The 57671-nt window shown below is 64.7% G+C and carries 46 protein-coding genes, 3 tRNA genes and 1 pseudogene (1 of these 50 running past the window's edge); 34 read left to right on the top strand and 16 right to left on the bottom strand.

Annotation, left to right across the window (positions count from 1 at the left end):
* Positions 1 to 47 precede the first annotated feature (47 nt).
* The 4 genes from gatC (at position 48) to C3B44_RS06660 (ending at position 2792) form a co-directional block, all read left to right on the top strand.
* Positions 48 to 350: an Asp-tRNA(Asn)/Glu-tRNA(Gln) amidotransferase subunit GatC gene (gene gatC / locus C3B44_RS06675; protein ID WP_108431690.1), complete on the top strand. Its 303-nt coding sequence runs from the start codon at positions 48 to 50 to the stop codon at positions 348 to 350.
* Positions 351 to 353: 3 nt separating this feature from the next.
* Entirely contained in the window at positions 354 to 1835 is a 1482-nt protein-coding gene (gene gatA, locus C3B44_RS06670) for an Asp-tRNA(Asn)/Glu-tRNA(Gln) amidotransferase subunit GatA (protein ID WP_108431689.1), read from the top strand.
* A 102-nt stretch (positions 1836 to 1937) separates the two neighbouring features.
* Positions 1938 to 2228, top strand: a complete 291-nt coding sequence (locus C3B44_RS06665) for a hypothetical protein (RefSeq protein ID WP_108431688.1) — start codon at positions 1938 to 1940, stop codon at positions 2226 to 2228.
* 12 nt (positions 2229 to 2240) lie between these two features.
* Entirely contained in the window at positions 2241 to 2792 is a 552-nt protein-coding gene (locus C3B44_RS06660; protein WP_108431687.1) for a hypothetical protein, read from the top strand.
* A 286-nt stretch (positions 2793 to 3078) separates the two neighbouring features.
* Here C3B44_RS06660 and C3B44_RS06655 read toward each other — a convergent pair whose 3' ends face one another.
* Positions 3079 to 3402, bottom strand: a complete 324-nt coding sequence (locus C3B44_RS06655; RefSeq protein WP_108431686.1) for a hypothetical protein — start codon at positions 3400 to 3402, stop codon at positions 3079 to 3081.
* 69 nt (positions 3403 to 3471) lie between these two features.
* Between C3B44_RS06655 and C3B44_RS06650 the strand changes: the two genes are divergently transcribed.
* The 5 genes from C3B44_RS06650 to mgrA all read left to right on the top strand — a co-directional run bounded on the left by C3B44_RS06650 (position 3472) and on the right by mgrA (position 10114).
* Positions 3472 to 4836, top strand: a complete 1365-nt coding sequence (locus C3B44_RS06650; protein ID WP_108431685.1) for a DHA2 family efflux MFS transporter permease subunit — start codon at positions 3472 to 3474, stop codon at positions 4834 to 4836.
* Positions 4837 to 4841: 5 nt separating this feature from the next.
* Positions 4842 to 5873, top strand: coding sequence for a 6-phosphofructokinase (locus tag C3B44_RS06645; protein ID WP_108431684.1), 1032 nt, complete (start codon positions 4842 to 4844; stop codon positions 5871 to 5873).
* A 67-nt stretch (positions 5874 to 5940) separates the two neighbouring features.
* Positions 5941 to 7455, top strand: coding sequence for an Asp-tRNA(Asn)/Glu-tRNA(Gln) amidotransferase subunit GatB (gatB, locus tag C3B44_RS06640; protein WP_199222377.1), 1515 nt, complete (start codon positions 5941 to 5943; stop codon positions 7453 to 7455).
* A 250-nt stretch (positions 7456 to 7705) separates the two neighbouring features.
* Complete coding sequence (locus tag C3B44_RS06635) at positions 7706 to 9001, top strand: YkvI family membrane protein (RefSeq protein WP_108431682.1); 1296 nt, start codon at positions 7706 to 7708, stop codon at positions 8999 to 9001.
* A gap of 57 nt (positions 9002 to 9058) precedes the next feature.
* The gene (gene mgrA / locus C3B44_RS06630; protein WP_412841938.1) at positions 9059 to 10114 is read left to right on the top strand and encodes an L-glyceraldehyde 3-phosphate reductase; all 1056 of its coding nucleotides are present in this window, start codon (positions 9059 to 9061) and stop codon (positions 10112 to 10114) included.
* On the opposite strand, the gene C3B44_RS11930 is transcribed toward mgrA, so the two are convergent.
* The 3 genes from C3B44_RS11930 to C3B44_RS06620 all read right to left on the bottom strand — a co-directional run bounded on the left by C3B44_RS11930 (position 10111) and on the right by C3B44_RS06620 (position 11833).
* Entirely contained in the window at positions 10111 to 10398 is a 288-nt protein-coding gene (locus C3B44_RS11930) for a MarR family winged helix-turn-helix transcriptional regulator (protein WP_235840355.1), read from the bottom strand. The genes mgrA and C3B44_RS11930 overlap by 4 nt on opposite strands.
* The gene (locus C3B44_RS11925) at positions 10398 to 10634 is read right to left on the bottom strand and encodes a hypothetical protein (protein WP_235840354.1); all 237 of its coding nucleotides are present in this window, start codon (positions 10632 to 10634) and stop codon (positions 10398 to 10400) included. Before C3B44_RS11925 ends, C3B44_RS11930 begins: the two co-directional genes overlap by 1 nt.
* 119 nt (positions 10635 to 10753) lie before the next feature.
* On the bottom strand, positions 10754 to 11833 hold the full coding sequence (locus C3B44_RS06620) for a glutathione S-transferase family protein (protein ID WP_108432597.1): 1080 nt from the start codon (positions 11831 to 11833) through the stop codon (positions 10754 to 10756).
* An 86-nt stretch (positions 11834 to 11919) separates the two neighbouring features.
* Here C3B44_RS06620 and C3B44_RS06615 point away from each other — a divergent pair, with 86 nt between their 5' ends.
* Entirely contained in the window at positions 11920 to 12633 is a 714-nt protein-coding gene (locus tag C3B44_RS06615) for an HNH endonuclease family protein (RefSeq protein ID WP_108431680.1), read from the top strand.
* 75 nt (positions 12634 to 12708) lie between these two features.
* The gene (locus C3B44_RS06610; RefSeq protein WP_108431679.1) at positions 12709 to 13611 is read left to right on the top strand and encodes a DoxX family protein; all 903 of its coding nucleotides are present in this window, start codon (positions 12709 to 12711) and stop codon (positions 13609 to 13611) included.
* 918 nt (positions 13612 to 14529) lie between these two features.
* Here C3B44_RS06610 and C3B44_RS06605 read toward each other — a convergent pair.
* The 4 genes from C3B44_RS06605 to C3B44_RS06590 all read right to left on the bottom strand — a co-directional run bounded on the left by C3B44_RS06605 (position 14530) and on the right by C3B44_RS06590 (position 19943).
* Entirely contained in the window at positions 14530 to 15837 is a 1308-nt protein-coding gene (locus C3B44_RS06605) for a glycosyltransferase family 87 protein (RefSeq protein ID WP_108431678.1), read from the bottom strand.
* 11 nt (positions 15838 to 15848) lie between these two features.
* Positions 15849 to 17699 carry a dihydroxy-acid dehydratase gene (gene ilvD, locus C3B44_RS06600; RefSeq protein ID WP_108431677.1) on the bottom strand — a complete coding sequence of 617 codons (1851 nt, stop codon included), beginning with the start codon at positions 17697 to 17699 and terminating at the stop codon, positions 15849 to 15851.
* Between the two features lie 64 nt (positions 17700 to 17763).
* Positions 17764 to 18273 carry a PH domain-containing protein gene (locus tag C3B44_RS06595; RefSeq protein WP_108431676.1) on the bottom strand — a complete coding sequence of 170 codons (510 nt, stop codon included), beginning with the start codon at positions 18271 to 18273 and terminating at the stop codon, positions 17764 to 17766.
* A gap of 11 nt (positions 18274 to 18284) precedes the next feature.
* Entirely contained in the window at positions 18285 to 19943 is a 1659-nt protein-coding gene (locus tag C3B44_RS06590; RefSeq protein ID WP_108431675.1) for a mechanosensitive ion channel family protein, read from the bottom strand.
* Between the two features lie 351 nt (positions 19944 to 20294).
* Between C3B44_RS06590 and C3B44_RS06585 the strand changes: the two genes are divergently transcribed.
* The 11 genes from C3B44_RS06585 to C3B44_RS06535 all read left to right on the top strand — a co-directional run bounded on the left by C3B44_RS06585 (position 20295) and on the right by C3B44_RS06535 (position 36140).
* Entirely contained in the window at positions 20295 to 22103 is a 1809-nt protein-coding gene (locus tag C3B44_RS06585) for an acetolactate synthase large subunit (protein WP_235840352.1), read from the top strand.
* A complete protein-coding gene (gene ilvN / locus C3B44_RS06580) occupies positions 22104 to 22613 on the top strand; it encodes an acetolactate synthase small subunit (RefSeq protein ID WP_108431673.1) in 510 nt (169 codons plus the stop codon).
* Between the two features lie 120 nt (positions 22614 to 22733).
* Positions 22734 to 23750 (top strand): ketol-acid reductoisomerase, encoded by a 1017-nt coding sequence (gene ilvC / locus C3B44_RS06575; protein ID WP_108431672.1) that lies wholly within the window; start codon positions 22734 to 22736, stop codon positions 23748 to 23750.
* 1382 nt (positions 23751 to 25132) lie between these two features.
* On the top strand, positions 25133 to 26920 hold the full coding sequence (locus C3B44_RS06570; protein WP_108431671.1) for a DUF262 domain-containing protein: 1788 nt from the start codon (positions 25133 to 25135) through the stop codon (positions 26918 to 26920).
* Positions 26907 to 27827, top strand: coding sequence for a hypothetical protein (locus tag C3B44_RS06565; RefSeq protein ID WP_146183446.1), 921 nt, complete (start codon positions 26907 to 26909; stop codon positions 27825 to 27827). Before C3B44_RS06570 ends, C3B44_RS06565 begins: the two co-directional genes overlap by 14 nt.
* 88 nt (positions 27828 to 27915) lie before the next feature.
* Positions 27916 to 29499: a phosphoglycerate dehydrogenase gene (serA, locus tag C3B44_RS06560; RefSeq protein WP_108431669.1), complete on the top strand. Its 1584-nt coding sequence runs from the start codon at positions 27916 to 27918 to the stop codon at positions 29497 to 29499.
* 26 nt (positions 29500 to 29525) lie between these two features.
* Positions 29526 to 30545: a 3-isopropylmalate dehydrogenase gene (locus C3B44_RS06555; protein ID WP_108431668.1), complete on the top strand. Its 1020-nt coding sequence runs from the start codon at positions 29526 to 29528 to the stop codon at positions 30543 to 30545.
* Between the two features lie 227 nt (positions 30546 to 30772).
* Positions 30773 to 32293, top strand: a complete 1521-nt coding sequence (locus C3B44_RS06550) for a prolipoprotein diacylglyceryl transferase (RefSeq protein WP_108432596.1) — start codon at positions 30773 to 30775, stop codon at positions 32291 to 32293.
* Between the two features lie 504 nt (positions 32294 to 32797).
* Positions 32798 to 34651: a DUF294 nucleotidyltransferase-like domain-containing protein gene (locus tag C3B44_RS06545; RefSeq protein ID WP_108431667.1), complete on the top strand. Its 1854-nt coding sequence runs from the start codon at positions 32798 to 32800 to the stop codon at positions 34649 to 34651.
* Entirely contained in the window at positions 34651 to 35271 is a 621-nt protein-coding gene (locus C3B44_RS06540; protein WP_108431666.1) for an exonuclease domain-containing protein, read from the top strand. The genes C3B44_RS06545 and C3B44_RS06540 overlap by 1 nt, the downstream gene beginning before the upstream one ends.
* Positions 35272 to 35333: 62 nt before the next feature.
* Positions 35334 to 36140, top strand: coding sequence for a fumarylacetoacetate hydrolase family protein (locus C3B44_RS06535; RefSeq protein ID WP_108431665.1), 807 nt, complete (start codon positions 35334 to 35336; stop codon positions 36138 to 36140).
* Positions 36141 to 36146: 6 nt separating this feature from the next.
* Here the strand turns inward: C3B44_RS06535 and C3B44_RS06530 are convergent, their stop codons facing one another.
* Positions 36147 to 37259 carry an isochorismate synthase gene (locus C3B44_RS06530; protein WP_108431664.1) on the bottom strand — a complete coding sequence of 371 codons (1113 nt, stop codon included), beginning with the start codon at positions 37257 to 37259 and terminating at the stop codon, positions 36147 to 36149.
* A 143-nt stretch (positions 37260 to 37402) separates the two neighbouring features.
* Between C3B44_RS06530 and C3B44_RS06525 the strand changes: the two genes are divergently transcribed.
* The 6 genes from C3B44_RS06525 to C3B44_RS06500 all read left to right on the top strand — a co-directional run bounded on the left by C3B44_RS06525 (position 37403) and on the right by C3B44_RS06500 (position 44268).
* The gene (locus C3B44_RS06525) at positions 37403 to 38350 is read left to right on the top strand and encodes a CE1 family esterase (RefSeq protein ID WP_158268614.1); all 948 of its coding nucleotides are present in this window, start codon (positions 37403 to 37405) and stop codon (positions 38348 to 38350) included.
* A gap of 32 nt (positions 38351 to 38382) precedes the next feature.
* Positions 38383 to 39876: a glutamate--tRNA ligase gene (gltX, locus tag C3B44_RS06520; RefSeq protein WP_108431662.1), complete on the top strand. Its 1494-nt coding sequence runs from the start codon at positions 38383 to 38385 to the stop codon at positions 39874 to 39876.
* 154 nt (positions 39877 to 40030) lie between these two features.
* Positions 40031 to 40102 (top strand) — tRNA-Gln (locus C3B44_RS06515).
* A gap of 33 nt (positions 40103 to 40135) precedes the next feature.
* Positions 40136 to 40211: transfer RNA gene (locus C3B44_RS06510), tRNA-Glu, on the top strand.
* A gap of 938 nt (positions 40212 to 41149) precedes the next feature.
* Positions 41150 to 42775: an AbgT family transporter gene (locus tag C3B44_RS06505; protein WP_108431661.1), complete on the top strand. Its 1626-nt coding sequence runs from the start codon at positions 41150 to 41152 to the stop codon at positions 42773 to 42775.
* A gap of 8 nt (positions 42776 to 42783) precedes the next feature.
* A complete protein-coding gene (locus C3B44_RS06500) occupies positions 42784 to 44268 on the top strand; it encodes a M20 family metallopeptidase (protein ID WP_108431660.1) in 1485 nt (494 codons plus the stop codon).
* On the opposite strand, the pseudogene C3B44_RS11920 reads toward C3B44_RS06500, so the two are convergent.
* From C3B44_RS11920 to C3B44_RS06485, 3 genes and pseudogenes are all read right to left on the bottom strand, one after another.
* Positions 44262 to 44903, bottom strand: a pseudogene (locus tag C3B44_RS11920) (lipase family protein); the annotation flags it as partial. The gene C3B44_RS06500 and the pseudogene C3B44_RS11920 sit on opposite strands and share 7 nt — an antisense overlap.
* Before the next feature lie 379 nt (positions 44904 to 45282).
* Positions 45283 to 46641, bottom strand: coding sequence for a Na+/H+ antiporter family protein (locus tag C3B44_RS06490; RefSeq protein ID WP_108431658.1), 1359 nt, complete (start codon positions 46639 to 46641; stop codon positions 45283 to 45285).
* A 582-nt stretch (positions 46642 to 47223) separates the two neighbouring features.
* Complete coding sequence (locus C3B44_RS06485; RefSeq protein ID WP_158268613.1) at positions 47224 to 47853, bottom strand: GNAT family N-acetyltransferase; 630 nt, start codon at positions 47851 to 47853, stop codon at positions 47224 to 47226.
* 161 nt (positions 47854 to 48014) lie between these two features.
* On the opposite strand from C3B44_RS06485, the gene C3B44_RS06480 reads away from it, so the two are divergent.
* Positions 48015 to 48090 (top strand) — tRNA-Glu (locus C3B44_RS06480).
* A gap of 558 nt (positions 48091 to 48648) precedes the next feature.
* On the opposite strand, the gene C3B44_RS06470 is transcribed toward C3B44_RS06480, so the two are convergent.
* Positions 48649 to 49137 carry a hypothetical protein gene (locus C3B44_RS06470; protein WP_108431655.1) on the bottom strand — a complete coding sequence of 163 codons (489 nt, stop codon included), beginning with the start codon at positions 49135 to 49137 and terminating at the stop codon, positions 48649 to 48651.
* Positions 49138 to 49195: 58 nt separating this feature from the next.
* Positions 49196 to 49894 (bottom strand): IclR family transcriptional regulator, encoded by a 699-nt coding sequence (locus C3B44_RS06465; protein WP_108431654.1) that lies wholly within the window; start codon positions 49892 to 49894, stop codon positions 49196 to 49198.
* 89 nt (positions 49895 to 49983) lie between these two features.
* Here C3B44_RS06465 and leuC point away from each other — a divergent pair, with 89 nt between their 5' ends.
* Both leuC and leuD read left to right on the top strand, forming a co-directional pair.
* Entirely contained in the window at positions 49984 to 51411 is a 1428-nt protein-coding gene (gene leuC / locus C3B44_RS06460; RefSeq protein ID WP_108431653.1) for a 3-isopropylmalate dehydratase large subunit, read from the top strand.
* Between the two features lie 30 nt (positions 51412 to 51441).
* Positions 51442 to 52032 carry a 3-isopropylmalate dehydratase small subunit gene (leuD, locus tag C3B44_RS06455; RefSeq protein ID WP_108431652.1) on the top strand — a complete coding sequence of 197 codons (591 nt, stop codon included), beginning with the start codon at positions 51442 to 51444 and terminating at the stop codon, positions 52030 to 52032.
* 19 nt (positions 52033 to 52051) lie between these two features.
* Here leuD and C3B44_RS06450 read toward each other — a convergent pair whose 3' ends face one another.
* On the bottom strand, positions 52052 to 53068 hold the full coding sequence (locus tag C3B44_RS06450) for an NUDIX hydrolase (protein ID WP_108431651.1): 1017 nt from the start codon (positions 53066 to 53068) through the stop codon (positions 52052 to 52054).
* Between the two features lie 130 nt (positions 53069 to 53198).
* Between C3B44_RS06450 and C3B44_RS06445 the strand changes: the two genes are divergently transcribed.
* Together C3B44_RS06445 and C3B44_RS06440 are read left to right on the top strand one after the other, a co-directional pair.
* On the top strand, positions 53199 to 54197 hold the full coding sequence (locus C3B44_RS06445; protein WP_108431650.1) for an NAD(P)H-dependent glycerol-3-phosphate dehydrogenase: 999 nt from the start codon (positions 53199 to 53201) through the stop codon (positions 54195 to 54197).
* A gap of 21 nt (positions 54198 to 54218) precedes the next feature.
* Positions 54219 to 55316: a D-alanine--D-alanine ligase family protein gene (locus tag C3B44_RS06440; protein WP_235840351.1), complete on the top strand. Its 1098-nt coding sequence runs from the start codon at positions 54219 to 54221 to the stop codon at positions 55314 to 55316.
* 782 nt (positions 55317 to 56098) lie between these two features.
* On the opposite strand, the gene C3B44_RS06435 is transcribed toward C3B44_RS06440, so the two are convergent.
* Entirely contained in the window at positions 56099 to 57052 is a 954-nt protein-coding gene (locus C3B44_RS06435; RefSeq protein WP_108431648.1) for a DUF3515 domain-containing protein, read from the bottom strand.
* Between the two features lie 32 nt (positions 57053 to 57084).
* Between C3B44_RS06435 and C3B44_RS06430 the strand changes: the two genes are divergently transcribed.
* Positions 57085 to 57671, top strand: the 5' portion of a protein-coding gene (locus C3B44_RS06430; RefSeq protein WP_108431647.1) for a thiamine-phosphate kinase. The gene runs 376 nt beyond the window's last position; the window shows 587 of its 963 coding nt (coding positions 1-587); it begins with the start codon at positions 57085 to 57087; the stop codon falls past the right edge of the window.

Raw genomic sequence — 57671 nt, 5'->3', positions numbered from 1 at the left:
TACCATGTCGGACGTAACCAACTGTAAGCCATGAAGGATAGGTAATCGTGCCCGAGATCACGCGTGACGAGGTAGCGCACCTCGCGAAGCTCTCCCGCCTCGCCTTGAGCGAGGAGGAGCTCGACCACTACGCCGAGCAGATCGACGACATCGTCGCCACGGTCAAGGCCGTGCAGAACGTCGATACCGACGGCGTGGAGCCGATGAGCCACCCGCACTCGATCCCCGCCGCCATGCGTAGCGACGAGGTCGTGCCCACCCTCACCGCCGAACAGGCCCTCGACCAGGCCCCGGCGGTGGAGGATCAGCGTTTCATGGTCCCGCAGATTCTCGGAGAGGACGGTCAATAAGCAATGACGGACTACACCACGCCCACCGAGGGACTCACCTCGCTGACCGCCGCCGAGCTCGCCGAGAAGATCCACGCCCGCGACATCACCTCGCGCGAGGTCACCCAGGCGCACCTCGATCGCATCGCCGAGATCGACGAGACCATCGGCGCCTTCTTGCACGTGGGCGCCGAAGAGGCCCTCGCCGCCGCCGACGCCGTCGATCAGGCCCTCGCCAGCGGCGAGGAGCCGGCCTCCCCGCTGGCCGGCGTGCCGCTGGCGCTGAAAGACCTGTTTACCACCACCGATGCCCCGACCACCGCGGCATCCAAGATCCTCGAAGGCTACCGCGCGCCCTATGACGCGACCGTGACCAAGCGTCTGCGCGAGGCGGGCATCCCGATCCTCGGCAAGACCAACCTGGATGAGTTCGCCATGGGCTCGACCACCGAAAACTCCGCCTTCCAGGTCACCCGCAACCCGCACAACATCGAGCACAGCCCGGGCGGCTCGGGCGGCGGTTCCGCGGCCGCGCTCGCCTCCGGCCAGACCCCACTGGCGATCGGCACCGACACCGGCGGTTCCATCCGCCAGCCGGCCGCGCTGACCGGCACCGTCGGCGTGAAGCCGACCTATGGCACCGTCTCGCGCTACGGCATGATCGCGTGCGCCTCCTCTTTGGACCAAGGCGGCCCGACGGCGCGCACGGTGCTCGACACCGCGCTGCTGCACGAGGTTATCGCTGGTCATGACGGATTTGATGGGACGAGCGTCGATAAGCCCGTCGCCCCAGTCGTGGCCGCCGCCCGCGAGGGGGCTCGCGGGGATCTCTCCGGCGTGCGCGTCGGCGTGATCAAGCAGTTCGACCGCGACGGCTGGCAGGACGGCGTGCTGGAGAACTACCACCGCGCGGTGGAAAAACTCGTCGAGCTGGGCGCCGAGACCGTCGAGGTCGACTGCCCGCACTTCGAGGACGCGTTGAGCGCCTACTACCTCATCCTGCCCTCGGAGGTCTCGAGCAACCTCGCGCGTTTCGACGGCATGCGCTACGGCCAGCGCGTCGGCGACGACGGAACCCACTCCGCCGAGCAGGTCATGTCGCTGACCCGCGCCGCGGGCTTCGGCCCAGAGGTCAAGCGGCGCATCATGCTGGGCACCTACGCGCTGAGCGTCGGCTACTACGACGCCTACTACCTGCAGGCCCAGCGCGTGCGCCAGCTCATCGCCCAGGACTTCGCGAAGGCCTTCGAGGCCGCCGACGTCCTGGTCGGCCCGACCGCCCCGGCGACCGCGCCGAAGCTCGGCGAGCTCACCGACGACCCGTTGAAGATGTACAACTTCGACCTGTCGACGCTGCCGCTCAACCTCGCCGGCCTGCCGGGCATGTCCGTGCCCACCGGCACCGACGCGGCCGACGGGCTGCCCACCGGCATGCAGCTGATGGCCCCGGCATTTGCCGACGACCGCCTCTACCGCGTCGGCGCCGCCTACGAAGCGGCCCGCTAGTTCGCGCGCTAGTTCGATGAGGAAAGCTTCACGCTAGCCTCACGGAGGTTTCGCCTGGCGGTTCGATACTGGTGATCGTGCGATGACGAAAGGATCACCACCATGACCGCCATGGTCAGCCCCCGCACCACCGTCCGCTCCACCACGGCCCTCGACGCCAACGAAGCGGCCTGGACCGGCGCCCGCCGCGAGATCGCGCTGCCCGGGCCCATTCAGTTCGCCTACACCACCCGGTTTGTCTCACAGAGGGTGGCCGCCGCGCCGGCTGACTTCCGCCTCATCGCGGGTGCCGAAGTCCACTCCTGCGTCGGCGACGTGGCCATCGCGAAGATCACGCACATCGAAAACCACAAGCGCGTCGAGACGCCCTCCTCCCGCAAGGCCATCCTGTAGCCGGAGAAGCTGGTGGCGCTCGCCTACGGGGATCGCTACGCCGCCGATCAGTTCGTGGCGCAGGTGCCCGCGGACCTGCGTCCGTGCCACCTGGTGGCCGCCGGTGGAGTAGCCGGCGTGGCGACCGAGATGCATGCCAAGCTCATCGGCCCCACGGAGATTGAACCCATCGGCCTACTTGCCGATCACAACGGCATCGTCAACCTGCTCGCCTGCGCCCCGTACGCGAACCTGCCGGTGCTCTCCGCACCGCGGCAGCGCCCGCGCGTCATCGCGGTGCTGGGCACGTTGATGAACTCCGGCAAGTCCACCGTCATGTCCTGCGCGATCAACGGCTTGATGCGCGCCGGTAAGGACCGTATGCACTACCTGGATGCCGGCGCGGCCGAGGCGATCGACTTGACCGACTTCGGCTACGCCACCACCTTCAAGCTCAACTTCGAGGCCATCCGCGCGCTGAGCGTCTACATGGTCGACACGCTCGGCGCATACAACGACATCGTCGTGGTCGAAAGCACCCTCATAGAAAGGAGTCTCACGCGGTCGAAACCAGGACTCCTTTAGGGGTGGCTCCTTTCGACCAGCGCTAGCGCAACACGCACGCGGGCTAACCGAAGGTCCTCCGGCACCCAGGAGCGCCACCCCAATCCACGCACTAACCTCATCCGTCACAGCAGAAACTTAAACGCTGTTTAACCAGATGCCTGGTCGAAAGGACCCTCATAGAAAGGAGTCTCACGCGGTCGAAACCAGGACGCCTTTAGGGGTGGCTCCTTTCGACCAGCGCTAGCGCACTATAACCCAACAAACCTAAACCAAGCTCAAACCAAGCCCAAACCCCAGCAGAGCCCTACGCTCGGTCCGAGACCGCCCAGGCCGCCCCAGACGTCACGGCAGTCACGGCCAGCACTGCCGGCCAGGAGCCGATCTTCTTTGCCAGCGGGTGGGAGGCGCCGAACGCGCCGACATACAGCGCGCTCAAACCGGCGGTGGTCAGAGCATCCGTCTTCTTGGCCCAGCTCCGCCCTGCCCAAAGACCGGCGGCGGCCAGGACCGCCCCGCCGAGCGGGCGGATGCCGGTCTCACGGGCGGTGAGCCATCCGCCGACCAGACCCAGGGCGGTCACGGCAGCGGTGTTGACGTTTTCAGGTTTCTTGATGTCGATCATTGCCATATTCCTCGAGCTTAGCCGGCCTGCCATACCTGCCGCTCGAACCAGCTCAGCGCTCTAGGATGAATCGAGATGACCGCAGAAACCGAACACAACCTCCCCGCAGCGTGGCGTGCGCTCGCGGCGCTCAGCCTCGGGTTTTTCATGTCCCTGCTGGACCAGACCACTGTCGCCGTCGCGCTGCCGACGATCGCCGCCGAGTTCGACGTAGGCTACGCCACTGCCGCCTGGGTGTCCTCGGCGTATCTGCTCGCGGTGGTGGTGCCGCTGGTGGTCTCTGGCCGCCTCGGCGATCGTTTCGGCCACCGTCGATTGTTCCTCGGCGGCATCGCGGTGTTCACCGCCGGGGCGGTGGCCTCGGCGAGTGCTTCAGGCATCACGCTGCTCATCGTCTGCCGCTTCATCCAGGGCTTGGGCGCGGCGGCGCTGATGCCGCAGACCATGGCCGTGATCAACCAGGTCTTCCCGCGCTCTCGACGTGGCGCCGCCTACGGTGCCTGGGGCGTCGTCGGCTCGCTGGCTGCGCTGACCGGCCCGGTGCTCGCCGGCATTCTCGTCGCCTCCGGTGGATGGCGCGCGATCTTCTGGCTGCACCTGCCGCTGGGGATCGCCGCCCTCATCCTGGGGGCGCTGTGGATCCCGCGCGGCATTCGGCATAAGACGCCGATCGACGCCCTGTCCGTCTTCTACTCGTTGCTGGGACTTACGGCTGTCGTCACCGCCGTCCAGGAGGGACTCGATTCGCCCGCGCTGATCCTTCTCGGTGTCGTCGGACTCGCCGCCGTCGTCGCCTTTCTCTTGCGCCAGCGTCGCCCGGGCGCGCTCATCCCGCTGCGGCTGTTTTCCGTGCGGAACTTCTCCGTCGGCGTGGGTACCATCGTCGTGATGGGGGTAGTCGCCTCGTCCACCCTGATTCCGCTCATGGCGTGGCTGCAGGACGTACGTGGCCTCGGTGCGGATGCGGCCGGCTGGTTCGCCGCCCCGATGGCTGTGGTCGGATTCGTCATGGGACCGATCTGCGGCATCCTGTCTGATCGCGTGCCACCTAAAACCATGCACCTCATCGGCTTTACGATCCTCGGTATCGCCCTGACCAGCATGGCCGTCGGCATGTATATCGATGCCCCGCTGTGGTTCATTGTGCTCACGGTCACCGGGCTCGGTTTCGGCCAATCCTTCATCTGGGCCGCCAACGCCGCGGCGGTGCTCGGCGACATCCCCGGCCCGGACATGGGCGCCGCTTCCGGGGTGTACAACACCTCCCGCCAGCTCGGTGGTGTCGTCGGCGTCGCCATAACCGGCGCGGTCTTAGCGACGGCCGGCGCCGCACCCGCCCTGTTCGTGCTCGCCGGGGTCGTTTTTGCTGGGCTTATTGCCGCCGGATGGTTTAGATCGCCGGGTATGCCCGGCCGAGAAGCAGCAAACGCGTTAGAGTAACTGACATGCGCCTTGCCACCCTGACCTCCGGAGGCGACTGCCCCGGACTGAACGCCGTCATCCGCAGCATTGTCCGCACCGCCAGCGCCGAGTATGGCTCCACGGTCGTCGGATACCAGGACGGCTGGGTCGGTCTGCTCGAGGACCGCCGGCTCGACCTGTACGACGATGAGGAGATCGACCGTATCCTGCTGCGCGGCGGCACTATTCTGGGTACCGGCCGCCTGCACCCGGATAAGTTCCGCAATGGCCTCGACCAGATCAAGGCGAACCTCGAGGACGCCGGGATTGACGCCCTGATCCCCATCGGCGGCGAGGGCACCCTCAAGGGTGCGAAGTGGCTGAGTGATAATGGCATCCCGGTCGTCGGCGTCCCGAAGACCATCGACAACGACGTCAACGGCACCGACTACACCTTCGGCTTCGACACCGCCGTCTCGGTCGCTACTGACGCCATCGACCGTCTGCACACCACCGCGGAGTCGCATGACCGAGTGATGATCGTTGAGGTCATGGGCCGGCACGTCGGCTGGATCGCGCTGCACGCGGGCATGGCCGGTGGCGCGCACTACACCGTGATCCCGGAGGTTCCCTTCGACATCGACGAGATCGTCAAGGCCATGCAGCGCCGTTTCCAGATGGGGGAGAAGTACGGCATCATCGTCGTCGCCGAGGGCGCGACCCCGAAGGAGGGCACCATCGACTACGACGAGGGCGAGGTCGACCAGTACGGCCACAAGACCTTCGTCGGCATGGGCCAGCTCATCGGCGACGAGATCAAGCGCCGCGTCGGCCAGGACGTGCGCACTACGGTGCTCGGCCACATCCAGCGCGGCGGCACCCCGACGGCCTATGACCGTGTGCTCGCCACCCGCTACGGCGCGAATGCTGCCCGCGCTGTACACGAGGGCAAGTTCGGCAGCTGCGTCGCCTTGCACGGTGAGGAGATCGAGCTCATCGATCTCGCCAATGCCGTCGACGAGCTTAAGACAGTGCCGCAGCACCGCTACGAGCTCGCCCAGTGGATGTTCGGCTAAGCCCCTGCCGAAAGACCCCTGCCACCGAACGAGCCCCTGCCGCGCACGTCCCGGGCTGCGCGGTAGGATGTGTGCCATGACTGCAGCCACCTATGATCTGATGGATTTTGACGAGGTCCTCGAAAAATACGACCCAGTGATGGGCTTGGAGGTCCACGTCGAGCTGTCCACCGGCACGAAGATGTTTTCCTCCTCGTCGGCCGCGTTCGGTGATGAGCCGAACTCTAACGTCGATCCGGTCTCGCTGGGCCTTCCCGGTGCGCTGCCGGTCGTCAACGAGAAGGGCGTGGAATACGCCATCAAGATCGGGCTCGCCTTGAATTGCTCGATCGCGGAGTCTTCGCGCTTCGCCCGGAAGAACTACTTTTACCCGGACCAGCCGAAGAACTACCAGATCTCGCAGTATGACGAGCCCATTGCCTACGACGGCTACCTCGACGTCGTCCTCGGGGACGGCACCGAGTGGCGCGTCGAGATCGAGCGCGCCCACATGGAGGAAGATACCGGCAAGCTCACTCACTTGGGTGGCGCCTCGGGCCGCATCCACGGTGCCACCGCCTCGCTGGTGGACTGCAACCGCGCGGGCGTGCCTCTCATTGAGATCGTCACCAAGCCGATCGAGGGCGCCGGCGAGCGTGCCCCGGAGGTCGCCAAGGCCTATGTCGGCGCGCTGCGCGAGCTCGTCGCCGCGCTCGGGGTCTCCGATGCCCGGATGGATCAGGGCTCCATGCGTTGCGACGCCAACCTCTCCCTGCGTCCGGTGGGCGAGAAGGAGTTCGGCACCCGCACCGAGACCAAGAACATCAACTCGCTGCGTTCGGTCGAGCAGGCCATCCGCTTCGAGATGCAGCGCCAAGCCGCGGTGCTGAGCGAGGGCGGCGAGATCGTCCAGGAGACCCGCCACTACCAGGAGGCGGACGGATCGACCTCCAAGGGCCGTCCGAAGGAGACCGCGGAGGATTACCGCTACTTCAACGACCCGGACCTGCCCCCGGTGCACGCGCCGGCCGAGTGGGTCGAGCAGATCCGCGAGACCCTGCCGGAGATGCCGTGGCTGCGCCGCGCCCGCATCCAAAAGGAGTGGGGCATCGGCGATAAGGAGATGCGTGACCTGGTCAATGCCGGAGCGCTCGATCTCATCATCGAGACCACCGAGCACGGAGCCTCCGCCGACGAGGCCCGCTCCTGGTGGGTGTCCTACCTGGCCGGCAAGGCCAACGAGCAGGAGGTCGACCTGGCGGACCTCGAGATCACCCCGGCGCAGGTCGCCCGCGTCATCGAGTTGGTACGCGACGGCAAGCTGACCACGAAGATGGGCCGCCAGGCGGTGGATGGAGTGCTCGCGGGCGAGGGAGACGTCGATAAGGTCGTCGCCGACCGGGGCCTCGAGGTCGTGCGTGACGACGGCGCCATCGAGGCCGCCGTCGACGAGGCGCTGGCCGCGAACCCGGATATCGTCGAGAAGTACCGGGCCGGAAACAAGAAGGTCACCGGGGCGATTGTCGGCGCCGTGATGAAGGCGACGAAGGGTAAGGCGGATCCGAAGCAGGTCAACCAGCTCATTGCTAAAAAGTTGAACTAACTTCACTTTCAGCCCACACATGGGAGCCATCATTAAGGGGTACTGGGAAACCAGTGCCCCTTTCCTGTGTATTAGCTGTATGAATTACGCAGGGGTGATGAAAGCAACTCCGGGAACCGCTGTGATTACGGTTGATAGACGCTGTTAGCCTGGTACGGTAGTTCAACCGTAAATACCTATTGATTCCGCCCTCCACGTTTTTCGGCGTGGCTAGGGCGGTCTTCCATGATTCAGAGGACGGTCTCCTTCAATGGTCAGAAAATCGCTTACCATTGCCCTCGCCTTTGTTGGCCTCTTGGTCGGTGCGGGCTTCGCCTCCGGTCAGGAGGTCATTCAGTACTTCATCGCTTTCGGCTACTCGGGCCTGATCGGTGTGATCGTCGCCGGCATCGTCATGACGCTCTCCGGCGGCCTGCTCTTCCAGCTTGGCTCCTACTATTTAGCGGGCGAGCACTCGACGGTGTTTCGTAACGCCACCCACCCGATCGTCTCGCGCTTCCTCGACATCACGACGATGCTCACCCTGTTCTGCATCGGCTTCGTGATGCTCGCCGGCGCCGGCTCCAACCTAGAGCAGCAGTTCGACACCCCCACCTGGCTTGGCTCGTTCATCATGGTCGTGGCCGTCATCGTGTCTGGTTTCCTGGACGTCGATAAGGTCACCAACGTGATCTCCGCGATCACCCCGCTGATCATCATCGCCGTGATCGCCGCCGGCATCATCACCATCCTGAACATGCCGAGCGATACTTCCGTGCTCGAGCCGCTGGCCCTCGAGCAGAACGAGGCGCAGGGCGTGCTGGGCAACTGGATCCTGTCCGCCGTCAACTACACCGCGATGGCGCTCATGCTGGGTCTGTCCATGATCCTCGTGATCGGCGGCAACTACTTCAACCCGCGCGAGGCCGGCGTCGGCGGACTCCTCGGCGGCTTCATGTTCTCCGCCCTTCTGGCCATCCTGGCGTTCATCCTCTTTTTCAACCTGCCGGAGGTCGACGGCAACGACTTCCCGCTGCTCGCCGTCTTCGACTCCATGCACCCGGCCATCGGCGTGATCGTCTCGCTGATCCTCTACGCGATGATCTACAACACCGCCATCGGCATGTTCTACGCCCTGGGTCGTCGCCTCTCCGCCGGGCACGAGGGCCGCTTCCGCGTCATCTTCATCGTGGTCACCCTCATCGGCTTCGTCATCTCCTTCGCTGGCTTCACCGACCTTATCGGCTGGGTCTATCCGCTCATCGGCTACATCGGCATCGCGATGCTCATCGCCCTGGGCATCTCCTGGCTGCGCAACCGCAAGCGCATCAGCTCCGAGATCTCGCGCCGCAAGAAGCTCGCCCAGCTCGCCGAGCTCGACCTCGACCCGGACGAAGGCCTGAGCAAGCAGCAGGAGCAGGAGGTCCGCGAGCTGGCCAAGGGCTCGCTCGTCGACGGCAAGGAACTCTGGCCGTCCGTCCAGGAAGAGGTCGCCCACGACCTCGACTCCAGCGGTAACTCGCGTTTCGACGCCGACCAGCGCCCCGACCTCAAGCAGGACGACTAGTTTCGCATCTAATCGTGGCAGAGGCTTCAGCGGCTGACGCACAATGGCCGCATGAGCATGTTCGAGCCTTATCTGCCTGCCTCCGACCGCTACGACCACGCCCAGTTTCGCCCGTGTGGTCGTAGCGGTCTCGTGCTTCCGCCGATCTCTTTGGGTCTGTGGCACAACTTCGGCGACGACCGGCCGGTATCCACCCAGCGCGAGATCATCCGCGCCGCCTTCGATAGGGGAGTGACCCACTTCGATCTCGCGAACAACTACGGCCCGCCGCCCGGGTCGGCGGAGGAGAATTTCGGGCGCATCCTGCGTCAGGATTTCCGCCATCACCGCGACGAGATGGTGCTGTCGTCGAAAGCCGGCTGGTACATGTGGGACGGCCCTTATGGTTTTGGCGGCTCGCGCAAGTATCTGATGAGCTCGCTGGATCAGTCGCTGGAGCGCCTGGGTGTGGATTATGTCGATATCTTCTACCACCACCGTCCGGATCCGGACACCCCGTTGGAGGAGACGATGCACGCCCTGCGCGATATCGTGCGCTGCGGCAAGGCCTTGTATGTCGGCATCTCCTCGTATGGCCCGGAACTGACGGCCAAAGCCGCCCGGATCATGGCGGAAGAAGGCGTCCCACTGCTGGTGCACCAGCCGAGCTATTCAATTCTGAACCGCTGGATTGAAAACCCGGGCGAAGACGGGCGTTCACTGCTCGAGGAAACCGCCGCCCATGGACTCGGCGTGATCGCGTTTTCGCCACTGGCGCAGGGGCTGCTGACCGATCGTTACCTCGATGGCGTGCCGGCTAGCTCCCGCGCTGGCGAGGGAAAGCTGGACGAGGATTTCTTAAGCGACGACAACCTCGACATGGCCCGCCGCCTCAACGAGCTGGCCGCCCAGCGCGGCCAGACGCTCGCCCAGATGGCGCTGGCGTGGGTGCTTCGCGACGAGCGCGTCACCTCCACCGTCATCGGCGCCTCGTCCGTCGACCAGCTCACCGCCAACCTCTCCGCGCTGGATAACCTCACCTTCAGCGACGACGAGCTGGCAGCCATCGATGACATCGCCCACGACGGCGGCATCAACCAGTGGGCAGGCGCGACGAATTCGCGGCTGCGTTAGTCTTCTTCTTCTGCGTCTTCGTCCTCTCGCTCGTCCGCCGAGGTCACGCGCGGCAGCGCCGGCGGATCGAGATGGGACAGGATCTTTCCTAATAGCGTGCCGAGCTGAAGGTTCTCTTCCGCCGAAAGGCCGTCGAAGACGAGCTCGAGGACCCGCTCGACGTGCCCGGGAGCGGCCTCTTGGAGGAACTTCCGGCCCTCGTCGGTGAGGCTGGCGATGTTGGTGCGTCGGTCGTCCTCGGAGGGCTGCCGGCGTACCCAGCCGCGGTTTTCCAAACGCGACACTATGTGCGAGAGCCGCGAGGGGGGGACATGTCGCAGGAGGCGGCGAGCTTAGTCATCGTCAGGGTTTTCTCGGGCGCCATTGAGATCTGCGCGAGGGCGTAGTAGTCGTGCAGATTGATTCCGCTATCCCGCTTCAGCTGCGCTTCCAACCTGGTAGGAAGCCATTCGAAGACGGACCACAGCGCGAGCCAGGTCTGCGCCTGCTCGGGGTTAAGCCAACGAGGTTCTGCATTCATGGCACGCGATTGTAATCTATGCTGCCTATGGAATTAACACCTCGATTAAGTGAATTTTGGTATAGGCCTCTTACCAGGAACGATGTCGGCCTAGACATCAGACGTCGGCGTGACGTTCGTTACTTCTGGAAGGGCTCCGGGTGTTTGACTTCCTCACCGGCCGGCACCGGACCCGGCAGCGTCGTGCCCTCGGCAAAAGGCGCGCCGCCGAAACGATCCCGGTCGTGCGGCTCGACGATCGGCGACATATCCGGGCCCACCGGCACCACGCGCGTCGGGTTGATCTCGCTGTGCGTGAAGTAGTAGTGCTCCTTAATCTCCTGGAAGTCGGTGGTATCGCCGAAGCCCGGCAGGGAGAACAGCTCCTTGAGGTAGTTCCAGAGGTTCGGCATCTGCGCGATCCGGTTGCGCGAGCACTTGAAGTGCCCCACGTAGACCGGATCGAAGCGCACCAGGGTGGGGTAGAGGTAGATGTCGGCGAGGGTGATGTGATCGCCGACCAAGAAGCGGTGCTTTCCGAGGTGATCCTCCAGCCAGTCGAGGGCCTCCCACAGGCGGTCATACGCCGACTCATAAGCCTCCTGAGAGCCGGCGAAGCCGCACCGGTAGACGCCGTTGTTGACTTCCTTGAACAGCCACGCGGCCATCTCGTCGATACGCTCACGGTGCTGCTCGGGGTAGAGATCCGGCGCGCCGGCGCGGTGGAATTCGCGCCACTGTAGCTGGAAGTCGATGGGGATCGACGGGAAGTCGTTGGTGACCACCTTGCGCGAGGAGATCTCGACGATGGCCGGCACCGTAATGCCCTTCGGGTAGTCGGGGAAGCGGTTGAGGTAGGCCTCGCGCAGGCGGTGTAGCCCGGTGGCGGGGTCCTTCTCGTCGGGATCTAAGTCGAAGACCCAGGAGCGCCAGTCATGCGTCGGGCCGGCCAGGCCGAGCGACAGCGCGTCTTCCAGCCCCAAAAGGCGGCGGGTAATCACAGTGCGGTGCGCCCACGGGCAGGCACGCGCGGCCATGAGGCGGTAGCGGTTCTTCTCGACGGGCCAGTGGAACGTCTGCTCCTGCGTCGGCTTAGGTTCGGAACCGGCAGGAAGATCAGCGACGATGCGGTCTTCGATGTAGCTGGTGTCGCGGACGAACTCGCCGTCGGGGGAGGCGTTCTTCGCGTCGCCGTCCCAGTCCTTCGTGGTGTTAGCCATGATCTGCACTCCTCCTAATGATGATGTGTCAACAACACTAGGGTGAAGCCTCGTCCGTGTCAACGCCTTGCTAGCCTGAGCAGGATATGAAAAGAACGCTCTGGTCCGTGGTGGCGTTGGTGGGGGTTATTGTCGTCGGCACGCTGGTTGCCGATGAAACCCCGCTTGGCGACGGCGCCGTCACTCCCATCCCCGCCACCACCATCGCCGAGGTCGAAGACGGCGGCGAGGAGGAAGATCCAGGTGAGCACTACCGGCTGCTCGCGGAACTCGAGGTCAAGGGACGTGCGCCCATGACCGGCTACGAGCGCGAGGAGTTCGGCCAGGCCTGGAGTGACGACGTCGGCGTCGAATACGGGCGCAACGGCTGCGATACCCGCAACGACATTTTGCGCCGCGACCTTAAAGATCCCGTCATCCGCGACGGCACCTTCGGCTGCCTGGTTGAAGAAGGCGTGCTGTATGACCCCTACACCGCAGAAGAGATCGAGTTCGCCCGCGGCGGCGGGGACGTGGAGATCGACCACGTCGTCGCCCTTGGCGATGCGTGGGCCAAAGGCGCCCAGCAGCTCGACGAGACCGAGCGCCGCGACTTCGCCAACGACCCACTGAACCTGCAGGCAGTGGGCACCTCAGTCAACCGCCAGAAGGGTGCCGGCGACGCGGCGACCTGGCTGCCGCCGAACAAGAACTACCGCTGCACCTACGCCCAACGCCAGATTGAGGTCAAGCACCGCTACGAGCTCTGGGTCACCGCGGCCGAGGCGGAAGCGCTCGATCGAGAGCTCGGCAGGTGCTGAAAGACTCACGACCAGCATCCGGCACGCCGGCCGACCTCGTAACTATTCCAGGTGGGGTCACATATTCTCTAGGCTATGAGCGACAAGATGCCCCGCCCCGATCGGGCCCACGACAACGACCTCGACGTGCCCACCTACGAACCCGCGACCGACGATACGGGGGAGGAGACCCGCCGTCCCTCGCTCTATGAGCGTGCGGGCCGCACCGCTCCCCAGCAGATCGATCCGAGCGCCCGGGACACGAACGCCACCACCGCCTTTAGGGCCGCTGATGCAGGCGAGACCGGCCAGGCCCCGGCCGTCGGCTCCCGCTCGACCTACCGCGACGAGGACTTCGCCTCGCCTGCCGACGACGCCACCGTCGTCGCCCCCGCCGCCAGCGGCGTGAACGAGGAGGGCTACTTCGGCGAGACCGACTATGCCTCCGAACCCGTCGCCCCAGTTGCCGAAGAGCAGGACTCCCGCCGCGGCACCATCGACTTCGGCCTGCTCATCGCCCGCGTGCTGCTGGGCGGATGGCTGATCCTGGAATCGCTCGGGACATTCTTCTCGCTGGGCACCAGCACCAACATGACCGGCCTGCGCGAGGAATTCACCGGTTACCCGCTTGCCGAGGTGCTCTCGATCGCCGTACCGACGATGCAGCTCGCCGCTGGCGTCTTCCTGCTCTTCGGCCTGCTCACTCCGGTTGCAGCCGCCGTCGCGACGGTCGTCACCGGCTTCGTCGCCCTGCATGAGCTGGCGGGCTCCGGCGCGGGTATCGACGTCTTCTCCTGGCCTGAGACCGTCTGGCTGTCGGTGGTCCTGTTCGGGCTTTCGCTCGCCCTGCAGTTCACGGGCCCGGGCTACTACTCCCTGGACTTCGAACGCAGCTGGGCGCGCCGGCCGCTGGCGAGCTCCTGGATCTTCATCGTCGTTGCCATCGCCGGACTCGCGCTGCTGTGGTGGTTCGGCACGGGTATCAACCCGTTCGCTTAGACGCATTTGCGGTTGTTTAAGAGGGGTCCGTCTTCGGGTTTGACGGGCTCCTCTTTTACTATGCGAGCGCATAGTCGGCGGGGCGGGTGATGTGAGGCGGTGCGTTCGCAGGGTCTGTGTGTTGGCTGGGGCAGGCTGTGCGAGCCTCCCAGCGAAACTGGTGGGGCAAACGAGGTCGCCGAGGCGAACGGGACTGGTGGGGCACCGTACGTACGCCACTCGCACGCACCCCGGTCAAATACCCATAGCGCGTTATCGCTGGTCGAAATCACCCCCATAGAAAGGAGTTCCACGCGGTCGAAACCAGTACTCCTTTAGGGGTGCTTCCTTTCGACCAGCGCTAGCGCAACACACACGCAGGCCAGCCGAAAGCCCGCAGGCTCCCAAAAGTGCCACCCCAATCCACACACTAGTCCCATCCGTCACAACAGAAACCTAAACGTTGTTTAACGCCTTTAACCAGACGCCTGGTCGAATTCACCCTCATAGAAAGGGCTCTCGCGAGGTCGAAACTAGCGCTCCTTTAGGTGTTCCTCCTTTCGACCAGCGTTAGCGTTGCATCGGACGGGCTGCCGGTTCGAGCCGCCTCGGCGGGACCGGCTGGGGCTGGCGAGGCTGCTGAGGCGAACGGGGCTGGCGAGATGCCCACCGCACGCTTCCCGCACGCGCCGCCGCCCAAGCGCCCATAGCGCGTTAGCGCTGGTCGAATTCACCCTCATAGAAAGGGCTCTCGCGAGGTCGAAACCAGTACTCCTTTAGGTGCCCCTCCTTTTGACCAGCGTTAGCGCTGCATGAGCTTCGGCCACAGCCTGCTTACTGCCCGGCCTGTCCCCACGTCCTGACCTGCAGAAACGCTCAGGCCGTCAAACCGAATCCGCCCCCAGCGCCGCAACCGACTCAGACCCCAAACCGAAACCCCTACCGAGAGGCGACGCGGCCGTCAGCGAGTAGTTCGCGCTCATCGCCCTTGCCGGGGCGATCGACCCGCCGGATGCCCAGCGCCACCGCGACGAGCAGCAGCCCGCCGAGCCAGACGAAGTCAGAGACCAGCACGCGTTGGAAGAAGTCGAGGGCCCAAAGATCGATGGCGTCTCCGAACCACCACTTCGGCGGCACGGTGAAGATCAACAACGACCAGACCACGAGCAGGCCGCCGAGGAAACCTCGGTAGCCGAAGATGGTGGTGGATCGCCAGGCGAAGACCGGGATGATCAGCGCCAGCCACACCCAGTGGTGCGACCAGGAGACGGGGGAGATCAGAAGCATCACCACGGCGTTGACGAGCACCGCGTCGACGTGGAGCCCACGCTGGATGAGCTGGTACATCAGCCAGCCGCCGGCCACGACGGTGACGAGTGCGAGCATAAGCCACAACACGTTGATGAGCGTGCCGTTGGCATCCAGCCACTCGCCGTCGGGGGCGAAGCGCATGAGCATGCCCTTGAGGGAGGAGTTGGACTGATAGGTGGTGTCCACGCCAAACTCGCTGGTCGTCCCCATGCCGGCGAGGGTGGAGAAGTAGAACTGAACGGTGGCGTCGAAACGCCAGATCGCTGCTAGGAGCGTGCACACGATCGCGGAGATCGCCGCGGTGAGGATCGAGCGCCAGTCCCGGCGCACCAGCCAGTACAGCCCGAAGACTAAAGGCGTGAGTTTGATCGCCGCCGCGATGCCGATCAACGTGCCCTGCGGCAACCACGATGGCTTGCGCGGCACGAGGTCGAAGACCACGAGCGCCATGAGCACGATGTTGATCTGCGCGAAACCGTTGTTGAGATCCACCGGCTCGATCAAGAGCATCGCCGGCCATACCACCATGGCGACCATGCGGATGATGGGCTTCTTCAGCTCACCGGCGATCGCGTGGAGCACCACCCACAGGCAGGCCAGGACCAAGAGGTTAGAAAGGCCGATCATGATGCCGGCGGCGGCGACGTCGGTAAGTCCCGGCGGTGCCGTCAGCGGTACGAGGACGAGCGCCCCGAACGGTGGGTAGATGAAAGGCAGCGCGAGATCGCCGGCGTACATGGGTACGTCGTACATCTCGCCGCCCGACATGAAGGCGCGCACGCCTTCGCGGTAGATCGCCATGTCGACGGGGAAGTCGGTCGCCGCGATCTGGCGGGTCGTAACCCCGATGCCGGCGAGCGCACCCAGCCAGGTCAAAAGCGTGACCACCGAGGTGGTCGCCCACGACGAGGTCACCGAGCGAGTCGAATAAGCCATAAAAGATAAGGTTAGTCGACTTGGCGCACGGCGCCCTTGTCGGCGCTCGTGGCCATCTTCGCGTAGGCGCGCAGCGCCTTGGTCACGGTGCGATCGCGATCCTTCGGGGTGAAGGGCGCCTCGCGCTCCTCCTGGGCGAGGCGGCGGCGCTCGAGCTCGTCGTCGTCGACATCCAAGGTGAGCTTGCGCTCGTGGACGTCGATGGAGATCGTATCGCCGTCCTCGATCAGGGCGATGAGACCGCCGTGGGCGGCCTCGGGGGAGATGTGGCCGATCGACAGTCCCGAGGTGCCGCCGGAGAAGCGCCCGTCGGTAATCAAGGCGCAGACCTTGCCGAGACCGGCGCCCTTGAGGAACGAGGTCGGGTGCAGCATCTCCTGCATGCCCGGTCCGCCCGAGGGGCCCTCGTAGCGGATGACCACCACATCACCCGGCTGGACCTCGCGGCGCAGGATCATGGACACGGCCTGCTCCTGCGATTCCACGACGCGGGCCGGGCCGCTGAACGTCCACAGCTCCTTCTCCACACCGGCCGCCTTGACGACGGCCCCGTCCGGCGCCAGGTTTCCGCGCAGGATCACCAGGCCGCCGTCGGAGGAAAACGCGTGCTCCACGGAGTGGATGCAGCCGTTTTCCCGGTCGGTATCCAGCGACTCCCAGCGGGCGCTCTGCGCGAAAGGCTCGGTGGTGCGCTTGCCGCCGGGCGCGGCGTGGAAGAGCTCGCGTGCCTCGTCGGTGGCGCTGTCGCCGCGGATATCCCAGTCCGCGAGCCAGCTGTCCAGGTCGGGGTAGGAGACGGAGTGGACGCTGTCGTCGAGAAGCCCGGCGCGGTGCAGCTCGCCCAAGATGGCGGGGATGCCGCCGGCGCGGTGGACGTCCTCGATGTGGTACGTGCCGTTCGGTGCGACCTTCGAGATGCACGGGATGCGGTAGGAGATCTCGTCGATATCGCTCAAGTCGAAGTCGACCTCGCCCTCCCGGGCGGCGGCGAGGATGTGCAGCACCGTGTTGGTGGAGCCGCCCATGGCCATATCCAGCGCCATGGCGTTGCGGAACGCGGCCTTGGTGGCCACCGAGCGCGGCAGCACGGAGTCGTCTTCCTCGCCGTAGTAGCGGCGGCACATATCGACGATCATCTCGCCGGCGTCCTCGAACAGCTGCCGACGGGCGCTATGCGTGGCCAGCGTCGTGCCGTTGCCCGGCAAAGAGAGCCCGAGGGCCTCGGTGAGGCAGTTCATCGAGTTCGCGGTGAACATGCCGGAGCACGAGCCGCAGGTCGGGCAGGCGGAGTTCTCGATCTCCGTGAGCTTGTCGTCGCTCACCGCATCGTTGGCCGAGTGCGCGATGGCGGTGATGAGGTCGGTGGGGGCGTCGGCAGACGAGGCGACACCGTCGATGACGACGGCCTTGCCCGCCTCCATCGGCCCGCCGGAGACGAACACAGACGGGATGTTCAGCCGCATCGCGGCGTTGAGCATGCCCGGGGTGATCTTGTCACAGTTGGAGATGCACACCATGGCGTCGGCGGTGTGGGCGTTGACCATGTACTCCACCGAGTCGGAGATGATCTCTCGGCTCGGCAGGGAATAGAGCATGCCGCTGTGGCCCATGGCGATGCCGTCGTCGACGGCGATGGTGTTGAACTCCTTCGGCACGCCGCCGGCGGCACGGACCGCATCCGCGACGATGTCGCCGACGTTCTTGAGGTGCACATGCCCCGGCACGAACTGCGTGTAGGAGTTCACGATGGCGACGATCGGCTTGCCAAAATCGTTCTCAGTGCTACCAGTCGCGCGCCACAGGGCGCGGGCGCCGGCAGCTTGGCGGCCGACGGTTGTGACTTTGGAACGAAGGGGATACATCGAATCGTCTCCTCATATCGGGTGACCGGAACTGCGTGGTCACAAAGGTGTATGACGTGACATCCTAGTGAGAGGTGCCCGGATTGTCGCGTTTCTGCTGCTGCAGGTGCGCCTGGTACTCCTCTTGGGTCATCAGCACGCGGTGGCCATCGCGGTCGACGACCTCCATCTTGCCGTCCGCGTCCTCCTGGGCGGCGGTGATCGCATCCGGGATCCGCCCGCGGGAGGCCTCGGCGAGCTTCGGCAGTGAGTTGAAGGTTACGCCGGGCAAGGGGTGCTCCTCACCTGCGGTGGTCTGCACTAAGCTGCGTGAGCCCTTGAAGCCGACGCCGTTGATCTCCTCCCAGGCAAACTGCTTGTTGCCCTTAAAGGCGTAGCGGATCGTGATGCCATTGTCGTCGACGATCGTGGCCGAGCGCAGCACCCAGAAGATGAAGACCAGCGGGAACAGCAGGATCCAGAACAGATACTGCGGTGCCCAGCCGACGATGATGAAGAAAATCGCGGCGATGAAGATGCCGGCGAGAACATTGCCGCGGTCCGGGCGAAAGTGCAAGGGTTCAGCGGGGCTCATGCACGAAAATCCTAGTTGACCGCGGTCGGTTCGCTCTCTTCAGGGGTGGCCGGCTGGGTCTCCTGCTCCGCGGATTGCGGCTCGACCGTATTCGGCGACTGCCCGGACTGGTTGCCGGAGCCCTGGTTACCGGATTGCCCGGACTGCCCGGACTGCCCGCCGCTTTGCCCGCCCGTGGAGCTATCGGCCTGCGAGCCGGACTGGCTATTCTGCTCGGTCCCACCCTGCGAGCTATCCTCCGGCGCCTGGTTCGTGGCGGAACCCGGTGCCTGGTTCGTGTCGCTGTCCTGCGGCGCCTGCGACGGGGTGTTCACCGGCTCCTCGGTCTCGACCGCCTCACCCGTGGGGGTTTCCTCGGTGGTCTGCTCGGCGGAGTCGCGCACCGGCGGGGCGAGGATGCCGGCGATGCGCTCACCGTCGGCACCTTCGGTGGAGAAGAACAGAAGCTTGGCGACGAGCAACAACCCCAACACGCCGAGCATCCAGAAGGTCGAGCCGCGGGTCTCGCGCACGAGCGTCATGATCCGCTGGCGGCGGTTCGGGCGCTCCTCGGCCTCTTCCGTATCTTCGGGATCGTCATCTTCGGTATCGTCGCCGAGCCGCTCCGCCGCCGGATCCGAGCCATCGGGCTGCGACAGATGCGTCGGCACCGGGTTATCGCCCTCGTCGCGCGAGCCCGCGTCGGCGGTGACGGGGTCGTGGACCTCGGTCGGGGTATCGGCAGCGGAGGCAGCAGACTCTTTAGCCTTGTGCTTCGATGAGGCCGGCCGCACCGGTTGCGGGGGAAGCTCTTCGGCGAGCTCGTCGCGAAGCAACCCGGACGCCGTGGTCGCCGAGCCGTATTCATCCCAGAACTCCTCCAGGATGGCCAGGCGCACGGCGCGCTCGACGGCCCACTGCTCGCCGGCGTGGACCTGGATCATGAGGCGGACGTCCATGGTCCATGGCATACCAACTGTCGACGGCGGCGTCACCGCGGTCGCCGGCTGCACATCCAGCTCGCCGATGAGGTGGTCGGTGATCTCGGAACGCTCCAAGGCGCTGCGGGTGGCGCTTTCGGCACGTTTGACGGCGTTCGCGGCGGATTCGGAACCTAAAAGCGGGATCGGCATGACGATGACCGCGCGCGACCAGTAGTTCGAGGTATTGATGCACACGCGCGCCGTGGAGTTCGGGATGGTGACCGTCTCCTGGGCGAGGGTGCGGATCGTGGTGGTGCGCATCGTAATAGAGATGACGCTGCCTTCGACGTCGATGCCGTTGCCCTGGAAGCGCACCCAGTCACCGACACCATATTGCTTCTCCGAGAGGATGAAGAACCCGGCGAGGAAGTCGGCGATGATCGACTGCGCGCCAAAACCGACGGCGGCGGAGACCACGGTGGCGGGAATCGCCGCGCCGGCGAGCGAGAACCCGAGCTCAGAGAGAAACGCCAGCGCCAGAAGGAAGTAGACAACGACCTGCGCGACGTAGATGCCAACGCCGGCGATCGCCAGGGAGGCCTTCGATTCGTCGTCGTTTTGCCGCGAGGCGATCTCGCGTTCGACGACGCGCTCAGCGAAGCGGCCGATACGCGGCACCAACAGGGCCAACACCACGATGATGGCCAGGTTGATGCCGGTGTTCGCGACCCACGCCCAGAGCTGGTCGAGAAAGTACATGATGGGCATGAGCGCGACTCTAAAACACCCATCTGAAAATTAGTTGGGGATCAGCGGGGGTAAAGCTGTTTTACATCGGGGACTGCTGTGTATGCTGGGTTACATGACCAAGATGCGACTTATTTCGGTAGTACGCGCACGGCGCAGCCCGTGATCGACGGCTACCGTTTTCGTCGTCTCCGGCTCGCGCCCTCGACAGCACCTTCCAACCCGTGCTGGCCGAGGGCATTGTCATAGGGTCACCTTCTAACTTTCCGTCATACCGCCAGTTCTGGTTGAGATAAGGAGCTTAAAACAGTGGCAGCTTCCGACAAGCCCACTCCGGCGGCGCCCTCAGGCGCCGGCACGAGCAGTGAGAGAATGTCCGGTGCCCAGGCCATCGTGAGGTCGCTGGAGAACCTAGATGCGGGCACCGTGTTCGGTATTCCGGGTGGAGCCGTACTTCCGCTGTACGATGCCCTGTTTGCCTCGCAGAAGCTACGCCACGTCCTCACGCGCCACGAGCAGGGTGCCGGGCACGCGTCGGAGGGCTACGCCATGACCTCCGGCAAGGTCGGCGTGTGCATCGCCACCTCCGGGCCGGGGGCGACGAACCTGGTCACGGCGCTTGCCGACGCCGCCCTCGACAGCGTCCCCATCGTCGCCATCACGGGCCAGGTGGGCTCGTCGCTTCTGGGCACCGATGCCTTCCAGGAGGCGGATATCCGCGGCGTGACGATGCCGGTGACCAAGCACAACTTCATGGTCACCCGCCCGGAGGACATCCCGGAGGCCATCGCCGCGGCCTTCCACCTGGCGGGCACGGGTCGTCCGGGCCCGGTGCTCGTCGATATCCCGAAGGACGTCCAGAACGCCGAATTCGATTTCGTCTGGCCGCCCAAGGTCGACATGCCGGGCTACAAGCCGGTCACCAGCCCACACTCGCGTCAGATCGCGCAGGCGGTCAAGCTCATCCAGCAGTCGGAGCGGCCGGTGCTCTACATCGGCGGCGGCGTCATCAAGGCCAACGCCTCCGACGAGTTGCTCTCGTTTGCGGAGTACTCCGGCATCCCGGTCGTGACCACCTTGATGGCGCTCGGCAGCTTCCCGGACTCCCACGAGCTGCACATGGGTATGCCCGGCATGCACGGCACCGTCCCTGCCGTCGGCGCCATGCAGCGCTCGGATCTGCTCATCACGATTGGCGCGCGTTTCGACGACCGCGTCACCGGCGACACCGACTCCTTCGCGCCCCACGCCAAGGTCATCCACGCCGATATCGATCCGGCGGAGATCGGCAAGATCCGCGCGGCCGACGTCCCGATCGTCGGCGACGCGAAGAAGGTCCTGCACGCGCTGGATGCGAACTTCCGGTCGTCGACAACTGAAAACCGCCCGGACTTCAGCACCTGGCGCTCTTACCTGGCAGGGCTTAAGGAGCGCTTCCCGCGCGGCTACGACCCGCAGGCCGACGGCTCGCTGTCGCCGCAATATGTCATCGAGAAGGTGGCGGAGACGGTCGGGCCGGATGCGGTCTACGTCGCCGGCGTCGGCCAGCACCAGATGTGGGCGGCACAGTTCCTGAACTTCGAAAAGCCGCGGACCTGGCTGAACTCCGGTGGCCTCGGCACGATGGGCTACTCCGTCCCGGCGGCGCTCGGCGCGAAGGCCGGCGCCCCGGACAAAGAGGTGTGGGCCATCGACGGCGACGGCTGCTTCCAGATGACCAACCAGGAGATCACCACCATGGCCGTCGAGGGCCTGCCGGTGAAGGTCGCCCTCATCAACAACGGCAACCTCGGCATGGTCCGGCAGTGGCAGACGCTGTTCTACGAAGGCCACTACTCGCACACCCGGCTGCGTGAGCAGAACGAATACGTCCCCGACTTCGTGGCGCTGGCGGAGGGACTCGGTGCCGTCGGCATCCGGGTCACCAGCGAGGACGAGGTCGTCCCGGCGATCGAGAAGGCCCGCGAGATCAACGACCGGCCGGTGATCATCGACTTCATCGTCGGCGAGGACGCGCAGGTCTGGCCGATGGTCGCCGCCGGTAACTCCAACTCCGATATCCAGTACGCACACGGTCTGCGCCCGGACTTCGACGAAGAAGAATCCGCCGCGGAGACCCCCGCCGACATCCACGAGACCGTCGACGAGGCCCACGAAGACCACGCACCGGAGGGTAAGTAAATGAGTGAGAAGACCCGCCACATCCTTTCCGTCCAGGTCCAGGACGTCGACGGCATCATCTCGCGGGTATCCGCGATGTTCACCCGCCGCGGCTACAGCCTGGTGTCTTTCGTCACCGCGAAGACCGAAGACCCGGGCATGCAGCGGCTGACCATCGTCGTCGATGCCGACGAGGACTCGATCGAGCAGATCACGAAGCAGCTCAACAAGCTCATCCCGATCATCAAGGTCGTGCGCCTCGACCGCGAGCACACCGTCGCGCGTGCGCTGATGATGGTGAAGGTGAACGCGAACAACACGAACCGGCCGCAGGTCGTCGACGCCGCGAACATCTTCCGCGCCCACATCGTCGACGTCGCCCCGGACTCCGTCATCATCGAGGCGACCGGCTCGCCGGATAAGTTGCGCGCGCTTCTCGATGTCCTCGAAACCTTCGGCATCCGCGAACTCGTCCGCTCCGGCCTAGTCGCGCTCAACCGCGGTCCGAAGACGATGGCACCGAGCCGCTAACACTTTTCTTATCCCATATAGTGGGATTTGTGCGCCATAGTGTCTCATGTCATGGCGTCCCATGGCGTGAACCTGTGGCACAATTGATCACAGAGATACCTACAACAGAAAGGTCACCTAATGGCTATCGAGGTCTTTTACGACGACGAAGCGGACCTGTCGCTCATCCAGGGCCGCAAGGTTGCGGTCATCGGCTACGGCTCCCAGGGCCACGCCCACGCCCAGAACCTGCGCGAATCCGGCGTCGAGGTCGTCATCGGCCTGCGTGACGGCTCCAAGTCCGCCGACAAGGCCCGCGAGGCCGGCTTTGAGGTCAAGAACGTCGCCGACGCCTCCGCGTGGGCCGACGTCATCATGCTCCTGGCCCCGGATACCTCCCAGGCCAAGATCTTCAGCGAGGAGATCGAGCCGAACCTCAAGGACGGCGACGCCCTCCTGTTCGGCCACGGCCTCAACATCCACTTCGATTTGATCAAGCCGGCCGACAACATCATCGTCGGCATGGTCGCCCCCAAGGGCCCGGGCCACCTGGTCCGCCGCCAGTTCGTCGACGGCAAGGGCGTTCCCTGCCTCATCGCCGTCGACCAGGACCCGAAGGACAACGCCCACGACCTGCTGTTGTCCTACGCCGCCGCCATCGGTGGCGCCCGCGCCGGCGTCATCCCGACCACCTTCGAGGCTGAGACCGTCACCGACCTCTTCGGCGAGCAGGCCGTTCTCTGCGGCGGCACCGAGCAGCTGATCCTCACCGGTTTCGAGGTCCTCACCGAGGCCGGCTACGAGCCGGAGATGGCCTACTTCGAGGTTCTTCACGAGCTCAAGCTCATCGTCGACCTCCTCTTCGAGGGCGGCATCGAGAACATGAACTACTCCGTCTCTGACACCGCCGAGTTCGGTGGCTACCTCTCCGGCCCGCGCGTCATCGACGACAGCACCAAGGAGCACATGAAGGAGATCCTGTCCGACATCCAGGACGGCACCTTCACCAAGCGCCTGCTGGCCAACATCGAGGGCGGCAACAAGGAACTCGAGGGCCTGCGCGCCAAGATCGCCGAGCACCCGATCGAGAAGACCGGCGCCAAGCTGCGTGACATGATGAGCTGGGTCAAGGTCGACGCCCGCGAGCAGACCGCGTAAGTTGCTTGCGCTAGCTGCGCTCCCTGCGCTTTAGCTGTGTCTGTGGCCCCATCGGCACCTTTTCTTTGGTGCCGGTGGGGTCTTTTGTGTGTTTGGTGCGATGTTGGTACGCGTTTGCTCGCGTGGATTTGAGCTACTACCGACGATCCGCGGATTTCGGGAGCGGAATCGCGGTTAGCGTCGATAGTTACTTAAACATCTGTTTTAGAGGTGTGATAGTCACTTCGCCTCAGTGGAGTGCTTATAGAACTTGGTTCATACACGTCGCATCCGACAGCAGATGGGGGGATTAGACGCTGGAAGGCTAAAACGGGGAGAATTCGCTGCGACATCATCCACCGTGGGCAGATCGAAATAGACATTGTCATCTGACTTTGCCGTAATTGAGTTTTTTGGGAATCTGTCATGCTGTGCTGCGGTGCGGCCATGAGGTCATGCGGGTTTGCCCGCGTGGGGGCGCGCGGTATTGCGGTCAGTAGGAAAAGAAATACGGCGGTGCTGCCAGCGTCCGTCAATGAACTGCCAAAGCGATTTTGAGAGTCATTGATGCTGGATAAAGACCCAGAGATCGTAGGTTCGAACCCTGCCCCCGCTACCAACTTCTTGAAAATCTCCCTCTTCGGAGAGGTGTTCATTTTAGCCTGATCTCGCCTCTCTACGCCGCGTAGCCACTTGCCCTTCTTGGGGGTGATTCTCAATAGATTCAGGTCTGCGCTGCTGCCAGATGACGGATTAAAACGGGAACGATGGGAATCCCCGCTAGGAATTCGATTTCTAGCGGGTTTCTTGTTGCGGGCGGTAATGGGGGTGGGGATACCCCACTCGGCGAAAGGGCCTTCGATGTTGACTGCAGGTTCTCCGAGCGTATCCGGTATGGGTTGTGCCTCATTCGTCTCCGGTGGGGAGACACCGTCATGTAAGGATGAGCCTGATGAGGTGGTCTGGGCTGTGGCGGCAGTGGGATGCGCGGCCAATGAGGACAATGAGGGAAAAGCCGCTAGACACTTCTTTACCTATCGTAGTCGCAGTGCAATCTGCGAAAATGTTAGTTGAGTGAAAATAGTGTCTATTTCTCGGCAAGGAAGAGGATTGGGGACATGAGGGTCGGGAAGAAATGTGGGGGGTTCTGCTGACTGTCGCGACTGTTGCGAGCGTTGTAACTGGGGTGCCTCACGCTGTGGCGGATGATCGGCCGTCGCTGCAGGCGACCAGTACTACTCGCGTTAAGGACAATCGAATTGCTGCCTTGGGGCACGTCATAACCCCTGCAAGTGCAGATGCTGCGCCTCAGGTTCGCAGAGAGTGCACCGTGAAGTCGTTCTGCGAGCAAAGAACCCGAAACTCAAGCTGCACTCCCCAAAGCCTCCATTAGAATCGGGCGCATGGCTTTCACCACGCCCAGCTACGCACTCGACGATCTGTTCGCCCGCATCAACCGCGGGGAGCTGCAGCTCCCTGATTTCCAGCGCAATTACTCGTGGGATGTTGACCGCATCCACTCGGTCATCGTCACGGTGCTGCGTGGGTACCCGATCGGTGCGCTGCTCGCGCTCGATACGCGTAATGAGCCGATGCGCTTCCGCCCGCGCCCGATCACCGGCGCGCCGGCGGGGGAGCAGCGTCCCGGCCTGTTGCTTCTCGACGGCCAACAGCGCCTTACCAGCCTTTATCACAGTTTCCAGGGCGATGGCTACGTCGAAGCCGTCGATTTTCGGGGTAAGAACATCACCCGGCGTTTCTTCGTCGGCATCACCCGAGCGGTGGCCGGGGACGTCTTGCCGGAGGACGCGGTCTTCACCGTGGACGAAAACGGCTACGCCACGTCGCATTTCGCCCCTGACCTCGAGACGCCGCTGACTGATTTGCCGGCGGCGGTGAGCCAGGGATGCGTGCCCGTCGATACGCTGCTGGGACCGGAGGGCTCGGATTTCCTCTTCGACATTGTCGCCGATGCCGATGAGCCCCTTCGACGGGCGGTGAAGGATTTCCACCACCGGGTCGTCGCGCCGCTGGCCGCCTATGACGTGCCCATGATCCGCCTCAGCCGCGAGACGGCGAGCGCGGGCGTGGGATCGATCTTCGCTCAGGCCAACTCGGTGGGCCTGCAGATGGATGTCTTCGAGCTGCTCACCGCGGTGTTTGCCACCGAGGATGCGGAGTTCTCTTTCGTCACCGACGCCGATGAGCAACTCGCCCAGCTGCGCGAGCACCCGGTGCTCGATTCGATCGGGCGCACGGAGTTTTTGACGGCGATGGCGCTCGTCGTGACGAGTCGCCGCGGCCGCGCCGGCGGCCAGCGCGAGGACATCCTCACCCTCACTCTGGAGGATTGGCGCTCGCATGCCGATGACATCACCCACGGCTTCCTCGCCGCCGCTCAGTTCCTCGAAGACCGCGCCATCTTCACCGATGCGCAGGTGCCCTATCAGGAGCAGATCCCGGCGCTCGCCGCGATACTTGCCCTTGTGCCCGACATCGACTTCGCAGAAGATACCACCGCCCGCGATCGTCTGAGCCGCTGGTTCTGGTGCGGCGTGCTCGGTGAGTTGTATGGGCGTGCGGCCGTCGATATCCGTTCGGCGCGCGATGTGGAGCAGGTCGTCGGCTGGGTGAAAGACGACACCGCCGACGAGCCGAAGACCGTCACCGACGCGCAGTTCACTGAGTCTCGCCTTTTGTCCGTCGATTCCTCCAGCGCGGTCTGGCGCGGCCTGCAGGCACTGCTCATGGCCCGCGGCGCGCGCGACTGGCGCACTGGCAAGACTTTCACTGCGGACAACTACGCCGAGCTGCGGCCCGGTTTCGAGCCGATCTTCCCGCTGACCTGGGGCGAGAACCAGGGCATCGACGCGGTGTACGCGCGCTGCGTGCTCAACCACACGCCGATGGGGCGGCGTACCGAGGTCGTGCTCAGCGGCTATGATCCCGTGCGCTACCTGCCGCGGCTCCAGTCGAAAGCCGTGATGGACGATGATGAGTTCGACGAGGTGCTGGCCAGCCACGAGCTGGACCCGCAGCTTCTGCACGCGGGTGATGCGCGGGAGTTCTTCGTCGATAGGCGACGCCGGTTCGTGGGCATGGTGGAATACGCGCTGGATCGCGCGGTTAAGCTCGATGTCGATGACAGTGACATTCAGGGAGGCTCCGAAGGGCCGAATGCCTTCGCTTAGGCGCGTGGGGTGGGCGGCGGTGCTCGTCGGCACGTTGGGCGCCAGCTCGTGCGTGCCGCGGATCGCCGATACCGAACAGCCGACGTTTACCCCGGTCATCGACCAGGAGGCCACCCCGGTGCCGCTGGACGAGGCGTTGGCGCGCAACCATTCCCGGTATGTGGACCCGCGTTTTGACGACCACCCGTTGGTCGTCACCGAGGAATACGGCCTGGAGACCTCTAAGCTTCTCTTCGATCGTTCCGACGGCATGATCATCGCCGAAGATAGCCTCGAGGCGCAGCTGCGGGCGGCCTCGCTGGCGGTGTTCGCGCACGTGCCCATGATCACTTACAATGACGAGATCCACACCGAGATCAACGCCGAGATCAACCGGCTGGGCGCGCTGCGCGTGCTTCTGGTGGGAGACGTGCCGCTCGCCGAATCCAGCGGCACCTACACCGTTTTCCAGGACCCGGGTGGCCGCGAGGCGCTCGGCGAGCTGACGGCGCATAGCTTCAGCGAGCTCGTCGTTTCAGAGCCGGAGCATGCGGTGGAGGCGGTCACGCGTCTCGACGGCACCGAACCCGTCCTCCTCGAACCCGCGTGGGCGCCGACCGAAAACGTACCGGCGGGGGATCTGCCGGCGCTGCCCGTCGCCACGCGGCGCGACGGCCAGAATGCGCCCGTGACCGTGGCGAGCGCGCAGACGCCGATCGCCTCGGTGGCCAACGCCCAGGCCTATGGCGCTGATGTGCGCTATCTGGATCAGCCGGATCCGCGGGAATCGGAGACCGCGTATGTCGCGATGGCCGGTCTGCACAGCGATGCACTTCTGGCGTTGGGGGAGCAGTTCGGCACAAACCGGACTCTTGCGGCCGCCATCGCGGAGGCTGACCGAGCCAAGGGGGTAGCCGAAGAGGGGTAAATTGCCCCCATTTCTCCGGATGGACTGTCCGATTGTGGTTGGATGATTGTCAGAAACTCACCCCCTGCATGAAGGAGCCGGATTCTCCGTGTCTAAGCCCGTCGTACTGATTGCCGACAAGCTCTCCCAGGCCACCGTCGAGGCCCTCGGCGACGCCGTCGAAGTCCGCTGGGTCGATGGGCCCAACCGGGCAGAACTCCTCGCCGCGGTCCCGGAGGCAGACGCGCTCCTCGTGCGCTCGGCCACCACCGTGGACGCTGAGGTCATCCAGGCCGCCCCGAACTTGAAGATCATCGGCCGCGCGGGCGTGGGTCTGGATAACGTCGACATCGACGCCGCCACCGACAACGGCGTCATGGTCGTCAACGCCCCGACCTCGAACATCCACTCCGCCTGCGAGCAGGCCATCGCCCTGCTTCTGGCCACCGCCCGCCAGCTGCCCGCCGCCGATAAGAGCGTGCGCGGTGGCGAGTGGAAGCGCTCCTCCTTCAAGGGTGTGGAGGTCTTCGGCAAGACCGTCGGCATCGTCGGCTTCGGCCACATCGGCCAGCTGTTCGCCCAGCGTCTGCAGGCTTTTGAGACCACCGTCATCGCCCATGACCCGTATGCCAACCCGGCCCGCGCCGCCCAGATGGGCGTCGAGCTCGTCGAGCTCGAGGAACTGATGGCCCGCGCCGATTTCGTGACCATCCACCTGCCGAAGACCAAGGAGACCGCGGGCATGTTCTCCGCCGAGCTTCTGGCCAAGGCGAAGAAGGGCCAGATCATCGTCAACGCCGCCCGCGGCGGCCTGGTTGACGAGCAGGCGCTGGCCGAGGCCATTCGCTCCGGGCACATCCGCGGCGCCGGCTTCGACGTCTACGAGACGGAGCCGTGCACCGACTCGCCGCTCTTCGAGCTCGACGAGGTCGTCGTCGCCCCGCACCTGGGTGCCTCCACCGTCGAGGCCCAGGACCGCGCGGGTACCGACGTCGCCGCCTCCGTTCTCAAGGCCCTCAACGGCGAGTTCGTCGCCGACGCCGTGAACGTCTCCGGCGGCCGCGTCGGCGAGGAAGTCGCCGTCTGGCTCGATCTGGCCCGCAAGCTCGGCCTCATCTCCGGCGCGCTTCTCGACGGCGCCCCCGTCGCCCTCGAGGTCACCGCCCGCGGCGAGCTCTCCCACGAGGACGTCGAGGCGCTGGGCCTGTCCGCCGTGCGCGGCCTCTTCTCCGGCATCACGGAGGATTCCGTGACCTTCGTCAACGCCCCGCAGATCGCCGAGCAGCGCGGCCTCGAGTACTCCGTGAACACCGAGACCGAGTCGCAGACCCACCGCAGCGTGCTCGAGGTGCGCGTCTCCGCCGGGGACGGCACCTCCGTGGCTGTCGTGGGTGCGCTGACGGGCCTGGAGCGCGTCGAGAAGATCGTGCGCATCAACGGCCGCGGCCTCGACCTGCGCGCCCACGGCCAGAACCTGTTTCTGCAGTACAACGACGTCCCGGGCGCGCTGGGCACGGCCGGTTCCAAGATCGGCGCCGCCGGCGTCAACATCGACGCCGCCGCCCTGTCGCAGACCACCGACGGCAAGGGTGCGGTGCTGATCCTGCGCGTCGAACACGAACTGGAGGCTAAGCTTGTCGACGACATCGCCTCCGAGCTCAACGCCACCGCTTTCCAGCTCAACCTGGACTAAGAGGCGGAGAAAGGAATCTTCAAGCCATGAAACTCGCAGTCATCCCTGGTGACGGCATCGGCCCCGAGGTCACCGCCGAGGCCCTCAAGGTGCTTTACGCCGTGCGCGACGATATCGAGACCACCGAGTTTAACCTCGGCGCGGAGCGTTACCTCGCCACCGGCGACACCCTGACCGACGAGGACCTCGCCGAGCTTCGCACCCACGACGCGATCCTGCTCGGCGCGGTGGGCATGCCGGGAAAGGTCCCGCCCGGCATCCTCGAGCGCGAGCTGCTGCTGCGCCTGCGTTTCGACCTCGATCACCACGTCAACCTGCGCCCGGCCAAGCTCTACCCGACGGCGACCTCCCCGTTGGCGAACCCGGGCGAGATCGACTTCGTCGTCGTCCGCGAGGGCACCGAGGGGCTCTACGCCGGCAACGGCGGCGGCCTGCGCGTGGGCACCCCGCACGAGGTGGCCAGCGAGGTCTCCCAGAACACCCGCTACGGCGTCGAGCGCGTCGTGCGCGACGCTTTCGAGCGCGCCCAGTCGCGCCGCCGCAAGCTCACGCTGGTGCACAAGACGAACGTCTTGGTCAACGCCGGCAGCCTGTGGCAGCGCACCGTCGACGAGGTCTCCGCGGACTACCCGGACGTGGAGGTCGACTACAACCACATCGACGCCGCAACCATCTACATGGTCACCGATCCGGGGCGTTATGACGTCATCGTCACCGACAACCTCTTCGGCGACATCCTCACCGACCTCGCCGGCGCGGTGACCGGCGGCATCGGCCTGGCCGCCTCCGGCAACATCGATGCCACCGGCACGAACCCCTCGATGTTCGAGCCCGTCCACGGCTCCGCGCCGGACATCGCCGGCCAGGGCGTTGCCGATCCGACCGCGGCGATCCTGTCGGCCGCGTTGCTGCTGCGCCACCTCGGCGACGAAGACAACGCAGTGCGGATTGAGGAGGCGGTGGCGCGTGACGTCGCTACGCGTGGCGACGACGCGATTTCCACCACCGCCGTCGGCGACCGCATCGCCGCCGCCCTGAAGGGTTAACCCGGGGCGGTGGGCGTTGCGCCCCCAGCGAACTATCGGCCTACGCTAATGTTTCTGGCACCCGAACATGAGGAGATAGATCTGTGAAGAAGTCATTGCGCCGGAAGCTGACGGCGTCGGTTGCTACCGCGAGCCTGGTGTTTACCCTGGCTGCCTGCGCCGACAACGGCAACGGAGGGGAGAACAACGGCGGCGATCAGGCGCAGACCGCCGACGACGGTCGCGACATGCTCGCCACGGAAGGCCCCGAGGCGCTTGCCGACGCCGACGGCACCGGACTCGAGGTATCCCAGCGCTTCTTTGAGGAGGCGGATGCGCTCGTCGTCACCAGTGAGGACTACGAGGCGCAGCGCACCGGCGCGCAGGAAGCCATCGACCGCCATGCGCCGATGCTACTTGCCACCGGCGAGAACACGGACGCTATCACCGGTGAGGCCGACCGCCTGGGGGCCTCCACCGTGGTCACCGTCGGTGACGTTCCCTCTTTGGGTGGCGAGGATGCCTCCTTCGAGATCGAAGAGGTCGCTGCCGAAGAGTCCGTCGATCCGGCGCAGGACGAGACTGCCGAGCAGGTCGGCGAGGATGGCGCCGACGCCGGTGCGGAAGAGCCCGTGGATCAGGGCACGACGGTGGATCTGGAGACCGCCCCGCAGAACGAGGACAACGAGGATCCGGACCCGCGTGCTCAGACCACCACTGAGATTGCTGGTATGGAGCCCAGTGAGGATCACCCGGTCGCGCTGCCGCCGATCTTTGTTACGGAGCAGTCCTCGCCGGCGTCTGTTGCCACCGCGAAGGCCGCCGGGGGAGAGGTCCACCTCCTGGAGTACCCGGATCCGCGCATTACCTCGGAGTCGATGGAGATCGCTTCGAGCGGCGACACCATCGCCTTGGGCCAGCAGTTCGGCGACTCCGAGCGTTACGAGGCTGCCGTCGATATGGCCGATAACGGCGAGCTGCCCGGTGGCGGCGGACTCGTTTTCCCGGGTCGGCGCATGATCGCGCTCTACGGGCACCCCTCGGGCGATGCGCTCGGTGTGATGGGTGAGCAGCCGCCGGCTGAGGCCGTCGAGCGGGTCGAGAGCCACATTGAGAACTACCAGCCGCTCGAGGAACAGCCGGTCATCCCAGCCTTCGAGATCATTGTCACGGTGGCGTCTTCCCAGCCGGGTGCCGACGGCAAGTACTCCAACACCTTCCCCGTAGAGGACTACATCGGCTACGTTGACGCGATCACCGACGCCGGCGGCTACGCCGTGCTCGATCTGCAGCCCGGTCGGGCCAGCTTCTTGGAGCAGGCGCAGATGTTCGAAGAGCTGCTCAAGCGCCCGAACGTCGGCCTCGCGCTGGACCCGGAGTGGAAGATCGGCCCCGACGAGCTGCCGATGCAGCGCATCGGCCACGTCGAAGCCGCGGAGGTCAACGAGGTCGCCGACTGGCTCGCCGAGCTGACCCGCGAGAACGACCTGCCGCAGAAGGCGCTGGTCCTGCACCAGTTCCAGTCGCAGATGATCCGCGACCGCGACCAGATCGACACCTCGCACCCCGAGCTGGCCTTCGTCCTGCACGCCGACGGCCACGGCACCCCGGACCTCAAGTTCGAGACCTGGAACGTCCTGCAGGAAGGCCTCGACGGCGAGTGGTTCATGGCGTGGAAGAACTTCATCGACGAAGACACCCCGACCTTCACGCCCGAACAGACCTACAACTGGGTCGACCCGCGGCCCTGGTTCGTGTCGTATCAGTAGGGGGTTATCGGGGGTTCGGGGGTTTCGCGGATCCGTGCTGTTTCTGACTTGGAGCCATGTTGCGGGTGCGCTTCACGAAAGGAGTTGCCCCTAAAGGAGTCCCACGCGGTCGAAGGGAGGTCTCCTTTCGGTAAGGGTGATTTCGACCAGCGCTAACGCACCATGCGATCGGCGGGGTGAGGTGGGCCGGACGGTCGGTTCTGCGCGGTCGGCGGTGACGTAAGGCACTCCGACAGGTGCCGCCGTGGTGTGCGAGCAACCACTGGTGCGCATGAGTCCAGTGGGGTGGCCGGCCGGCGAGTGTTGCGCACCTGTCCCGCCCGGTCCGCGTGTTGTGATACCGCTTCACGAAAGGAGTTGCACCTAAAGGAGTCCCGCGCGGTCGAAAGGAGTACTCCTTTCGATAAGGGTGATTTCGACTTCGTGAGCACCCAGACCCGCAACCCCACCCACACAACCGTGAAAACCCTCACATTCGGTGCGCGAAACCTTTAGTGTGTAGACATGAGCGTCGAACTGGAGGAGATCCGCGACTTCCTTGCTGCCCACGAGCCTTTCCGCCGGCTGCCCGAGGTGACATTGGCAGAGCTGCCGCAGGCGATGGAGATGACCTACGTGCCCCGGGGCGAGACCATCATCACCCGCGGTGAGGTCAACGATTACCTTTACATCATCCGCAGCGGCGCCGTGGACGTGCTCGGTGAGGAAGAGGTCCTGCTCGATCGGCGCGAGCCGGGCCGGAACTTCGGGTATTCCACGCTCGTCGGCGAGCCGGAGTGCCGCTACAGCATGATCGCGGTCGAAGACACGCTCCTGCTCGTTTTGCCGCGCGATCATTTCACTCAGCTCGCCGAGGCGAATCCCGACCTCGAGCGTTACTTCTCCACGCTGTCGCGCCGTATCGCCCACGCCGCCCGCGAGTGGCGCGACGACCCGGCCCAGGATGTGCTGTCCACCCCGGTGAGCACGATGATCAGCGAGCAAACCCCGGTACTCATCGAGTCGACGGCGACTATCACCGAGGCCGCCCGCACGATGGTGGAGAAAAACGTCTCTTCAATACTCGTCACGGACAATAAACGCCTGAGCGGCATCCTCACCGATAAGGATCTGCGCGTGCGCGTCGTCGCCGCCGAGCGTGATTCCTCCCATCCGGTGACCGCCGTCATGACGGCCGATCCGCTCACGCTCACCCCCGACGCGTTGGCTTTCGAGGCGATGCTCGTGATGGCTGAGCACAACATCCACCACCTGCCCGTCTGCGACCACGCAGACATCCTCGGGGTAGTGACCTCGGGCGACATATCGCGACTTTTGCAGGTCAACCCGGTCTTTCTCACCGCGGAGCTCTCGCGTCGCAGCAGGGCAGAGCTGAAAGATACCTATCACCGGGCCGGGGATGCCGTCGCCAGGCTCATCGACCGCGGGGCGAGCTTCAACGAAACCTCGAAGGTGCTCACCACCGTGGCGGACGCTCTCGTGCGCCGCCTCATCGAGCTCTTCGAAGAGGATAATGGCCCTTCGCCGGTCGACTATTGCTTCGTGGTCGTCGGTTCGCAGGGCCGCGTTGAGATGGGGCCGGCCTCGGATCAGGACAACGCCCTGATCCTGGCCGACGACTACGACGAAGAAGCCCACGGCGACTACATCGAGCGCCTCGCGACGTTCGTCTGCCAAGGCCTCGCCGATGCCGGCCAGGCGCTGTGTCCGGGCGAGATGATGGCGATGAACCCGCAGTGGCGCATGACGAAAAGCGCCTGGCTCGACACCTTCTGGCGCTGGATCACCGCCCCGGAGCCGGATGCGCTGCTGAACACCCAGATCTACTTCGACATGCGTGGGGTGGCCGGCAACCTCGAGATGGCTGAGGAGGTCCACGCCGAGGCGGTCGCGAGGGCGCAGGGTTCGCAGCGTCTGCACGCGCACTTGGCGGCGCTGGCGGCGCGTCGCGATCCGCCGCTGGGATTCTTCCGCGGCTTCGTCGTCGAGCGCGGCGGCGAGTATGCCAAGACCCTCGACGTGAAGAAGGGTGGCACGGCCGGCCTGGTGCAGATGGCTCGGCTCTATGCGATCAAGGCGGGTCTGACGGTCGTCGGCACGCGAGACCGCTTCCGGCAGGCTGCTGGGCTGTCGCTGACCCAGCAGGCCGCGGATAACCTCATCGACGTCTTCGACTACCTCAGCAACCTCACCCTCAAACACCAGTCGCAGCAGCTCAAGCTGGGCAAAGAGGCTAACTATCACATCGACCCCGAGCAGCTGAACGCGCTGAATAGACACAACTTGAGGGACTCCTTCCAGATCTTAAAGAAGATGCAAAATGCGCTGGCGACCGCGCATCCGGTGCGGAACATCTGATGTGGCCTTTTCGCCCACCCCAACCTGCCGCCACTCCGAGCTGGGACACACCGATCGATGCGGCCCAGCTTTTGGCTGTCGACGTCGAAACCACCGGACTCGAGCCCAAAAACCACCGCCTGCTCTCCATCGGGTGGGTGCCTATCGACGGCCGCAGCATCCTTCTAGGCCAGGCGGGCTATGTCGTGCTGCAGGCCACCACCGGCGACAGCGTCGGGGCATCGGCGACCATCCACCGGCTTACCGACGACATCCTCGCCGCCGGCGTGGCCCCAGCAGAGGCACTCGAGCAGTTTCTCACGGCGCTGAAAGGCCGGATGATGCTGGCGCATTTCGCCCAGATGGAGCAGGAGTTCTTGGCCGATTTATACCGGCGGGTGCGTGGGGAAAGGGTGCGGTTTCCGGCCGTCGATACCTTAGCGATCGAGCGTCGACACATGGAACGCATGGCGACTTACCCGCGCGGTGAGGATCTTCGCCTCCCGCGGGCGCGGAGGCGCTATGGGTTGCCGGCGTATCGTAACCACAACGCGCTGACCGACGCGCTCGCCTGCGCTGAGCTGTACCTTGCGCAGCAGGGCGTGATCACGGCGCGGACGTTGGGCGATCTCAAGGCCTAGGTAGCGTTGTTACACTCACCCTTAACAAACCTTCACAATTTAACGTGCGTAGTGTTGTCAGCATGCGTTTTGCACGAATTGCTACTCCCGAAGGACTGACCTTCGCCGTCATTGACGGCGAGGGCACGGACCCGAAGAACCTGACCGCCAAGCAGATTGCGGGCACGCCTTACACCGAGCCGGAATACACCGGTAAGGAGTGGGCGTTGAGCGATATCCGCCTGCTCGCCCCGACGCTTCCCAGCAAGGTCGTGGCCATCGGGCGAAACTACGCTGATCACGTCGCGGAGGTGTTTAAGAAGTCGGCCGAAAGCCTGCCGCCGACGCTGTTTATCAAGCCGCCGACATCGGTCACGGGGCCGGGCGCGCCGATTCGCATCCCCGAATTCGCCACCAACGTGGAGTTTGAGGGGGAGCTCGCGGTGGTTATCGGCAAACCGTGCAAGAACGTCTCGGAGGAGAACTGGAAGTCGGTGGTGCGCGGTTTCACCATCGTCAACGATGTCTCTTCGCGGGATTTGCAGTTTTCCGACGGGCAGTGGGCCCGCGCCAAGGGCATCGACACCTTCTGCCCGCTCGGGCCGTGGATCGAGACGGACATCGACTCCTTTGACCTCGACGACCTGCCGATCAAGGCGCACCTGACCCACGAGGGCAAAACCGAGACGAAGCAGGATTCGAACTCGGATCAGATGATTATGTCCGTCGGCGAGATCATCGAGTTCATCACCGCCTCGATGACCCTGCTGCCGGGCGATGTGATTTGCACCGGCTCGCCAGCGGGTACCGAGGCGATGGTTCCCGGCGATTCGATCGCTATTGATATCCCGGGGATCGGCACCCTGGAGAACCCCGTCGAGCGCGCCTAAAAGCGCTTAGAGGTCCAGCGAGCGCAGGATCGTCTTGAGCTTCGCGGTGGTTTCCTCCAGCTCGGTGTCGGCATCCGAGTCGGCGACGATCCCGCCGCCGGCCCAGGCGCGGGCGAGGCGGCCGTCGCCGGCGACCTCGGCACAGCGGATGGCGACCATGTACTCGCCCTCGCCGTCGGCATCGCACCAGCCGACCGCGCCGCCGTAGAAACCGCGGTCGGATTCTGCGGTATGGATGAGCGCTTCAGCCGCGTCGGTTGGGGTGCCGCAGACCGCCGGGGTGGGGTAGAGGCGCAGCGCGAGCTCTAAGGCGGTGGTCTGCGGGTTGCGCAGCGTGCCGATCACCGGCGTGGCCAGGTGCCACATCTCCGCGGTCTGGGTGAGCTCGGGCGTAGACGGGATGTTGAGGTTCTCGCACAGCGGGGCGAGGCCGTGGCGGAGGTGCTCGACGACGTAGCGGTGCTCGTCGAGATCTTTGGTTGAGGCCGCCAGCTGTTCGCCGACTGCTTTATCGGCCCCGGCGTCGGCCTGGCGGGGCGCGGAGCCGGCGAGGGGATAGGCCGTCACAGTCGAGCCCTGACGCTTGACCAGTACCTCGGGGGAGGATCCGACAAGTATGTGGCCTAGACGGCCGGCGGGGGAGAGATCCGCGATGAAACCGTCACGATTGACCGAGCGATCGATGAGACGCGCCGCGACGAGTAGGGGATCGACCGGCGGGTCGAAGGCGATGTCGACCGCGCGGGCCAGCACGACCTTATCCAGCTTCGAGTAGCGGATGGTCTCGAGCGCGGCCTCGATGCGGCGCAGGTGCTCGTGTTCCTCCGGGTCCAGCTGGTCGATTTCGGCGTGTAGGTGGGAGCCGGGGCCGAAGCGGTAGTAGCTATGCGGCTCGAGCGGGCCGTCTTCGCGGATGATCGACGCTGGTACGGTCAGCGCGGCATCCGCGGAGCGCTCGAAGGGGAGGGCGCCGACGACCATCTCGACCTCACCTCGGCGCAGCGCATCGGCTGCTTCCCAGGGGTCAGTGAAGGTCATGCGGGCACCCTGAGTACGCACCGAGCCAGTGGCGCGCGACAGGAGGAAGTCGGGCGCGGTGGTGGGGCGTTTCGCGGACATGTGCCGTGATTGTAGTGGGCGCCGGTCGTTCCGCCCAATGACGGCGAATTACCTGTTGGGGGACAGATAAATATATTTTTAAGTGTAATTGTTAGGGGTATGACATGATTCCTCTCATGCAATCCCACGCATCTGTTAGGAGGGTGTCCTCCCTCGTCGCAGCCTTCGCGGCTTTAGTGATCTCCTGCTCGCTTCTCGGCGTTCCCCGTGCCGAAGCCCAGTCCTCGATCCCGGTGCCCGACGTGCCGCAGTCATCGCTCCCGGAAGTCTCGGAGCTGGCGCCCGGCTCGGCCGTGCCGTGGCGCCCGCCCATCCCGCCGTCGCTGACTCCGCGGCAGTCGCAGGAGATGTCCGTCCAGACCGCTGAGGGAGAGCGCTCCTTCATCCTGCGCGTGCCTGATAGCTACAACGAAGCGAACCCGGCCCCGGTCCTGTTCGCCTTCGGCGGCAGTGGTGACACCGCCGAGAAATTCCTTATCTACTCGCAGCTGCACCGCACCGCCGGCCGCGAGGCGCTGGTGATCTACCCACGCTCGATCAACGGCGCCTGGGAACCCGCTCCGTACTCCACCCTGCGCCCCAACGCGGATGTCGACTTCGTTCGCGCCATCCTCGACGAGGTCCGCAAGAGCTATAACATCGACTCCTCGCGCATCTACGCCGCGGGCATGTCCAACGGCGGCGGCATGGCGGCCACCCTCGCCTGCCGCGCGCCGGAACTCTTCGCCGGCGTCGCCTCCGTCTCTGGCGCGTACTACCACGACGTGGACGAGGGCTGCGCCGGCGGAGCCACTCCGTCGCTGATCATCCACGGCACCTGGGACCACCTCGTGCATTACGACGGCGGCGTGCTCCACGGCGCACCATACTTCTCGGTGCCGGAGCTGCACGGCCGCCAGCTGAAGCGCAACGGCTGCACGGGCGGCAGCACGCAGCACCCGGGCATCGGCACCACCCGCTTCATCGGTGAGGGCTGCGCCGCCGAGACCGAGCTGCTGCGCGTCATCGGCGGCGGCCACAACTGGTACTACATCCCGGATGCCGCCAGTGAGGTCTGGAACTTCCTGTCGCGTCAGCAGCGTCAGCTCTAACTTGTCATTCCCGCTCGGTTAACATTGCGGGCATGACTACACCGAGCAACGTTCGCGTTCGTTTCTGCCCGTCGCCAACCGGCATCCCGCATGTCGGCATGGTCCGTACCGCCCTGTTCAACTGGGGATATGCCCGGAACCAGGGCGGTAAACTCGTTTTTCGGATCGAAGACACCGACGCCGCTCGCGACAGCGAGTACTCCTACCAGGCGATCATCGACTCGCTGAAGTGGCTGGGCCTCGACTGGGACGAAGGCGTTATCACCGGCGGCCCGCACGAGCCGTACCGCCAGTCCCAGCGCGGTGACATCTACGCCGAGGTGCTGCAGAAGCTTATCGACGCCGGCGAGGTCTACCCCGCGTACTCCACCGCCGAAGAGGTCGAGGAGCGGCACAAGGCCGCCGGACGCGACCCGAAGCTCGGCTACGACAACTTCGACCGCGATCTTAGCGACGAGCAGATCGCCGCCTTCGAGGCTGAAGGTCGCAAGCCGGTCTACCGGCTGCGTATGCCGGACAAGAACTGGCGCTGGACCGACCTGGTGCGGGGCGAGATGGAGTTCAAGTCCGAAACGCAGCCGGACTTCGTCGTCGCCCGTTCCAACGGCGCGCCGCTCTACACCCTCGTCAACCCGCTCGACGACGCCCTGATGGGCATCACGCACGTTTTGCGCGGCGAGGACCTGCTCAGCTCCACCCCGCGCCAGCTCGCGCTCTACGAGGCGCTGCAGCGCATCGGTATCACCGACTTCACCCCGCAGTTCGCGCATCTGCCCTTCGTCATGGGCGAGGGCAACAAGAAGCTCTCGAAGCGTGATCCGGAGTCGAACCTGTTCAACCACCGCGACAACGGCATCATCCCCGAGGGCATGCTCAACTACCTGGCGCTGCTCGGCTGGTCGCTGTCGTCCGATCAGGACATCTTCACCATCGACGAATTCGTGGAGAACTTCGACATTGCCGACGTGCTCGGTAACCCCGCGCGTTTCGATGAGAAGAAGATGACCGCCATCAACGCCGATCACATCCGCATGCTCGAGCCGAAGGAGTTCGAGCGCCGCCTGCGGGAGTACTTCAACGACTACACCGACTTCCCGGCCGACTACCCGGACGAGAAGTTCGCCATGGCCGCCGAGCTCACCCAGACCCGCATCAAGACCCTCAAGGAGGGCTACGATCTGCTGAAGTTCCTCGTTATCCCCGACGAGGAGCTCGAGCTCAACGAGAAGGCCGCACGCAAGAACCTCAAGGAGGCTGCGATCCAGCCTCTCGACGAAGGCATCGCCGCCCTCGAGGCCGTCGAGCAGTGGGAGAGCGAGCACATCGAGAAGGCTTTGTCTGAGGCGCTCATCGAGAAGCTGGAGCTCAAGCCGCGCAAGGCCTACGGTGCGCTGCGCGTGGGCATTTCTGGAGAGCAGGTCTCCCCGCCGCTTTTCGAGTCCATGGAACTCCTCGGCAAGGACTCCACCCTGAAGCGCCTGCGCGCCGCCCGCGAGATCACCCCGGTGCCGCCGGCGCAGTCTTAGAGCCTTAATCGCCAGCGTAAACAAAGGGTAAATACCACCTATGCGCTGGCGATTTGTTCTAGTTTCAGGCTTGTGGTTATAGTATTCACCGTTGCACAGCGCAGGGAACAACCCGGTGGAGGCACTCAAAACTGGCCCTGAGCAGTGACAATGATGGCCTATGGTGTAATTGGCAACACAACGGTTTCTGGTACCGTCATTCTAGGTTCGAGTCCTGGTAGGCCAGCAGCGAAAAGCTTGCAGCTGATCGCGTTCCTATGCCCCGTTCGTCTAGAGGCCTAGGACGCCGGCCTCTCACGCCGGTAACACGGGTTCGAATCCCGTACGGGGTACCAAAGAATGCCGGTGGAGTAATCCACCGGTTCTTTTGTGTTGTTTGTGGGGCGTTAGGCCACTATAGATTGCGGGCATGCGGTGTCTCGGCACACAAAGGCTTGAAGGAAGAACCTTGAGGGACGCCAAATCAGGCCATTTTTCGCTGCAAAACCTTGATGGGCGCGCCCTTCAAGCATCTTCCTTCAAGCCTTTGTGCCGTCTCTGTCAGATGTGGCTTGTTGGTAGCGCTTCTCCGGTAAGACGGTAGCGACGGTTTCCGGGTCGCTGGTAGCAGTCATCCGGCTTTGCTGTCACGTCCCCAGGCCCTGGCGGCGCAGACTCCCCAACCCTCAGCAGACCCCGAACGCGGCGGCACCAGTGCTTTCCACACGGCGCAGGGGACAGTGCGTCCCGCGTACCTATGAGTCTCCCGCGATTCATCGATTTCCGATTACGCACGTGCGTAAAACCCGCTCCGCACTATGCCGCGGCATAGTCGCGTAGACGGCGTTTCCTTTCTTCACTAGGCCAGTAGCCCAAGGCGCGGTCCAACAATTCTCTTCGGGCTGATCGTCAAAGGGGCGAGGCACACGAGGAACACTAGGAACATACCGGTAAGCACATTCCGGAGAGGGACTCCGCGGTGCCGCACACCATGGAATGAGGCGTATCGCCGTAGCCTCTGTGCACCCGAGAAGAAGAAATCCCTTCCGTAGTGCCGACACAGGAAACGCCGAACTACAGCGGCCTCCCTAACAGACATTCGTCCGAGCTAGGGGCGTCACCACGTACCCGGAACCCTATGACCAACTACGCGGACACGCACTACCACCTACCCCGAAACCACGCATAAGCGCACAAACCACAGCGTCATATTCGGCAACTAACACTTTGCACATGAAAGTGACATGGGTAACATATGGCGAGTTATTGGCGGAAGAACGCAAAGGGTTAAGCGATGAGCACTCCCACAACAACACCCACAACGAGCAAAGACCACAGATCGACAAGCAGAATCGATCGCTTCCTCAACACGATTGAGTGGCTGGGTAACAAGTTGCCCGAACCGTTCGCCCTCTTCCTCGGACTGTTTCTAATCACGGCCGTCCTGTCCACCGTCATGGCCTGGGTGGATGTCTCGGTCCAGGTCCCGGGTTCCGACGAAACCCTCCACGTCCAAGGCTTCTTCACCGCGGCGGGGTTGACGTGGTTCACCACGACCATGGCGGAGAACTACATCGGGTTCCCGCCGCTTCTCACCGTCTTGCCCATCATGCTTGGCGTCGGTGTGGCGGAGCGCTCCGGGATGCTCTCCGCCTTGATCCGCCAGCTCTTCGGCAGCGCGCGTAAGTGGGTGCTGCCTTATGCCGTCGGTGTGGTGGGCGTGACCGCCTCCGTCATGGCGGATGCCGCGTGGGTCGTCGTCCCGCCGTTGGCGGCGATGGTGTTCAAGGCGGCGGGTCGTCACCCGGTTGCCGGCCTGCTCGGTGGCTTCGCCTCCGTGGGTGCGGGGTATTCCACCGCGCTGGTTCCCACGAGCCTGGATGCCCTGTTCGCCGGCATCACGAACGCCGTGATGGATCCCATGCCGAACCTGGGTGCCACCGCCGTCAACGTGTTGTCGAACTACTACTTCAACATCGTCGCCGCGGTCCTGCTCGGCGTGGTCGCCGGTTTCCTCATCGACAAAGTCCTGGAACCCCGCATGTGGAAGACCAACGTGCCCACCGAACAGGTCGAAAACGGAGCAGCCCAAGAAAATACTCAAGCAAACACCGAGGACGACGACCAGCACGCCAACATCAGCCCGCAGCTCAGCACTGACGAGAAGCGCGGACTCTGGTGGTCTCTGGCCTCCGTCGTGGTTCTCACCGGCATTGTGCTCGCTTCGGTGCTCCCGGAAGCCTCCCCGTGGCGCAACGAAGACGGCGGCTTTTTGCCGGAGAGCCCGCTGCTAGATTCCGTGGTGTTTTTGATCTTCGCCTACTTCCTGCTGATGGGCGTGGTCTACGGCATCGCCGTCGGAACCATTCGCTCCACGGGTGACATGGTGTCCATGATGAGCAAGGCTATGGGCTCTATCCTTGGCTTCCTCGTGCTGGCGTTCATCCTCGGCCAGTTCATCGCGCTGTTTAACTGGAGCGGGATCGGCACCTGGACCGCCGTGGTCGGCGCCGCCGGCCTCGAATCGATCGGACTGACAAGCTTTCCGGCCATCATCGCCTTCATCATCCTGTGTTCGTGCGTGAATCTGCTGATCATCTCGGGCTCCGGCATGTGGACCCTCATGGCCGCGGTCTTCGTGCCCATGTTCGCCCTCCTCGGCTTCGAGCCGGCGTTCATCCAGGCCGCCTTCCGCGTCGGCGACTCCGCCACGCAGGTGATCACCCCGCTGAATCCCTTCATGATTCTGATCATCGGCATGCTGCGCAAGTACGAGCCCGAGGCCGGCCTGGGCACCCTGATCTCTCGCATGCTGCCCTTCGTCGTCCCGTTCTGGCTGACGTGGGTCATGCTGCTCGCGGTGTGGTACTTCGTGGACCTCCCGCTGGGCCCAGGCGTCGGCATCTTCATCGAAGGGTAGGCCGGCACATGTGCGAAAATCCTCAACCCTCGACCGCGTATCTCGACTACGCGCGCGCCCAAGTCGCCGAGAAGGTCCGCGCGAGCGAGGCGAACGCCCGGCACACACCAGAGCGGGAGGACTACCCCGGCCAGCACACGGCGTGGGAGGCTGTGGCCGACAAGGTCACCAAGCTCAGCGAGGAGCTCACAGAGCTTGCCGACGACCTGCACACCCACCCCGAGCTCGCCTTCGAGGAGTTCCGCTCCCGTGATCAGATCGCGAAGCTTGTGCGCCGTCATGGCCACGAGGTCACCATTGGTTTCCACGGGGTTGATACCGCCCTGCGTGCCGAGTGGCAGGCCCCAGGCTTCGATCCGCAGCGCCATCCCACGATCGCGGTGATGTCCGAGTATGACGCCCTGCCGGGGATCGGTCATGCGTGCGGCCACAACCTCATTGCGGCGGCGGGAGTGGGGGCGTTTTTGTCGTCGATAAGCACCCTCGATACCGGCCGGGTCGTGCTTTTGGGTACGCCCGCCGAGGAGGGGCATTCCGGCAAGGAGTACATGATCCGCGGCGGGATGCTTGAGGGCGTGGACGCCGCGGTGATGATGCATCCTTTTAGTTACGACATTTCCGAGCACGTCTGGGTCGGCCGCCGCGTGATCAAGGCGCGCTTTCGCGGGATCGCGGCGCATGCCTCCTCGCAGCCGTTCATGGGCAGAAACGCGCTCGACGCCGCCAACCTCGCGTACCACGGGATCGGGGTGCTGCGTCAGCAGATGCCGCCGTCGGATCGCATGCACGCCATTATTTCCGACGGCGGCCAGCGCCCCTCCGTCATCCCGGATGCCGCCGAGATCACCCTCTACCTGCGCTCGTCGCTCACCGAGGCGCTCAAGGATCTATCCTCGCGTATCGACGACATCTTCCACGGCGCAGCGCTTATGGCAGGAGTCAGCGTCGAGGTGGACTGGGATGTCCATCCGGCGACACTGCCGATCAGGAATAACCACGCGATGGCCTCGCGCTGGAGCCGGACGCAAGCCCGCCGCGGGCGGACCGCCCTGCCCGCCGGGGTGGTACCGGAAACGCTCGCCGCCTCCACCGACTTCGGCAACGTCTCCTACCTGGTTCCCGGCATCCACCCCATGGTGAAGATCGCCCCGGGATCGGTGGCGCTGCACACCGAGGCCTTCGAAACCTGCGCGCGCGGCGAGCAGGCGAGAAGCGCCGTCGTGGATTCGGCGATTGGGCTCGGGCAGGTGATCGTCGACCTCATCCGCGACCCTGAGCTGCTAGCGCAAGCGCAGCAGGAATTCGCGGCAGCCGGAGGCGCGCTGAGCGTGCAGAATACTTTTAGTTACTGTAGGGCATCGACGATCGGGGTCTGGTCCTCGATGGCGCGGCGCACCATGCCGCGGTGCTCCACGCCGCGGCGCACGATGATCTCGACGTCGGTGCCCTCGTTCTCCTGCAGCCCCTTCGCGGCGGTGCTGATCTGCTCGTAGTCGATGATCCCGTCGTCTTCGCTGATGAAGATCCGCACCGGGGTCGTGGGGTGCATGTGCACCATGGAGTTGCTGTAGAGGTGCTCGAGAAGCGGTTTGAGCTGTGGGTTTTCCCGCATGATCTCGCGGCCGTGGATCGTGTTTTCGTGCTTGAACTCCGTCAGGCACAGCCGCGAGGCCAGCTCCAGCGCCTCCAGGCCCTTGTCGTTGAGGAAGTCTTCCGCGACGATCTTCGGGTTGAAGTTCATCGCGCCCTGGACGGCATAGGAGTTGTAAGTGAGGCGCTCCTCGTCGACCTCGGCGAACAGCGACTGCGCCTGATTCGCCGGAATCTCGGTGGGCACGAGGGTATCTCCCGGGGCGATCGCCAGAGTCATGACCAGCCCGGAGGCTACGTCGTCGGCGGAGGCGGCCGACACGGCCGCGAAACCGCCCTGGCTCCAGCCGGTGTTGTACCAGGATTCGGAAAGCTCGAACTCCGCGCGCGCCGCCCGCACGAGCTCGTTGACCGCAGAGGCCAGCGAGTGCCGATCCATATACGTACCCTTGCCCACCGTGCCTAAGCCCTCGTAGTCGGGCTGCACGACGGCGAAGCCCTTATCGAGCCACACCTTCAGGTAATCCTGCGCCGACATCACCAGCGCCTCCTCGTCCGGGTGCGTCTTCAGCGCCAAAGACGGCGCCGCCTCCCGCGCCAGCCCGGTCGTGCCGTGCGCCCAGCTCAGCACCGGCCAGCCACCCTCGGGGGCTTCGCCTGCAGGCAGGGTGACCAGCCCGGTCGCCTTGTACGGCAGGCCCTCGGCGTCGCGCGAGCCGTAGGCCACGAGGTAGGTCTCCGCCCCGTTCGGCGCGGAGATGATGGAGGCGGTGTCGAGAAGATGCTTATCGACGACCTTTCCCACCTCATCGTTATCCAGCCGCAGTGATTGTGCCGCAATGCCCATGATGTGCTCCTTATCCTTCGGGTGTGGTTGCTACTTCCACAGGGTAGACCTCGAAGGCGCATGTGCGTCGTCAGAGCACCATGGCGGCGATGAATCCGGCGATGACCAGCGGGATGTTGAAGTGAATGAAAGTCGGGATGACGGTCTTGCGGATATGGTCGTGTTGCCCGTCGGCGTCCAGGCCGGAGGTCGATCCGAGGGTGGAGTCGGAGGCGGGGGAGCCGGCGTCGCCAAGCGCTCCGGCCGCGCCGATGATCGCGACCGTCGCCATGGGGGAGAAGCCCAGCGACATACACAGCGGGACGTAGATGGTGGCGATGATCGGCAGCGTGGAGAACGAGGAGCCGATGCCCATCGTGACCACGAGGCCGACGAGAAGCATGGCCAGGGCGCTGGCGGGCTTGTTGCCGTCGAAAAGCGCGGCGGTGGCATCGACCAGCGCTTCGATCTCGCCGGTGGCGGACATGACCGAGGCGAAGCCCTGGGCGGTGATCATGATGAAGCCGATGAGCGCCATCATGCGCATGCCGGCGGTGAAGACGTCGTCGGATTCTTTGAGGTTGATCGCGCCGGTGACCATGAAGACGGCCAGGCCGGCGAGCGCGCCGACGAGCAGCGGGTTCGCCTCGGTGCCCAGCGCCTGCATGACGACCTGGATGACGAAGGTCACCACGATCGCGATGAGGGCGACCACCACCTTGTACTTGGAGATCGGCCGCTCGGCGTCGGCGGTTTCTGCCCCGACGATGGGTTTATCTTCGTAGTGGCGGGGGCGTCGATAAGAAATAAACACCGCCACCAGCATGCCTACGAGCATGCCCGCCGCCGGGATCGCCATCGCCTGCATGATGTTGATGTCGGAGACATCCATGCCGGCCTCGGAGATGTTGCCCAGCAGGATGTCGTAGAGGAAGATCGAGCCGAAGCCGACGGGCACGAACATGTAGGTGGTGATGAGGCCGAACGTCATGATCGCGGCGACGGCGCGGCGATCGATTTGCAGGCGGTTGAACACCACCAAAAGCGGCGGGATGAGCAGCGGGATGAACGCGATGTGCACCGGAATGAGGTTCTGGCTCATGACCGCCATCGCGAGGATGCCCGCGAACAGCAGCCACTTGGTCGTGGCGGTGACCTTCTCCGTGGTGCCGGCACTATTAGTGCCCAGTCGGGTGACGATGCCCTGGGCCAACAGCCGCGGCAGCCCCGAATTGGCGACGGCCATCGCGAACGCGCCCAGCAGCGCGTAACTCAGCGCGATCTGCGCGCCGCCGGATAAGCCCTCCTGGAAGGCGACCATCGTGCCGTCGAGGCCGAGTCCGGCGAGCAGGCCGCCGACCAGCGCGCCGATGAACAACGCGAGAACCACATGTACGCGCACGAGCGCCAGCACCAGCATGACGATCACCGCGACCAGAACAGCATTCATACCCAGCAGTTTAAAAAGGTGCTGTTCGCCAGGGGAAACGGTTACCCCCGAACCACGTGGCGGACGCGGCGGCGTGACCTGCGGCTCGGCGCTCGGCGGGGTTAAGACCAGTTCCTAATTCTGCGAAACCCTTTACCTATCTCGGCGGCGGACTAGGATCAGCTTTAACGGAGCGGTTCTTGAGAGAAGAGAAACGCTTCGGGGCATCAGAAGACGACAGTGAGGAGACCATATGGGCGAAGTTCCCGGAAAGAACCTTCGACGCATGGATCGCTAAACGCCTCAACGCGGCATCGCCATAATCCAGACTTCACGACGCCAGAGATGCGGGAAGCAGGAGCGACAGGCGAAACGCGAACCACAGTTGTCGACCGATCCCCGGCGCATCCCGTCAGGATGCCCCAGACCCCACGAGATAACCGCGGACGGCGCTACGGGTGAGCACGAACCCGGGTGCACGAGACTTCCGCCACCGGTCCGGACGGACACCACGGGGTGCGCCACTGTAAAGGGGATATGGGCATGCAAACACCTCGGCTTCTGATCACTCAGGGGCCGGGGTTTCCTTTTTGGGCGGGGCTTCTAGCGTTGGCTTGCCGACGCCGGCCGCCACATCCTGCCGATCTCATAGCCCGGCCACAGGCGGATCCGTCCGGCGGTGAGGAAGTCGAACTTCTCGTATAACCGGGTGGTGCCATCGTTGGAGGACTCGAGGTAGGCGGGCTCGCCGCCTTTCAAGCGCTGTAGCCCACGGCGTAGGAGGGAAGAGCCCACGCCCTTGCCTTGGGTTGAGGGGTCTGCGGCGAGCAGGTGCATGTACCAGTGCTTCCGGTTGGGGCGGGCGAAGTCGGTTTTGAGCTGGCCGACGAAAGAGCGCAGTGCCCGCCAACGCACCAGGCGCAGGTAGTCCACAGCCTGGCTGAGCACGCTCTTGAGCGAGCCGCGGTCACCGTCAGGGCGCTCCCATAGCGCGGCGCCGACGAGTTCGCCCTCGAGGTAGGCGAGATCGATCAGACCGCCGCGGGAGAGGTGGTCGGTGAGCTGCAACTCGAAGAGTCGGGTGAGGTTGTCCTGGCTGGCCGCACGCTTGCCGAGGGCGAGGCGGGTGAAGGTCTCATCGGCAAACGCGGTGCCGACTAAGCGGGCGATGTCGCGCACGGGTTCGTCGGTTCGCTCGCGAATATCGACATCAGGGCGGTTGTCTGTGCTCACCAAGGGCTCCTCGAAAAATAGACGGATCCAACAATACTATCGCGTGAATGCCGATGTGTTTAACGCCGACGAATTGCGTGTTTACCTGCTGATTTGTTCTTAAATTCCACCATGGTTTACATTTGTCTGGTCTGCAACGCACAAGTGCAGATGGCGAACGAGCCCCGTTCGTCTAGAGGCCTAGGACGCCGGCCTCTCACGCCGGTAACACGGGTTCGAATCCCGTACGGGGTACCACGGTGCGGTTTATGTGACCGCGCATATAACTGAACGAGGCAGTCGGTGCTTAGGCACTGGCTGCCTTGTTTTATTCAATCCACGGTGAGCATATCGGCGGTTATTACTCGGTGGGGCGGCCGAAACCGTTGACCATCTTCGGGTGTCATCAGAAGCATGATTAGTGGGCTAACAGATCGGTAGCGATCCTCGTCCGGATCCAGCAGAACTTCTTTCAACCCCTGAATGTCGTCGCGACGGATCAAGTCTTTGAGGGTGTCGCCGAAGAACTCCCACCCCGGGCCCCGGGACATACCAACCGCGCGATCAATATGCTCATCTATTCGGGGCAGAGATGAAAAGGAGGAGCTTCTCGCGCTCAATTTTGTCGAAGAGATAGACGTAGCTCTCGATCTGTCGGTGGGTCCGCGACGTCGTGGGGTAAAAAGACGAGGTCATGGCCGCGAGTTCCTCCTCTCGGACTTCAAGCACCTAGCTGCAGCTCACCCTAGCAGCTGGATGAGGTGTGATGGCCTTTATAGCGATGGCGCTAGCGGACAATCCCCACAAGCGAGCTCCTTAACCCGTCGGCAGAATGCTTCCTCCCACAACCACGAGTACGAAGCACACCAGGGCCACAACCGCCCACCGGCGCTTCGGAAGTAGGGGCAGGTTCGGCGGAGGCCCGACGAGATTCTTTTCCGCCCCGACCAGAAGCTGCGACAGCTCCTCCTGGCTCCGATGCGCGCTGATCCAGTTCTCCAGCGTGCGGACATCGCGGTGGTTGTTCCACAGCCAGTAGGCCCCTGGTAGGGCCACCATCACCGACAAAATGAGGGAGCCGGCGAGCCACCTGAGTCCGTCCTCCTGGGGATCGAACAGGGACACCATGAGCGTGAACGTGCCGAAGCCCACCGAGGCCCACGCCGCCGTCTTTTTCAGCAGATTGGGACGGTAGCGCCGGGCGCGCTGCTCGGCGAGCTCGGCCTGGTCTTTGGTATCGGGGGTTTGGGGGAGGAGCTTCCAGGAGGTGGCGATCTCGGCACGCGAAGGGGTGTTGTCTGTCATGTCCTTATCTTCTCAAGCGCGGTGGACACTTACTCGCTGAGTGTTCGAACGCGCGTGCTTAGAGGGTGGTGGAGAGTTGGCGGGCGGCGTCGAGAAGCTCTCGGCCCCACACCCCGGCCGGTGAGGGGCGGAGCCTGTCTGCCGGCCCCGAGATGGACAGCACCGCTACGAGGTCGCCGTTTCCGTCGGTGATCGGGGCCGAGAGGCTGGCGAGGCCGACTTCGCGTTCGGCGACGGATTCGCTGAGTCCTTTCCGGCGTACTTCTTCGAGCTCGGGGAGGTCGAAGGTGGCGTCGTCGAGAAGCTCTTCTACCAGGGAGTAAGGGGAGTGGGCGAGGATAACCTTCGCCGCTGAGCCCGATTGGAGCGTGAGTTGCGAGCCGACGGGCACCACGTTGTGGAGGCCGGTGGGCGGTTCGACGGCGGCGATGCAGGTGCGGGTGTGGCCGCTGGGTTGGTAGAGCTGGACGGATTCGCCCGTGGTGGTGCAGAGCTCATCCATGATGGGGCCGGCGGCTTCGATGAGTGACGACGGGCCCGTGATCATCATGGAGCCGAGCGCCCAATGGCCTTCCTCGGTGCGGGTGAGCAGGGAGTGGACCTCTAAGGCGGTGGCCAGCCGGTGGACGGTGGCGCGGGGAAGACCGGTGCGCTCGCACAGCTCGTTGAGGCTCAACGGCCCGTTGGAGCATGCCCGGATCAACGCCACAGCGCGATCGAGGACCTTGATGCCGGACTCTGCGTTATACTGTCCCATACAACGGATAATAACGTCCCATGAAGTGAGACGGCAACGGTTACTTCACCACTGCCCATCATGGTAAACGAAGTTTAAGGGATCAAGACATGACAGACGGAAAGAAGAAGCTCACGCTCGCCGAAAAGGTGTGGCGCGACCACGTCATCACCGCCGGCGACAACGGCGCTCCCGACCTCATCTACATCGACTTCCAGCTCCTGCACGAGGTCACCAGCCCCCAGGCCTTCGACGGGCTGCGGATGAACGGCCGCGCCATGCGGCGCCCGGATCTGCACCTGGCCACCGAGGACCACAACGTGCCCACCGAGGGCATTGAGACCGGCAGCCTGCTCGAGATCCGGGAGCAGACCTCGCGCACGCAGGTCGAGACCCTGCGCAAGAACTGCGAGGAGTTCGGCGTGCGCCTGCACCCGATGGGCGATATCCAGCAGGGCATCGTGCACACCGTCGGCCCCCAGCTGGGCATTACCCAGCCGGGCATGACCATCGTGTGCGGAGACAGTCACACCTCCACCCACGGCGCGTTCGGCGCGATGGCCTTCGGCATCGGCACCAGCGAGGTCGAGCACGTCATGGCCACCCAGACGCTGAGCCTCAAGCCCTTTAAGACCATGGCCGTGGAAGTCTCCGGCGAGCTGCAGCAGGGCGTGACGGCCAAGGACATCATTCTGGCGATCATCGCGAAGATCGGCACCGGCGGCGGCCAGGGCCATGTCATTGAATACCGTGGCGAGGCCATCGAGAAGCTGTCGATGGAAGCGCGCATGACCATCTGCAACATGTCCATCGAGGCCGGCGCCCGCGCGGGCATGATCGCGCCCGATCAGAAGACCTTCGACTACGTCGAGGGCCGCGAGTTCGCCCCGAAGGGCGCGGCCTGGGACGCCGCCGTCGAGTACTGGAAGTCCCTGCCCACCGACGAGGGCGCGGAGTTCGACACCGTCGTCCACCTCGATGCCAACGAGCTGACACCCTTTGTCACCTGGGGCACCAACCCCGGCCAGGGCGTGGGCTTAGGCGAGACCGTGCCGGATCCGGAGAGCTTCGGCGACGAGGGCGCGAAGGCCGCCGCCGAGAAGGCCCTGGCATATATGGATCTCACCCCGGGCACGCCGCTGCGCGATATCGCGATCGACACCGTGTTCCTGGGGTCCTGCACCAACGCGCGCATCGAGGACCTGCGCGCCGCCGCCGAGGTGGTCAAGGGCCGCCGCATCGCCGCCGATACCCGCATGCTGGTGGTGCCCTCGTCCACGCAGGTCAAAACCCAGGCCGAGGAAGAGGGACTGGACAAGATCTTCACCGACTTCGGCGCCGAATGGCGCACCGCCGGCTGCTCGATGTGTCTGGGCATGAACCCGGATCAGCTCCAGCCGGGCGAGCGTTCCGCCTCGACGTCGAACCGCAACTTCGAGGGCCGCCAGGGCCCCGGCGGTCGCACGCACCTTGTCAGCCCCTTAGTCGCCGCCGCCACCGCGGTGACCGGACACCTCGCCAGCCCCGCCGACCTGTAGGCACGAAGCCTTCGGAAAGGACGAATTACCGTGGAGAAGTTCACCACCCATACCGGTGTCGGCGTCCCGCTGCGCGCCTCCAACGTCGATACCGACCAGATCATCCCGGCCGTCTACCTCAAGCGCGTCTCGCGCACGGGTTTCGACGACGGCCTGTTCGCCAACTGGCGTGCCAACGATGATTTCATCTTGAACCAGGACGCCTACAAAAACGGCTCGGTGCTGGTCGCCGGCCCGGATTTCGGCACCGGCTCCTCGCGTGAGCACGCCGTGTGGGCGCTCATGGACTACGGCTTTAGGGTCGTGCTCTCGCCGCGCTTCGCCGACATCTTCCGCGGCAACGCCGGCAAGGCCGGGCTCGTCGCCGGAGTCATGGAGGAGGCCGACATCGAGCTGATCTGGAAGTACCTCGAGCAAAACCCCGGCGACGAGATCACCGTCTCGCTGAAGGACCGCTCTGTGAGCGTCGGCGGCAACCTCTACCGCTTCGAGATCGACGACTACACCGCCTGGCGCCTTGCCGAGGGTCTCGACGACATCGGCCTGACCCTGCGCAACGAGGACGCCATCGCCGACTACGAGGCCCAGCGCCCGGCGTTCAAGCCGGCGGTGTCGCGCTAGCTCGGTGGCGCGCTAGCGCTTATTTCACCGGCAGGGGGCTGGCGAGGTAGTCAGCCCCGGTGAGCTTGCCGTCGTGGAAGCTCAAGACCCACACGCTGCCCTTCTTCGACTTGATCTCGTCGTTGATGGGCAACCGTCCGCGGGAGACGAGATCCTCGATCATCGCGGGGATCGTCAGCCCCTGCGAGCAGATAACCGACGTGCCGCCTTCGGCGATGACCTCCTGGATCGCGGCCCGCGCGGCGTCCGGATCACGCTCGTAGACGGCATCGCCGAAGCGCTCGTCGACGGTGATGTCGTGATTGAGCTCGTCGGCAAGCGGGCTAATGGTGTGCTGGCAGCGATCCGGCAGCGCCGAGTAGATGCGCTCCGGGCGCCACGCAGCCAGCAGCGGCACGAGCATCTCGGCCTGGCGCCGGCCCTTCTTATCCAGCGGGCGCAGGTTATCGTCGCCCGCCCAGTTCTGGCGCCGGTGTGCGCGCCCGTGGCGCACGTACAGGATGCGCGAGGTCGCCGGTAGCTGGAAGCGCTTCTTCGCCTTCGCGAGCACCTGCGTATCCACCGCGTAGCTCAACAGCTGCATGGCCTCATCGAAGGAGACCCAGCGGATCTCATCGACCTCGTCGTTCGGGGTAAACTCGCCGCCGAGCACCTCGCCCGTCCAGTAGTAGACCACCTTCGTGCGATCCATCACCGGGTACCTGACCTTGCCGATCAGCTTGCCCAGCCGCACCTCATAGCCAGTCTCCTCGGCGATCTCGCGCACCGCGGTGACCGGCAGCGACTCGCCGGGATCGACTTTGCCTTTGGCGAGCGACCAGTCATCGTAATGCGGGCGGTGGATGATCGCGACCTCGAGGGAGGAGACATCACTGGGGTCCCCGCGCCAGAGCACCGCCCCGGCGGCGAGGGTCGAGCGCTTGACTTTCTTGCCGGGATCACGCGCAATGACCTGGTAGCGGCCGGTAACCGCCAGTTGAGGGCCGGTGTCCTTGTCGGTCTCGTGCAGCTTCTTCCGGCTCGACTTTCGCGACATGTCACTCCTTTGCGCGTTGGGCTTTCCGTACCGAAGGATACCGCCATACCCTATAGTTGACGGGTACGCACGCGGTGAGGTGCCTCTCGCACCCCCGCAACCGACGATCCCGAAAGGCTGGCCGATCACCATGGTCGATGTCGCAGTGATGGGAGCCGGGGCGTGGGGCACCACGCTCGCGAAGGTCTTCGCCGATGCCGGCAACGCGGTAAGTCTGTGGGCCCGCAGGCCAGAGCTTGCCGACGCCCTCAACGAGACCCACCGCAACCCGGATTATCTTCCCGACGTCACGTTGCCCGAGGCCATAGTCACCTCCACGGATGCACGCGAGTGTCTATCCGGCGCCGATCTCGCGGTGCTCGCCGTGCCCAGCCAGACGCTGCGCGACAACCTCGCGACCTGGCGCAACTACCTCAACGGCGATACCACCTTGGTCTCGATCTCCAAGGGCATCGAATCCGATACCTACCTGCGCATGAGCCAGGTCATCGCGGAGGTTACTGACGTCTCTCCGGAGCGCATCACGGTGCTCAGCGGTCCGAACCTGGCCCGCGAGATCGCCGCCGAGCAGCCTGCGGCCACCGTCATCGCCTGCCCGGACGAAAACCGCGCCAAGCTCGTCCAAGCCGCCGCCGCCACGCCCTATCTGCGGCCGTATACCAACTCCGACGTCGTGGGTGTGGAAATCGGTGGTGCCTGCAAGAACGTCATCGCTTTGGCCTGTGGCATGGCCCGCGGACGCGGGCTCGGCGACAACACCGCCGCCACCGTGATCACGCGCGGTCTGGCGGAGATCTCCCGTTTGGGCGAGGCCCTTGGCGCCGACCCGCGCACCTTCGCCGGCCTCGCCGGTATCGGGGATCTGGTGGCCACCTGCATGTCGTCGCTGTCGCGCAACCGCACGTTCGGCGAGGCCCTCGGTGCGGGTCGCAGCCTGGAGGAGGCGAAAAAGGGCACCCGCGGCCAGGTCGCGGAGGGGGTGATCTCCTCGCAGTCGATCTGTCGGCTGGCGCAGGCCAACGGCGTCGATATGCCGATTACCCGCGCGGTCTACGCCGTGTGCCACGAAGGCCTCGAAGTTGCCGAAACAGTGGCGAAGTTGATGGGTCGGTCCAAAAAGTCGGAGTGACTGGCGGGTACGATCACGAGCGTGACTTTCGATACCAACGCCACCGAGAACCCGAAGATCCGCGTCGCCGTCGTCTACGGCGGCCGCAGCAGTGAGCACTCCATTTCGTGCATCTCCGCCGGCGCGGTCATGGCCCACCTCGACCGCGAGCGCTACGAGGTCGTCCCGGTCGGTATCACCGAATCCGGCGTCTGGACGGTCGGGGAGGACGACCCCGAGAAGCTCCGCGCCCACGGCGACCAGCTGCCGAGCGTGCAGCTTCGCGACGAGCTCGCCCTCAGCCTCAACCCCAACCGCGAAGGCGAGATCACCAACGTCAGCGCCGGCCGTACGCACGCGATCGTCGACGTCGTCTTCCCCGTCCTGCACGGCCCCTACGGCGAGGACGGCACCATCCAGGGGCTCTTCGAACTCGCCGGCGTCAACTACGTCGGCCCCGGCGTGCTCTCCTCGTCGGCGGGCATGGACAAGGAGTACACCAAGAAGCTTGCCGCCGCCGAAGGATTGCCGATTACCCCAGAGAAGGTCTTGCGTGCCGACGAATCCCTCTCCGCCTTAGACCGCGAGCATTTGGGGCTCCCGGTGTTCGTGAAGCCGGCGCGCGGCGGGTCGTCGATCGGCATCACCAAGGTCACCGACGCCGCGGATCTCGACGACGCCATCGCCACCGCCCGCCGCTTCGACGACAAAGTCATCGTCGAAGCCATGGTCCACGGTGCCGAGGTGGAGGTCGGAGTCCTCGAATACCCCGACGGACGCATCGAAGCCAGCCTTCCCGCCCAGCTCAACGGCACCGAGGACTCCGACGAGGGTTTCTACGGCTTCGAGGCGAAATACCTCGACGACGTGGTCACCCCCAGCATCCCCGCCGAGGTGGGGGAGGAGACGATCGCCGAGCTCCAGCGCCTGGCGATCAAGACCTTCCACGCCCTCGACTGCAAGGGCCTGGCGCGCGTCGACTTCTTCGTCACCGACGAAGGGCCCGTGCTGAACGAGATCAACACCATGCCCGGGTTCACCCCGATCTCGATGTACCCGCAGATGTTCGCTGCTAGCGGCGTTGACTACGAGACGCTCCTCGACACCCTCATCAACTCAGCGTTGCGACCGCGGGGGTAGCGGTTTCGGTTCGCTGGCGTTTGCCGGTCTGTGCTATTCAGGCTGGTTCAGGCTGAGTGGTCATAGTGCGCTTGTGCTGGTCGAAAGGAGGTGCTCCGAAAGGAGTGGTGCGCGGTCGAAAGGGCGCTTCCTTTCGACTACCTCCTTTCGACCAGCGTTAGGGCTTCATGCGGTTTCGGCCGGTTTGCTCATGCAGTGTTGGGGTATGGCTGTTTCATCAGTCCCGTTTGTCCCATCAGCCTCGTCCTTAACGTAGCCGGGGTTTGCCAGAGTCTTCGCGCCGTTGGCAGCCATAGTGCGCTTGCGCTGGTCGAAAACAGGGATCCCTAAAGGAGTGCTGATTTCGACCGCGCGAGAGCCCTTTCTATGAGGGTGATTTCGACCAGCGTTAGCGCGGCATGCGTATACGGGCACCCAACCTCGGCGGCGGCCGACTTTATGGCCTCCTGGGCCGTTCGAACGCAAATGCTTGAAGGAAGAACCTTGAAGGACGCAAAATCGGGCCATTTTCTTGCACAAAACCTTGTAGGATGCGCCCTACAAGCATCTTCCTTTAAGCCTTTGTGCAGTAGCAGCGTCAAACCGTACAGAAAAGCGGACCCTCAGAACGCCAGTCTCCCTAACAGCCATGCAGCGTTACCGCGTTCGAACGCCCGGTCGAAACGACTACCCCAGAAACGAGTCCCAGACGGTCGAAACCACCCCTCCTTTCGACGGACTCCTTTCGACCTCACAGCAAACCCCGCAAACCCCGCAAGCCCACGCCAGAACCAAACCTGCCCCTACTGCTCCTCGGTCGCCGCGGTGATAGCGCTGCCTAAGGCCGGCAACGCCTCCGAGGCGGCCGACTGTGGCACGCTCACCGCGATGTCGGTCTCCCGGCCGAGCGCGTACCAGTAGGACGCGGTGGATCCGTTGACGAGGCGTTCGTCTTCGAACCAGGGGATGTCGTCGATCTGGGTGAGCTGCTCGCCGGGCTGGTAGTTCGGCGGGGGAGCGACACCGCAGCGCACGACGATCGGTTCGGCACCTTCGTTGGCCCATACGGCGGTATCACCTTGGGAGGTGGTGGCGTGGGTCCAGCCGTCGGCGAGGATGTCGGGAAGCTCGGTGCCCAAGGACCGACATGCATCCGACGCATCCTCAGCAGCTGGCTCCAGTTCGCTCAGCGGCGCGGGGTGCGGGTCGTGGTTGTGCTCGGGCAGCTCGCCGACGACCCCACCGAGATCCTCGACTGGGTTGTCCGCGCCGTCGAGCGCTCGCCCATCAGCGGTGACGGCGACGACGGGGGAGCGGTCGACCGCGTACCAGGTGGACATGTCGGATTCGGGGGTCATGTCGTCGACACGCAACCACTCCACCCCGTCGATGTCGTGTGTGGAGGCGTACTCCGTGTACTGGAATGGCAGGTCGATGCCGCAGCGCAGGGTGATGCGCTCGAGCGAGCTGCTCTGCCAGGCGGCGGCGCCGGCGGGGGCGGGCTCGGCGATCTCGGCGCGGTCATGGCCGAGCAGCTCGTCGGGAAGCTGAGAGATAAGCTCGCTGCATTCCTGGGAGTCGGCTTCCGGGGCGGGTAGGTCGCTCATGGCGACGGGCTGGTCGCCCGCCTGCTCGGAGATGATGCGAGCACCGACGAGTACTGCCACGATGAACACAACCGCTATCCCGAGGCTGATGTAGATCAGCGTGCGGTTAAATTGAGGAACAGCAGTCGAACTCCTGGCAGTCGAACTCATGACCAGTCAGTCTATCGAAAGGCGTCTTCCGCGTGAATCCGTCCTCGCACTTAGAGGTGACCGTCGGCGAAATCGGCGAGAAAGCCGTCATCGCCGAAATCGTCGGCGCCGCGCCGAGTACCCGCAACGGCGACGACGCCGCCGTTTTATCGCATGCCTCCCCGAACTCGCGCACCGTGGCGACGACGGACATGCTCATCGAAGGCCGGCACTTCCGGCGGGATTGGTCGACGCCGGAGGAGGTCGGCAAGAAGGCGATCACCGCGAACTTCGCCGATATCGAGGCCATGGGCGCGCGCCCCATCTCCGCGCTTCTCGCCCTGGCCGCCCCGCCCGATCTGCCAGTGGAGTTCCTCCGCCGCCTGGCGATGGGCATCGACGAGTCCGTCAGCGAGTTCGCCGCGGAGCTCGTCGGCGGGGATGTCACCCAGAGCGAGCGGCTGGTCGTCTCCGTCGCGGCGATCGGCGAGCTCGGCGGCAACCGCCCGGCGCTTACCCTGGATCGGGCGCGGGCGGGCCAGAAGGTCGTCGCCAATGGGCTCATCGGGCATTCGGCCGCCGGCTACGCCCTGCTCGAGCGCTTCGGGCGCGCGGGCGTGCCGGAGCATCTGGATCCCCT

This window comes from Corynebacterium yudongzhengii, from assembly GCF_003065405.1.
Lineage (GTDB): Bacteria > Actinomycetota > Actinomycetes > Mycobacteriales > Mycobacteriaceae > Corynebacterium > Corynebacterium yudongzhengii.
Note: the sequence above shows the minus strand (reverse complement) of the source record. Positions and strands in the feature narration are given on the sequence as shown.

Excerpts from the sequence above, each read along its gene's own strand:
- gatA (WP_108431689.1), top strand. The coding sequence starts at position 354 with ATGACGGACTACACCACGCCCACCGAGGGACTCACCTCGCTGACCGCC.
- C3B44_RS06665 (WP_108431688.1), top strand. The coding sequence starts at position 1,938 with ATGACCGCCATGGTCAGCCCCCGCACCACCGTCCGCTCCACCACGGCC.
- C3B44_RS06655 (WP_108431686.1), bottom strand. The coding sequence starts at position 3,402 with ATGGCAATGATCGACATCAAGAAACCTGAAAACGTCAACACCGCTGCC.
- C3B44_RS06650 (WP_108431685.1), top strand. The coding sequence starts at position 3,472 with ATGACCGCAGAAACCGAACACAACCTCCCCGCAGCGTGGCGTGCGCTC.
- C3B44_RS06645 (WP_108431684.1), top strand. The coding sequence starts at position 4,842 with ATGCGCCTTGCCACCCTGACCTCCGGAGGCGACTGCCCCGGACTGAAC.
- gatB (WP_199222377.1), top strand. The coding sequence starts at position 5,941 with ATGTGTGCCATGACTGCAGCCACCTATGATCTGATGGATTTTGACGAG.
- C3B44_RS06635 (WP_108431682.1), top strand. The coding sequence starts at position 7,706 with ATGGTCAGAAAATCGCTTACCATTGCCCTCGCCTTTGTTGGCCTCTTG.
- mgrA (WP_412841938.1), top strand. The coding sequence starts at position 9,059 with ATGTTCGAGCCTTATCTGCCTGCCTCCGACCGCTACGACCACGCCCAG.
- C3B44_RS11925 (WP_235840354.1), bottom strand. The coding sequence starts at position 10,634 with ATGAATGCAGAACCTCGTTGGCTTAACCCCGAGCAGGCGCAGACCTGG.
- C3B44_RS06620 (WP_108432597.1), bottom strand. The coding sequence starts at position 11,833 with ATGGCTAACACCACGAAGGACTGGGACGGCGACGCGAAGAACGCCTCC.
- C3B44_RS06615 (WP_108431680.1), top strand. The coding sequence starts at position 11,920 with ATGAAAAGAACGCTCTGGTCCGTGGTGGCGTTGGTGGGGGTTATTGTC.
- C3B44_RS06610 (WP_108431679.1), top strand. The coding sequence starts at position 12,709 with ATGAGCGACAAGATGCCCCGCCCCGATCGGGCCCACGACAACGACCTC.
- C3B44_RS06605 (WP_108431678.1), bottom strand. The coding sequence starts at position 15,837 with ATGGCTTATTCGACTCGCTCGGTGACCTCGTCGTGGGCGACCACCTCG.
- ilvD (WP_108431677.1), bottom strand. The coding sequence starts at position 17,699 with ATGTATCCCCTTCGTTCCAAAGTCACAACCGTCGGCCGCCAAGCTGCC.
- C3B44_RS06595 (WP_108431676.1), bottom strand. The coding sequence starts at position 18,273 with ATGAGCCCCGCTGAACCCTTGCACTTTCGCCCGGACCGCGGCAATGTT.
- C3B44_RS06590 (WP_108431675.1), bottom strand. The coding sequence starts at position 19,943 with ATGCCCATCATGTACTTTCTCGACCAGCTCTGGGCGTGGGTCGCGAAC.
- C3B44_RS06585 (WP_235840352.1), top strand. The coding sequence starts at position 20,295 with ATGTCCGGTGCCCAGGCCATCGTGAGGTCGCTGGAGAACCTAGATGCG.
- ilvN (WP_108431673.1), top strand. The coding sequence starts at position 22,104 with ATGAGTGAGAAGACCCGCCACATCCTTTCCGTCCAGGTCCAGGACGTC.
- ilvC (WP_108431672.1), top strand. The coding sequence starts at position 22,734 with ATGGCTATCGAGGTCTTTTACGACGACGAAGCGGACCTGTCGCTCATC.
- C3B44_RS06570 (WP_108431671.1), top strand. The coding sequence starts at position 25,133 with ATGGCTTTCACCACGCCCAGCTACGCACTCGACGATCTGTTCGCCCGC.
- C3B44_RS06565 (WP_146183446.1), top strand. The coding sequence starts at position 26,907 with ATGCCTTCGCTTAGGCGCGTGGGGTGGGCGGCGGTGCTCGTCGGCACG.
- C3B44_RS06555 (WP_108431668.1), top strand. The coding sequence starts at position 29,526 with ATGAAACTCGCAGTCATCCCTGGTGACGGCATCGGCCCCGAGGTCACC.
- C3B44_RS06550 (WP_108432596.1), top strand. The coding sequence starts at position 30,773 with ATGCTCGCCACGGAAGGCCCCGAGGCGCTTGCCGACGCCGACGGCACC.
- C3B44_RS06545 (WP_108431667.1), top strand. The coding sequence starts at position 32,798 with ATGAGCGTCGAACTGGAGGAGATCCGCGACTTCCTTGCTGCCCACGAG.
- C3B44_RS06540 (WP_108431666.1), top strand. The coding sequence starts at position 34,651 with ATGTGGCCTTTTCGCCCACCCCAACCTGCCGCCACTCCGAGCTGGGAC.
- C3B44_RS06535 (WP_108431665.1), top strand. The coding sequence starts at position 35,334 with ATGCGTTTTGCACGAATTGCTACTCCCGAAGGACTGACCTTCGCCGTC.
- C3B44_RS06530 (WP_108431664.1), bottom strand. The coding sequence starts at position 37,259 with ATGTCCGCGAAACGCCCCACCACCGCGCCCGACTTCCTCCTGTCGCGC.
- gltX (WP_108431662.1), top strand. The coding sequence starts at position 38,383 with ATGACTACACCGAGCAACGTTCGCGTTCGTTTCTGCCCGTCGCCAACC.
- C3B44_RS06505 (WP_108431661.1), top strand. The coding sequence starts at position 41,150 with ATGAGCACTCCCACAACAACACCCACAACGAGCAAAGACCACAGATCG.
- C3B44_RS06500 (WP_108431660.1), top strand. The coding sequence starts at position 42,784 with ATGTGCGAAAATCCTCAACCCTCGACCGCGTATCTCGACTACGCGCGC.
- C3B44_RS06490 (WP_108431658.1), bottom strand. The coding sequence starts at position 46,641 with ATGAATGCTGTTCTGGTCGCGGTGATCGTCATGCTGGTGCTGGCGCTC.
- C3B44_RS06470 (WP_108431655.1), bottom strand. The coding sequence starts at position 49,137 with ATGACAGACAACACCCCTTCGCGTGCCGAGATCGCCACCTCCTGGAAG.
- C3B44_RS06465 (WP_108431654.1), bottom strand. The coding sequence starts at position 49,894 with ATGGGACAGTATAACGCAGAGTCCGGCATCAAGGTCCTCGATCGCGCT.
- leuC (WP_108431653.1), top strand. The coding sequence starts at position 49,984 with ATGACAGACGGAAAGAAGAAGCTCACGCTCGCCGAAAAGGTGTGGCGC.
- C3B44_RS06450 (WP_108431651.1), bottom strand. The coding sequence starts at position 53,068 with ATGTCGCGAAAGTCGAGCCGGAAGAAGCTGCACGAGACCGACAAGGAC.
- C3B44_RS06445 (WP_108431650.1), top strand. The coding sequence starts at position 53,199 with ATGGTCGATGTCGCAGTGATGGGAGCCGGGGCGTGGGGCACCACGCTC.
- C3B44_RS06435 (WP_108431648.1), bottom strand. The coding sequence starts at position 57,052 with ATGAGTTCGACTGCCAGGAGTTCGACTGCTGTTCCTCAATTTAACCGC.